General features: G+C 72.9%; 53 protein-coding genes (2 of these 53 only partly in view). 32 read left to right on the forward strand and 21 right to left on the reverse strand.

Annotated features, from left to right (window positions below; all coding sequences use genetic code 11):
• The 4 genes from F8568_RS19135 to F8568_RS19150 form a co-directional block, all read left to right on the forward strand.
• Positions 1-189, forward strand: the 3' portion of a protein-coding gene (locus tag F8568_RS19135; protein WP_151594924.1) for an amidohydrolase family protein. 1110 nt of this gene lie to the left of the window's left edge; the window shows 189 of its 1299 coding nt (coding positions 1111-1299); the start codon falls outside the window, past its left edge; the stop codon is at positions 187-189.
• The gene (locus F8568_RS19140; RefSeq protein ID WP_151594925.1) at positions 186-911 is read left to right on the forward strand and encodes an enoyl-CoA hydratase-related protein; all 726 of its coding nucleotides are present in this window, start codon (positions 186-188) and stop codon (positions 909-911) included. The genes F8568_RS19135 and F8568_RS19140 overlap by 4 nt, the downstream gene beginning before the upstream one ends.
• A gap of 166 nt (positions 912-1077) precedes the next feature.
• Positions 1078-1689 carry a TetR/AcrR family transcriptional regulator gene (locus F8568_RS19145; protein ID WP_151594926.1) on the forward strand — a complete coding sequence of 204 codons (612 nt, stop codon included), beginning with the start codon at positions 1078-1080 and terminating at the stop codon, positions 1687-1689.
• Between the two features lie 29 nt (positions 1690-1718).
• On the forward strand, positions 1719-2177 hold the full coding sequence (locus tag F8568_RS19150; protein ID WP_151594927.1) for a hypothetical protein: 459 nt from the start codon (positions 1719-1721) through the stop codon (positions 2175-2177).
• Positions 2178-2204: 27 nt separating this feature from the next.
• Here the strand turns inward: F8568_RS19150 and F8568_RS19155 are convergent, their stop codons facing one another.
• Positions 2205-3233: an NAD(P)H-dependent amine dehydrogenase family protein gene (locus tag F8568_RS19155; RefSeq protein WP_151594928.1), complete on the reverse strand. Its 1029-nt coding sequence runs from the start codon at positions 3231-3233 to the stop codon at positions 2205-2207.
• A 129-nt stretch (positions 3234-3362) separates the two neighbouring features.
• Between F8568_RS19155 and F8568_RS19160 the strand changes: the two genes are divergently transcribed.
• Entirely contained in the window at positions 3363-4178 is an 816-nt protein-coding gene (locus F8568_RS19160; protein WP_151594929.1) for an NAD(P)-dependent oxidoreductase, read from the forward strand.
• A gap of 60 nt (positions 4179-4238) precedes the next feature.
• Here the strand turns inward: F8568_RS19160 and F8568_RS19165 are convergent, their stop codons facing one another.
• The 3 genes from F8568_RS19165 to F8568_RS19175 form a co-directional block, all read right to left on the reverse strand.
• Positions 4239-4427, reverse strand: a complete 189-nt coding sequence (locus F8568_RS19165; protein WP_151594930.1) for a ferredoxin — start codon at positions 4425-4427, stop codon at positions 4239-4241.
• Positions 4424-5710: a cytochrome P450 gene (locus F8568_RS50470; protein ID WP_202125147.1), complete on the reverse strand. Its 1287-nt coding sequence runs from the start codon at positions 5708-5710 to the stop codon at positions 4424-4426. The genes F8568_RS19165 and F8568_RS50470 overlap by 4 nt, the downstream gene beginning before the upstream one ends.
• Before the next feature lie 113 nt (positions 5711-5823).
• Positions 5824-6594 (reverse strand): SDR family NAD(P)-dependent oxidoreductase, encoded by a 771-nt coding sequence (locus F8568_RS19175; RefSeq protein WP_151594932.1) that lies wholly within the window; start codon positions 6592-6594, stop codon positions 5824-5826.
• A gap of 146 nt (positions 6595-6740) precedes the next feature.
• Between F8568_RS19175 and F8568_RS19180 the strand changes: the two genes are divergently transcribed.
• Positions 6741-8201: an aldehyde dehydrogenase family protein gene (locus F8568_RS19180; RefSeq protein WP_202125148.1), complete on the forward strand. Its 1461-nt coding sequence runs from the start codon at positions 6741-6743 to the stop codon at positions 8199-8201.
• An 88-nt stretch (positions 8202-8289) separates the two neighbouring features.
• On the opposite strand, the gene F8568_RS50475 is transcribed toward F8568_RS19180, so the two are convergent.
• Positions 8290-9648, reverse strand: coding sequence for a cytochrome P450 (locus tag F8568_RS50475; RefSeq protein ID WP_202125149.1), 1359 nt, complete (start codon positions 9646-9648; stop codon positions 8290-8292).
• A gap of 238 nt (positions 9649-9886) precedes the next feature.
• Here F8568_RS50475 and F8568_RS19190 point away from each other — a divergent pair, with 238 nt between their 5' ends.
• Entirely contained in the window at positions 9887-11383 is a 1497-nt protein-coding gene (locus tag F8568_RS19190) for an aldehyde dehydrogenase family protein (RefSeq protein WP_151594934.1), read from the forward strand.
• A gap of 68 nt (positions 11384-11451) precedes the next feature.
• Positions 11452-11988, forward strand: a complete 537-nt coding sequence (locus tag F8568_RS19195) for a DoxX family protein (RefSeq protein WP_151594935.1) — start codon at positions 11452-11454, stop codon at positions 11986-11988.
• Here F8568_RS19195 and F8568_RS19200 read toward each other — a convergent pair.
• The 7 genes from F8568_RS19200 to F8568_RS19230 form a co-directional block, all read right to left on the reverse strand.
• Positions 11985-13394 (reverse strand): amidohydrolase family protein, encoded by a 1410-nt coding sequence (locus F8568_RS19200; RefSeq protein ID WP_151594936.1) that lies wholly within the window; start codon positions 13392-13394, stop codon positions 11985-11987. The two genes, F8568_RS19195 and F8568_RS19200, sit on opposite strands and share 4 nt — an antisense overlap.
• A gap of 22 nt (positions 13395-13416) precedes the next feature.
• Complete coding sequence (locus F8568_RS19205; protein WP_151594937.1) at positions 13417-14664, reverse strand: CoA transferase; 1248 nt, start codon at positions 14662-14664, stop codon at positions 13417-13419.
• A gap of 65 nt (positions 14665-14729) precedes the next feature.
• The gene (locus tag F8568_RS19210; protein WP_151594938.1) at positions 14730-15488 is read right to left on the reverse strand and encodes an SDR family NAD(P)-dependent oxidoreductase; all 759 of its coding nucleotides are present in this window, start codon (positions 15486-15488) and stop codon (positions 14730-14732) included.
• Positions 15485-16417 (reverse strand): PaaX family transcriptional regulator, encoded by a 933-nt coding sequence (locus F8568_RS19215; protein ID WP_236008931.1) that lies wholly within the window; start codon positions 16415-16417, stop codon positions 15485-15487. Before F8568_RS19215 ends, F8568_RS19210 begins: the two co-directional genes overlap by 4 nt.
• A 79-nt stretch (positions 16418-16496) precedes the next feature.
• Positions 16497-16838, reverse strand: a complete 342-nt coding sequence (locus F8568_RS19220; protein WP_151594940.1) for a hypothetical protein — start codon at positions 16836-16838, stop codon at positions 16497-16499.
• Positions 16838-18139: an aromatic ring-hydroxylating oxygenase subunit alpha gene (locus F8568_RS19225; protein WP_151594941.1), complete on the reverse strand. Its 1302-nt coding sequence runs from the start codon at positions 18137-18139 to the stop codon at positions 16838-16840. The genes F8568_RS19220 and F8568_RS19225 overlap by 1 nt, the downstream gene beginning before the upstream one ends.
• 75 nt (positions 18140-18214) lie before the next feature.
• A complete protein-coding gene (locus F8568_RS19230; protein WP_151594942.1) occupies positions 18215-19069 on the reverse strand; it encodes an enoyl-CoA hydratase/isomerase family protein in 855 nt (284 codons plus the stop codon).
• A 94-nt stretch (positions 19070-19163) separates the two neighbouring features.
• Here F8568_RS19230 and F8568_RS19235 point away from each other — a divergent pair, with 94 nt between their 5' ends.
• From F8568_RS19235 to F8568_RS19245, 3 genes are read left to right on the forward strand one after another with little or no spacing between them, the layout of a single operon-like run.
• Positions 19164-20123 (forward strand): TIGR03621 family F420-dependent LLM class oxidoreductase, encoded by a 960-nt coding sequence (locus F8568_RS19235; protein ID WP_151594943.1) that lies wholly within the window; start codon positions 19164-19166, stop codon positions 20121-20123.
• A 41-nt stretch (positions 20124-20164) separates the two neighbouring features.
• Complete coding sequence (locus tag F8568_RS19240) at positions 20165-21391, forward strand: CaiB/BaiF CoA transferase family protein (protein ID WP_328600953.1); 1227 nt, start codon at positions 20165-20167, stop codon at positions 21389-21391.
• Entirely contained in the window at positions 21391-22296 is a 906-nt protein-coding gene (locus F8568_RS19245; RefSeq protein ID WP_151594944.1) for an HpcH/HpaI aldolase/citrate lyase family protein, read from the forward strand. Before F8568_RS19240 ends, F8568_RS19245 begins: the two co-directional genes overlap by 1 nt.
• Before the next feature lie 46 nt (positions 22297-22342).
• On the opposite strand, the gene F8568_RS19250 is transcribed toward F8568_RS19245, so the two are convergent.
• Positions 22343-23878, reverse strand: coding sequence for an SDR family oxidoreductase (locus F8568_RS19250; protein WP_151594945.1), 1536 nt, complete (start codon positions 23876-23878; stop codon positions 22343-22345).
• Positions 23879-24132: 254 nt separating this feature from the next.
• Between F8568_RS19250 and F8568_RS19255 the strand changes: the two genes are divergently transcribed.
• The 5 genes from F8568_RS19255 (at position 24133) to F8568_RS19275 (ending at position 29988) form a co-directional block, all read left to right on the forward strand.
• Positions 24133-25413 carry a cryptochrome/photolyase family protein gene (locus tag F8568_RS19255; protein WP_151595081.1) on the forward strand — a complete coding sequence of 427 codons (1281 nt, stop codon included), beginning with the start codon at positions 24133-24135 and terminating at the stop codon, positions 25411-25413.
• 150 nt (positions 25414-25563) lie between these two features.
• Entirely contained in the window at positions 25564-26748 is a 1185-nt protein-coding gene (locus F8568_RS19260; RefSeq protein WP_151594946.1) for a spirocyclase AveC family protein, read from the forward strand.
• 34 nt (positions 26749-26782) lie between these two features.
• Positions 26783-27619 (forward strand): CbbQ/NirQ/NorQ/GpvN family protein, encoded by an 837-nt coding sequence (locus F8568_RS19265; protein ID WP_151594947.1) that lies wholly within the window; start codon positions 26783-26785, stop codon positions 27617-27619.
• Positions 27616-29304, forward strand: coding sequence for a nitric oxide reductase activation protein NorD (locus F8568_RS19270; RefSeq protein ID WP_151594948.1), 1689 nt, complete (start codon positions 27616-27618; stop codon positions 29302-29304). Before F8568_RS19265 ends, F8568_RS19270 begins: the two co-directional genes overlap by 4 nt.
• An 81-nt stretch (positions 29305-29385) precedes the next feature.
• Complete coding sequence (locus tag F8568_RS19275) at positions 29386-29988, forward strand: TetR/AcrR family transcriptional regulator (protein ID WP_151594949.1); 603 nt, start codon at positions 29386-29388, stop codon at positions 29986-29988.
• 37 nt (positions 29989-30025) lie between these two features.
• On the opposite strand, the gene F8568_RS19280 is transcribed toward F8568_RS19275, so the two are convergent.
• A complete protein-coding gene (locus F8568_RS19280; protein ID WP_151594950.1) occupies positions 30026-31474 on the reverse strand; it encodes an aldehyde dehydrogenase in 1449 nt (482 codons plus the stop codon).
• 130 nt (positions 31475-31604) lie between these two features.
• On the opposite strand from F8568_RS19280, the gene F8568_RS19285 reads away from it, so the two are divergent.
• From F8568_RS19285 to F8568_RS19295, 3 genes are read left to right on the forward strand one after another with little or no spacing between them, the layout of a single operon-like run.
• Entirely contained in the window at positions 31605-32894 is a 1290-nt protein-coding gene (locus F8568_RS19285) for an aromatic ring-hydroxylating oxygenase subunit alpha (protein WP_151594951.1), read from the forward strand.
• Complete coding sequence (locus F8568_RS19290) at positions 32891-33226, forward strand: hypothetical protein (RefSeq protein WP_151594952.1); 336 nt, start codon at positions 32891-32893, stop codon at positions 33224-33226. The genes F8568_RS19285 and F8568_RS19290 overlap by 4 nt, the downstream gene beginning before the upstream one ends.
• Positions 33223-34068 (forward strand): TauD/TfdA dioxygenase family protein, encoded by an 846-nt coding sequence (locus F8568_RS19295; protein WP_151594953.1) that lies wholly within the window; start codon positions 33223-33225, stop codon positions 34066-34068. The genes F8568_RS19290 and F8568_RS19295 overlap by 4 nt, the downstream gene beginning before the upstream one ends.
• A gap of 21 nt (positions 34069-34089) precedes the next feature.
• On the opposite strand, the gene F8568_RS19300 is transcribed toward F8568_RS19295, so the two are convergent.
• Positions 34090-34731, reverse strand: coding sequence for a TetR/AcrR family transcriptional regulator (locus tag F8568_RS19300; RefSeq protein WP_151594954.1), 642 nt, complete (start codon positions 34729-34731; stop codon positions 34090-34092).
• A 168-nt stretch (positions 34732-34899) separates the two neighbouring features.
• Here F8568_RS19300 and F8568_RS19305 point away from each other — a divergent pair, with 168 nt between their 5' ends.
• From F8568_RS19305 to F8568_RS19330, 6 genes are read left to right on the forward strand one after another with little or no spacing between them, the layout of a single operon-like run.
• Positions 34900-35664 carry an SDR family NAD(P)-dependent oxidoreductase gene (locus tag F8568_RS19305; RefSeq protein WP_151594955.1) on the forward strand — a complete coding sequence of 255 codons (765 nt, stop codon included), beginning with the start codon at positions 34900-34902 and terminating at the stop codon, positions 35662-35664.
• Positions 35661-36284, forward strand: coding sequence for a carboxymuconolactone decarboxylase family protein (locus tag F8568_RS19310; RefSeq protein ID WP_151594956.1), 624 nt, complete (start codon positions 35661-35663; stop codon positions 36282-36284). The genes F8568_RS19305 and F8568_RS19310 overlap by 4 nt, the downstream gene beginning before the upstream one ends.
• A gap of 24 nt (positions 36285-36308) precedes the next feature.
• Positions 36309-37568, forward strand: a complete 1260-nt coding sequence (locus F8568_RS19315) for an aromatic ring-hydroxylating oxygenase subunit alpha (RefSeq protein WP_151594957.1) — start codon at positions 36309-36311, stop codon at positions 37566-37568.
• Positions 37565-37897, forward strand: coding sequence for a hypothetical protein (locus tag F8568_RS19320; protein WP_151594958.1), 333 nt, complete (start codon positions 37565-37567; stop codon positions 37895-37897). The genes F8568_RS19315 and F8568_RS19320 overlap by 4 nt, the downstream gene beginning before the upstream one ends.
• Positions 37894-39138 (forward strand): metal-dependent hydrolase family protein, encoded by a 1245-nt coding sequence (locus tag F8568_RS19325; protein WP_151594959.1) that lies wholly within the window; start codon positions 37894-37896, stop codon positions 39136-39138. The genes F8568_RS19320 and F8568_RS19325 overlap by 4 nt, the downstream gene beginning before the upstream one ends.
• A 33-nt stretch (positions 39139-39171) precedes the next feature.
• Positions 39172-39477 carry a DUF4286 family protein gene (locus F8568_RS19330; protein WP_151594960.1) on the forward strand — a complete coding sequence of 102 codons (306 nt, stop codon included), beginning with the start codon at positions 39172-39174 and terminating at the stop codon, positions 39475-39477.
• A gap of 53 nt (positions 39478-39530) precedes the next feature.
• Here F8568_RS19330 and F8568_RS19335 read toward each other — a convergent pair whose 3' ends face one another.
• From F8568_RS19335 to acuI, 3 genes are read right to left on the reverse strand one after another with little or no spacing between them, the layout of a single operon-like run.
• Positions 39531-41237: a class I adenylate-forming enzyme family protein gene (locus tag F8568_RS19335; RefSeq protein WP_151594961.1), complete on the reverse strand. Its 1707-nt coding sequence runs from the start codon at positions 41235-41237 to the stop codon at positions 39531-39533.
• A 54-nt stretch (positions 41238-41291) separates the two neighbouring features.
• Entirely contained in the window at positions 41292-42479 is a 1188-nt protein-coding gene (locus F8568_RS19340) for a MaoC family dehydratase (protein WP_151594962.1), read from the reverse strand.
• A gap of 19 nt (positions 42480-42498) precedes the next feature.
• Positions 42499-43482: an acrylyl-CoA reductase (NADPH) gene (acuI, locus tag F8568_RS19345; RefSeq protein WP_151594963.1), complete on the reverse strand. Its 984-nt coding sequence runs from the start codon at positions 43480-43482 to the stop codon at positions 42499-42501.
• Positions 43483-43706: 224 nt separating this feature from the next.
• On the opposite strand from acuI, the gene F8568_RS19350 reads away from it, so the two are divergent.
• The 7 genes from F8568_RS19350 (at position 43707) to F8568_RS19380 (ending at position 53614) form a co-directional block, all read left to right on the forward strand.
• Positions 43707-45341, forward strand: coding sequence for an SMP-30/gluconolactonase/LRE family protein (locus tag F8568_RS19350; protein ID WP_151594964.1), 1635 nt, complete (start codon positions 43707-43709; stop codon positions 45339-45341).
• Entirely contained in the window at positions 45338-46183 is an 846-nt protein-coding gene (locus F8568_RS19355) for an SDR family NAD(P)-dependent oxidoreductase (RefSeq protein WP_151594965.1), read from the forward strand. The genes F8568_RS19350 and F8568_RS19355 overlap by 4 nt, the downstream gene beginning before the upstream one ends.
• 63 nt (positions 46184-46246) lie before the next feature.
• Positions 46247-47635: an aromatic ring-hydroxylating oxygenase subunit alpha gene (locus tag F8568_RS19360; RefSeq protein ID WP_151594966.1), complete on the forward strand. Its 1389-nt coding sequence runs from the start codon at positions 46247-46249 to the stop codon at positions 47633-47635.
• Between the two features lie 67 nt (positions 47636-47702).
• Complete coding sequence (locus F8568_RS19365; RefSeq protein ID WP_151594967.1) at positions 47703-49532, forward strand: flavin-containing monooxygenase; 1830 nt, start codon at positions 47703-47705, stop codon at positions 49530-49532.
• Entirely contained in the window at positions 49525-50451 is a 927-nt protein-coding gene (locus F8568_RS19370; RefSeq protein WP_151594968.1) for an SDR family NAD(P)-dependent oxidoreductase, read from the forward strand. The genes F8568_RS19365 and F8568_RS19370 overlap by 8 nt, the downstream gene beginning before the upstream one ends.
• 5 nt (positions 50452-50456) lie before the next feature.
• Entirely contained in the window at positions 50457-52163 is a 1707-nt protein-coding gene (locus F8568_RS19375; protein ID WP_151594969.1) for a thiamine pyrophosphate-binding protein, read from the forward strand.
• 5 nt (positions 52164-52168) lie between these two features.
• On the forward strand, positions 52169-53614 hold the full coding sequence (locus F8568_RS19380) for an aldehyde dehydrogenase family protein (protein WP_151595082.1): 1446 nt from the start codon (positions 52169-52171) through the stop codon (positions 53612-53614).
• Between the two features lie 50 nt (positions 53615-53664).
• Here the strand turns inward: F8568_RS19380 and F8568_RS19385 are convergent, their stop codons facing one another.
• The 3 genes in view from F8568_RS19385 to F8568_RS19395 are tightly spaced (each overlapping or abutting the next) and all read right to left on the reverse strand, a layout consistent with a single transcriptional unit that may run on beyond the window.
• Positions 53665-54936, reverse strand: coding sequence for an acetyl-CoA hydrolase/transferase family protein (locus F8568_RS19385; protein WP_151594970.1), 1272 nt, complete (start codon positions 54934-54936; stop codon positions 53665-53667).
• On the reverse strand, positions 54933-55829 hold the full coding sequence (locus F8568_RS19390; RefSeq protein ID WP_151594971.1) for an HpcH/HpaI aldolase/citrate lyase family protein: 897 nt from the start codon (positions 55827-55829) through the stop codon (positions 54933-54935). The genes F8568_RS19385 and F8568_RS19390 overlap by 4 nt, the downstream gene beginning before the upstream one ends.
• Positions 55826-55939: the 3' end of a CaiB/BaiF CoA transferase family protein gene (locus F8568_RS19395; RefSeq protein WP_151594972.1), read on the reverse strand. Its footprint extends 1050 nt past the window's final position; 114 of the gene's 1164 nt are visible here — the last part of the coding sequence; the start codon falls outside the window, past its right edge; the stop codon is at positions 55826-55828. Before F8568_RS19395 ends, F8568_RS19390 begins: the two co-directional genes overlap by 4 nt.

Raw genomic sequence — 55939 nt, forward strand, 5'->3', positions numbered from 1 at the left:
CGCTGGTACCGCTTCGACCCCTTCGCGCACATCCCGCGCGAGCAGGCCACCGTCGGGGCGCTGCGCAAGGCCGCCGAGGGCCACGACGTGTCCATCCAGTCCCGCAGCACCCGCCTGATCACGCCGGAGGAGAAGCTCGAGGGCTACCGGTCGCGGGCGCGCGCGGCGACGGCGGCGGCGGCGAAGTGAGCGACCTCGTTCTGACCGAGCGCGTCGGCGGCGTCCTGGTGGCGACGCTGAACCGGCCGGAGGTCCGCAACGCCCTCAACCCGGCGCTGATGGGCGAGCTGTCGGCGGTGCTGCGCGCCGCCGACGCCGACCGCGACGTCCGGGCGATCGTCGTGACGGGGGCGGGGCCGGTGTTCTGCGCCGGCCTCGACCTGAAGGCCTTCACGGCGGGCGGCGACTTCACGGGCCTGGTCTGGTTCTTCCGCGAGGGCGTCGCCACGCCGGTCGTCGCGGCGCTGAACGGCCCCGCGCTCGCGGGCGGCTTCGAACTGCTGCTGGCCTGCGACCTGGTCGTCGCCGCCGAAGGGGCCGAGCTCGGGCTCGCCGAGGTGAAGCGGGGCCTGTTCGCGGCGGGCGGCGGGACGACGCTGTCCGACCGGGTGCCGCTGGCCGTCGCGCTGGAGATGGGCCTGACCGGCGACCCGGTCACCGCGGCCCGCGCCCGGGAGATCGGACTGGTGAACCGGGTCGTCCCGGCGGACCGGGTGCGGGCGGAGGCCGTGGCGCTGGCCGCCCGGATCGCCGAGAACGGTCCGCTCGGGGTGGCCATGACGAAGAGGCTGATGCGCGAGCGCCGGTGGGCCGCTCCCGACGAGGTCGAGCAGGTCTTCCGCAGCGCCGACGCGGCGGAGGGCGCCCGCGCGTTCGCCGAGCGCCGGTCCCCGGTCTGGAAGGGCGAGTAGCCCGGTTCCGGAGGCCGCCCGGCCGGTCCCCCGCCGGGCGGTAGAAGGCGGCGAGGCCGGGCGGCGGGGAGACGCGGCCGGCCGCGGATCATTACCGACAGGTGACCCTTGTCACATGCGCCAAACTAACCTAATGTACCTTCAGTAGGTTTTGCGGAGGTGTCCGGTGACCGATCAGCGGCCGTACGCCGCGCTCCTCGCCAAGGGCGAGGACCGCAGGCAGCTCATCCTCTCGGTGGCGCAGCGCCTGCTGCGCACCTACGGGTGGCGCGGCATCACGCTCGGCCAGATCGCCCGGGAGGCCGGGGTCAGCCCCGCGGGCCTGCTGCACCACTTCGAGTCCAAGGAGCAACTGCTGAACGCGGCGCTCGACGACCGCGACGCCCGCGACGACGCCAGGGCCGACCGGACGACGGACGACATCATCGGGCAGTTGCGCCGGGTCCCTCGGCGGTTCGAGGAGACCCCGGACCTCATCGGGATGTTCGCGGTCCTCCAGATGGAGAATCTGGACCCCGCCGCCCCGCTGCACGATCGGTTCCTCGGCCGGTACCGGTCGACGGTGGAGATCATCGCCGAGACCATCAGACGAGGCCAGCGCACCGGCCGGTACCGCACCGACCTGGACCCGGCCCTCAAGGCCGTGGAGATCGCCGCCTTTCTCAACGGGATAGAGGCATCATGGCTGCTCGACCCTTCGATTCCGCTGACCGAGGTCTTCAGGGAGTACACAGACTCGCTCGCCCGCCAGCTCGCTGCGCCCCCCGACGCACCCTGAGAAGCCGGCTCCTCGTCGTCGCGCCGAGCATGGCCGACGCGGTCCGCTGCGCGGGCGGCTGGCTGTTCGACCGCGTCGCGGCCGGGTGGGACGTCACCGTCCTCACCGAGGACCACGCCGACCCCCGCCCGCTGCGGATCCTCGGCGCCCGGCCCGCCGACCTGCACTGCGCCCTGTCCTCGCCCGTCCAGGGTCCGCGACCGCGGGCGATCGCGGTCTGCGGAGGCCTGTACGGATCCGACCCGCGCGTCCGGCGGATGGTGACGCGGGCCAGGGACGAGATGGTGGAGGTCACGCTCTGGGACGGCACGGGCCCCGCCGCGGAGCCCGCCGGCGCCGGTTCCGCGGGGGACGAGGAGTGGCTGCCGCATCGGCTCAGCGTCGCGGCGCGCGCCTTCAAGGCTCAGGCGATGGCGGCCGCCTCGGTCCCCGCCGACGCGGCCGGCGCGACCGAGTTCTTCCGCAGGCGCGAGCCGGTCAGGGCCTGAGCGTGCAAATCACCGCCTGAGCGCGGATCACCCGAGCGCGGCCAGGATGTGCGGCAGGTCGACCGTCGTGCGGATCCCGGGCGGCGCCGCGCAGACGGCGGGCACCGCGTTCACGGCACGGTTGGCCGTGTAGCCCGGGGAGACGGCCGCCATCCGCTCGATCGGCACGGGGAACCGCATGTCGATGTCCAGCGGGGCGTCGCCGTCGACCGCGATGTGCCAGCCCGTCGCGCGGACGTCCCATTCGGGGTCCAGGTCGGCGGTGCAGTACCAGACGGCGCGGAAACGCAGCACCGCCTTGCCGCCGCGGATGCCGGAGACCGTGATCCGCTGCGCCGCGACCGTGCCGGCCTCCAGCTCGCCGGCGGCGATGCGGACACCGCCGCGGGCGGTGGCGACCTCCCCGTCCGCCTCCAGCGAGTCGAGGGGCATCGACAGCGCCTCGGCGACCAGCCGCAGCGACGGCCCGAAGCTGACCCGGCCGTGCGACAGCCGCCCCTCGTCGAACGCCGCGGGCGGCTTGCCGAACCCCATCACGTCGAACAGCAGGCCCGGCGAGTCGCGCCGGGACAGGTCCGCGAACTCGCTGATGGTCAGGCGGTCGAGGCGCCGCTGGATGGACGCGAGCGTCAGCGGGACGGCCTCGCTGATGAAGCCGGGGCTGCTGCCGGTGCTGTGGATCGAGGTGCCTCCGCGCTCGCAGGCGGCCTCCACCCGCTCGCGGACCTCGGGTGGGACACTCGCCGGATGGTGGAACTCGCCGCGCGTGGTGACGACGTTGGCGCCGGCCTCCAGCAGCCGGCACACCTCGCCGACGTCGAGGGCGCGCGGCATGTAGAGCACGCAGTCGGCGCCGAGCGCCAGGATCGCGTCGATGTCGTGGGTGGCGGCGACTCCGATGGGGGCGAGGCCGCACAGCTCGCCGGCGTCCGTCCCGGCCTTGCCCGGCGTGTGGACGTACACGCCCGCCAGGTCCAGGGCCGGATGCTCGATGACGCCGCGGAGGGCGCGGGTGCCGATGTTCCCGGTCGCCCATTGGACGACGCGGTGCTTCACGAGGGCCGTCCGAAGTGCGGGATCTGCATTGAGACTCCAATTCTCCGTTTGGAGAATGTTAATCTCATAATAAGAGACGGTCAATATCCTCGGCGACCGGCGGAACCGGGGAACGGTGAGGAGGCAGGGATGCGCATCGGGTTCGTCGGCGCGGGGCGGATGGGCCGCCCCATGGTGGAACGGCTCGTCGGCGCTGGCCACGAGGTCCGCGCGGTGGGGCGGTCGGCCGCGGCGCGCACGGCGCTCGAGGGCATCGGGGCGCGGGCCGTCGCCGGCGCGGCCGACGCCGCCGAGGGCGCGGACGCCGTGATCGTGTGCGTCTTCGACGACGCCCAGGTCCGGGACGTCTGCCTCGGCGGCGACCTGCCGGCGCGGATGCCGAGGGGATCGGTCGCCGTGCTGCACACCACCGGCAGCCCCGGCACCGCGCGGGCCGTCGCCGAGCGCGCCGCGCCCCACGGCGTCGGCGTGGTCGACTGCCCGGTCAGCGGCGGGCCGCACGACATCGCGGCCGGCCGGCTGACCCTGTTCGCGGGCGGGGACGCCGACGCCCTGGCGAAGGCGCGGCCCGCGCTGGGGGCCTACGGCGACCCGGTGATCCACGCCGGGCCGCTCGGGGCCGGGCAGAGCGTGAAGCTGGTCAACAACGCCCTGTTCGCCGCGCAGATCGGACTGATCGCCGACGCCGTCCGGCTGGCCGGCCAGATGGGGCTGGACGAGGCCGGGCTCCTCGCGGCGCTCCCGCACGCGAGCGGCGCGAGCCGCGCGCTGTCCGGGGTCGCGGCCCGAGGCTCCGTCGCGGCGTTCGCGCGCGCGGTGCACGCGTTCCTCGCCAAGGACGTCGAGGTCGTGCGGGCGGTCGCGGCCGAACTCGGCGGCGACCTCGGCGCCATGGACCGCGCCATCGGCGCGCTGGACGGCGTGCTGGACGCCGGCGAAGCCTGAGGGTCCGGGCTCGGAAAGCATCGGGCCGGGCGTCCCGTGAGGGCCGCCCGGCCCGGCGCGTCACGCCTCGCCGATCGCCCGTTCGGGGCACTGCGCGATGGCGACGCGCACCGTCTGCTCGAACTCGGCGGGCACCTCGGGCGTCAGCACCTCGGAGTACCCGTCGTCGTTGAGGTCGAAGACCTCGGGGCACAGCGTGCAGCAGACTCCGTGGCCGCGGCAGCGGTCCTCGTCGATCGCGATCTTCATCGGGCCTCGTCCCCGGCGGGGTCGAACTCCAGGTGCAGGTGCGTCAGGCCGCGCAGGATGTGGGTCGGGACGTAGCGGTAGCGGCGGGCGCCCGCGGGGCCGTGCCGGTCCTCGCTGAGCCGGATGTCGGCCGTCCGGTCGAGGAGCCGCTCGATGCCCACGCGCGTCTCGGACCGGGCCAGCGGGGCGCCGGGGCACGTGTGGGCGCCGCGCCCGAACGCGATGTGCCGGCGGGCGTTGCGGCGCGAGGGGTCGAACCGCGCCGGGTCGTCGAAGTGGCGCGGGTCCCGGTTCGCGGCCGCGTTCACCAGCATCAGGATCGTGCCGGCGGGGACGTCGACGCCGCCCACCGTGGTCGCGACGCGAGCCAGCCGGAAGTCCCCCTTGACCGGGCCTTCGATCCGGAGGGTCTCCTCGACGAAGTTGGAGATGCGGTCCCGCTCGGAGCGCAGCGTCCGCTGCAGGTCGGGGTCCTCGGCGATCTGCTTGAGCGCCGAGCCCAGCAGCCGGACGGTGGTCTCCTGGCCGGCCGCGAAGACGTTCGCCGCGACCCGGACGACGTCCGCGACCTCGGGGACCGACCCGTCCGGGAACGTCGCGGTGGCGAGGCCGGTGAGCACGTCGTCGCGCGGCTCGCGGCGGCGGTCCTCGATGTAGGGGACGAAGCGCTCGTACAGGAACTCCAGCGGGCTGTGCGCGAGGGTCTCCTCGCCGGTGCCGCCGACGCCGCCGCCGGACGTGCGCCGCAGCGTCGAGGCGAACTCGTCGCGGTCCTGCTCGGGCATGCCGAGCAGGTCGGCGATCACCAGGAGCGTGAACGGCACCGCGAAGCCGTCGATCACGTCGCCCTCGCCTCCGGCGAGGTAGTCGTCGAGCACCCGGTCGGCGAGCCGCCACATGGACGCCTCGTTCTCCTTGAGGCGCTTCGGCGTGATCAGCCGCATCAGCAGCGCGCGGTGCGCCGTGTGCTGCGGCGGATCGAGCGTGGGGAGCTGGTCGCTCATCGGCAGTTCGGCGCGGTGCCGCTCGATCAGCTCGCTGACGTCGTCGCCTTCGAGCGGGACGGGGAAGCCCGGGAACGGGCCGGTCACCGAGATGCACGAGGAGAACGTGTCGGTGTCGTTGTACACCTGGAGCGCCTCGTCGTACCCCGTCACCATCAGCACGCCGTGATGGGGCTCGCGCTGCACGGGGCACTTGCTCCGCAGGGCCTCGAAATAGGGATAGGGGTCCGCGACGAGCGCCTCGTCGCGGAAGTAGTCGAGGGCCTCGAGATCCTTCACTGACCGGAGTCCTTTCCTTGTGCCGCTCAGCAGAGCGCGGTTCTTATTTGGCGAGAAGGACATTACTCGGTCGGGTCGCCGGCTCCCGCGGGCGGCGGCCGGACGGTCGTCCGTCAGGTGTTGCGGCCTCCGTTGACGCCGATCACCTGGCCGGTGATGTAGCCCGCCTCGTCGGAGACGAGGAAGGCGCACGCCGCGGCGATGTCCTCCGGGCGCCCCGGCCGCCCGACCGGCGTGAGGTCGGCGTGGTGGTCGACGGAGCCGCCGAGCAGCCCCTTCGTCTCGGACTTGCGGAGCATAGGCGTGTCGATGAAGCCGGGCGGGATCGTGTTGACGGTGATCCCCTCGTGCCCCAGCTCCAGCGCGAGCGCCTTGGTGAAGCCGATGAGCCCGGCCTTCGAGGCGACGTAGTGCGTCATGAACTGCTGCCCGGACTGCGCGCTCGAGGAGGAGATGTTCACGATCCGGCCCCAGCCCGCGGCGGCCATGTCCGGCACGACCGCCTGGGCGCAGTAGAAGGGCCCGCTGAGGTTCACGGCGATGATCCGGTCCCAGATCTCGTCGGTGATGTGCAGGAACTTCTTGAAGCCCGTCAGTCCCGCGTTGTTGACGAGCACGCTCACCGGGCCGTAGGCGTCGCGGATCCGCTGGACCGCCGCGTCCACCTGCGCGCGGTCCGACACGTCGACGCCGCCGAAGGGGGACGCCTCGTGGCCCTTCTCCCGCACCTCCGCGGCGACCCGTTCGGCGGCGTCCGCGTCGAGGTCCAGGACCGCCGTGGCGAGGCCGTCCTCGGCCAGCCGGTGGACGATCGCCCGCCCGATGCCGGAGCCGCCGCCGGTGACGACCGCGGTCCGCCGCGCGCCGCTGTTCTCCTCGCTCATGGATGCCTCACTCGTGCCCTTCTCGCCCGTGCCGCGGGTGCCGGCGCGGGGTGCCGCCGGCCCGGAAGTATCATCAGCTTCTCCGTAGACGGTACATAAGATACCGTCTATTGAGAATGGTATTTCCAGCGGGAGAGGGGAACGGGATGCCGATCCTGGACGGCGGAGGGGCCCGGCTGCTCATCGACGGGCGGCTCGAGGACGCCGAGCGGACCTTCGGCTCGTCCGATCCGGCGACCGGCGAGCTCCTCGGCGAGGCCCCGGACGCCACGGTCGACGACGCCGGGCGGGCCGTCGCGGCGGCGCGGCGGGCGTTCGAGGAGACCGGCTGGGCCACCGACCGGGACCTGCGCGTCCGGTGCCTCGAGCAGTTCCACCGCGCGCTCGTCGAGCACCAGGAGGAGCTGCGCGAACTGCTGATCGCCGAGGCGGGCGCGCCGCGCACGCTGACGCACGGCGCCCAGCTCGACGAGCCCCTGGACCTCGTCCGCTACTACGCGGCCCTGCTGCGCGACCATCCGCTGACCGAGGACCTCGGGTACGCCGAGTACCAGGGGCAGCGGCACCACCGCTGGGTGGAGAAGGAGGCCGCCGGGGTCGTCGCGGCGATCACCCCGTACAACTTCCCCGTCCAGCTGGCGCTGGTGAAGCTGGCGCCCGCGCTGGCGGCGGGCTGCACGGTGGTGCTGAAGGGCGCGCCGGACACGCCGCTGGTGACGCTCGCGCTGGGCAGGCTGCTCGCCGAGCACACCGACGTCCCGGCCGGCGTGGTGAACGTCCTCACCTCCTCGCGGGTCGAGGCCGGCGCCGCGCTCACCACGCATCCGCAGGTGGACGTGGTCAGCTTCACCGGCTCCTCGGCGACCGGCCGCGCCATCCTGGCCGCGGCCGGCGGCACGATCAAGCGGGTGCGGCTGGAGCTGGGCGGCAAGTCCGCGCTCATCATGCTGGACGACGCCGACCTGCGTGCCGTGTCCATGAACGCCGCGTTCGGCATCTGCCTGCACGCGGGCCAGGCCTGCGCGCTGAACTCCCGCCTGCTGGTGCCGCGCGCCCGCCACGACGAGGTCGTCGAGCGCGTCGCGCGCTACCTCGGCAAGGTCGCCTACGGCGACCCGCGCGATCCGAAGACCTACATGGGGCCGCTGATCAGCGAGCGGCAGCGGGAGAAGGTCGACGGGATGGTGCGGCGGGCCGTTGACGCGGGCGCCAAGCTGGTGACCGGTGGCGAGAAGGTCGACCCGGGCTTCTTCTACACCCCGACGCTGCTGAGCGGTGTGGACCCCGACAGCGAGATCGCGCAGGAGGAGGTCTTCGGGCCCGTCCTGGCCGTCATCCCCTACGACGGCGATGACGACGCCGTCCGCATCGCCAACAACTCCGCCTACGGCCTGTCCGGGGCGGTGTACGGCGCCGACGACGAACGCTGCCTGGCGGTCGCGCGGCGCATCCGCACCGGGACCTACAGCGTCAACGGCGGCAACTACTTCTTCTCCGACACGCCGTTCGGCGGCTTCAAGCAGTCGGGCATCGGCCGCGAGAAGGGCGTCTCCGGCCTGGAGGAGTTCCTGGAGACCAAGACGTTCGGGATGGTCGCACCCGCCTAGAGTCCGCATCGGCCCCGCCCGGAGTGGACGGGGCCCGGTCCGCGGACCGGGCCCGTCCACTCCTTCTCTCGGCTCTTCCGCTCGGCGCTCAGCGGGTGATCTTCGCGGCGGCCTTGCGCCGCGTGACGGGCTCGGCGAGGCGCTGCTCGTCGCAGGCCTTCTGAAGGATGCCGAGGGTCTCCTCGAGGCCGGGACCGAGCGGCGGGTGCGGGTCGAACGTCGCGGGCAGGTGGCGCATGCCCTGGATGACGCCGATCGTCTCGTAGTGGACGGTGCCCTCCGGGTCGCATCGGTAGCCGGGCATGCGGTCCAGCACCTGCATGAGCATGCGCTTGAACACGGTGCGCGCGACGTTCGAGCCGATGCAGCGGTGGATACCGAGGCCGAAGGCGTGGTGCCGGTTCCCGGAGCGTTCGAGGTCGATCCGGTCGGGGTCGGCGAACACCGACGGGTCCCGGTTGGCCATGGCCCACGACAGCCAGACGCGCTCGCCCTCCTTGAAGCGGGTGCCGGCGATCTCGCAGTCCTCGGAGAAGGTGCGGGCGTCCCCGGGGGCCGGGGTGAAGTAGCGCAGGAACTCCTCGGTGGCCGAGTCCAGCAGCGTGTCGCGCTCGCGCGACAGCCGCTCCCGCTCGCCGGGGTGCTCCGACAGCCACTCAAGCGCGTGCGCGGTCAGCGCGGTCGTCGTGTCGAACCCGCCGCCGATGACGAGCGCGAGGACGCCGAGCAGCTCCAGGTCGTCGGGCCGGCCGCCGTTGATCTCGGCGTTGAGCAGCGCGTCGATCATGCCGGGGCGCGGCTTCTCCCGGATGACGGACATCTCCTGGAACAGGTCGGAGAAGCAGGCGGTCTGCTGCTCGCGCACCCGGGCCATCTCCGGCGAGTTCGGCGGCGTGTAGACCGCGGCGTGCGTCGGCTCGCTGTACAGCTCCCACCGGTTCACCGGCACGCCGAGCATCGCCAGGGTGAGGACGGCGGGCACGATGTTGGCGAGGTCGTCGACGAAGTCGATGGCCCCGCTCTCGCACTTCTCGTCCAGGCAGGCGCGCACCACCTCGTCGACGAACGGGATCCAGCGGCTCACGGCGGCGGGGGACAGGTAGGGGTTCAGCGCCTGCCGGTAGTGGCGCTGCTCGGGCGGGTCCATCTCCAGGAAGCCGCCGCGGACCGGCGGCGGCGGCTTGGGCGCCGGGATGGTGATGCCCTTGTAGCCGCGGCGCTCGCCCTTCACGTCGTGGTCGTTCGACAGCTTGTCGGCGGACCGGGCGAGCTCGAACACCTCCGCGGCGCCGGCCGCCACCCAGTGCCCGTCGTAGGTGTCCGACCAGGCGATCGGGCACTTCTCCTGCATCTCATGGGTGATCGAGGTGAACTGCCGGCGGTACTCCGGGGTGTGCCGGTCGAACTCGTAGCGGTTCTTCTTGCGGGCCTCGTCGTCCACGCTCACGTAGTCGTCCTCTCTGAGCCGGCGGGCGATCCCAGGGGTAGAACTTACTTTTCAATTGCGAGAACAATACTCTCAATCAGGGACGCCCGGTAGGCCGGGGCGCCGCCGTCCACCGGCACGCGCTGGCCCGCCGGAGGCGGGGCCGCCGCCCGGACGCTTGCCGGGCGCCCTGGAGAGAAGGCTTGAAGCAAGCGTTCTCATTCAGAGAGAATGATGTTTTCGACGTGGAGGAGACGGCATGGGAACCCAGCGCGACGCCGGACCGGAGACGGCGGGATCGGCCGCCCGGACGGACCGGGCGAGGCGGCTGCTGATCGGCGGGCGCCTGGTGGAGGCGGAGCGGACGTACGCCTCGCTCGACCCGGCCACCGGCGAGGTCATCGGGCACGCCCCCGACGCCGCGCCCGCCGACGCCGAGGCCGCCGTCGCCGCGGCGCGCCGCGCGTTCGACACCACGGCCTGGCCCACCGACACCGACCTGCGCGTCCGGTGCCTCGAGCAGCTCTACGACGTGCTGACCGAGCACAAGGAGGAGCTGCGGGAGCTGACGATCGCCGACACCGGGTCGCCGCGCATCGTGACCCACGGCGCCGGGCTGGACGAGCCGCTGGAGATCGTCCGCTACTACGCGCGGCTGCTGCGCGAGCACTCCTTCACCGAGGAGCTCGGCGAGACCGAGGTCAGGGGCCGGCGGCACCGCCGCTGGGTGGAGAAGGAGGCGGCCGGGGTCGTCGCCGCGATCACCGCGTACAACTACCCCAACCAGCTCGCGCTCGCCAAGCTCGCGCCCGCGCTGGCCGCCGGGTGCACGGTCGTGCTGAAGGGCGCGCCGGACACGCCGCTGGTGACGCTCGCGCTGGCCGAGCTGATCGCCGAGCACACCGACATCCCGGACGGCGTGGTGAACGTCCTCACCTCCTCGGGAGCGGCCGCCGGCGAGGTCATGACCACGCACCCGGACGTGGACGTCGTCACGTTCACCGGGTCCACCGCGACCGGCCGCAAGATCATGGCGGCGGCGAGCGGCACGGTGAAGCGGGTCTTCCTCGAACTCGGCGGCAAGTCCGCGATGGTCGTGCTCGACGACGCCGACCTCGACCTGACCGCGATGGCGGCGGCCTTCACCATCTGCTCGCACGCCGGCCAGGGATGCGCGATCACGTCCCGGCTGCTCGTGCAGCGCGGGCAGCACGACGCGATGGTGGAGCGGGTCGCCGCGCAGCTCGCGGGCATCCGCTACGGTGACCCGCGCGACGCGAACACCTACATGGGGCCGCTGATCAGCGAGCGGCAGCGGGAGAAGGTCGACGGGATGGTGCGGCGGGCCGTGGAGGGCGGCGCGAAGCTGGTGACCGGCGGGGAGAAGGTCGACCCCGGGTTCTTCTACACTCCGACCTTGCTGAGCGGTGTGGACCCCGACAGCGAGATCGCGCAGGAGGAGGTCTTCGGGCCCGTCCTGGCCGTCATCCCCTACGACGACGATGACGACGCCGTCCGCATCGCCAACAACTCCGCCTACGGCCTGTCCGGGGCGGTGCACAGCGCCGGCGAGGAGCGCGCCCTCGCCGTGGCCCGGCGGATCCGCACCGGCACGCTCAGCATCAACGGCGGCAACTACTTCGCGCCGGACGTCCCCTTCGGCGGCTTCAAGCAGTCGGGGATCGGCCGCGAGATGGGCGTGGCCGGCCTGGACGAGTTCCTCGAGCGCAAGGCGTACGCGGCGCCCGTCGCCTGAGCGAAGGCCCTACCGTATCCAGCGCCGGCCGTCCCCGCGCGCCGGCGCCGACGAAAGGAATCCCCCGCATGGCAGCAGACGCGGCCGCCGCAGACATCGCCTCACTCGTGCTGCGGGTGTCCATCGGCGGCACCCTGATCGCGCACGGCTGGAACCACGCGTTCGGCGGTGGCAAGATCGCGGGCACGGCGGGCTGGTTCGAGTCCATGGGGCTGCGCCCGGGCCGCTTGCACGCGCTGATGGCGACCGGGACGGAACTCGGCGCCGGCGTCCTGCTGCTGCTCGGACTCCTCACCCCGGTCGCCGCCGCCGGGGCGGTCGGCACGATGGCGGTCGCGTTCATCACCGCCCACCTGCGCAACGGCTTCTTCATCTTCCGGCCGGGCCAGGGCTACGAGTACGTCGTCATGATCATCATGGTGGCGTGCGGGATCGGCGCCCTCGGCGGCGGCGCGGCGTCCCTCGACCGCGCCATCGGGCTTGACGGCGACCTGTCCGGCTGGACGGGCCTCGCCGTCACCGCCCTCGCCGGAGGCGTCGGCGCCGCCCTCCTGCTGGCCGCCTTCTGGCGCCCCGCCCGGAAGGCCGAGGAGCAGACCGGCTAGGACGCCCCGGGCGGCGGGCCCGCGACGAGGCGGCCGGCGATGACGGTGCTCCGGACGGCCGCCGCGTCCGGAGCGCGCAGTGCCTCGGCGAGCGGGACGCGCAGCAGGACCAGATCGGCGGCGGCGCCGGGGCGGACGCCCCGGACCCGCCCGCCGGGATCGCCGGGCGGCGTCAGGTAGGACCGGAGGGCGGCGCGGGCCGGGACCGCCTCGCCGCCCGCCACGACCGCCCCGGACCGGGTGCGGCGGTGCACGGCGGCGCGGACGACCGCCCAGGGATCGAGCGGCCCGTACGGCGCGTCGCTCGACAGCGCGACCGGCACGCCCGCGTCCGTCAGACGGCGGTGGCGGTACAGGTCGCCGTGCTCGCCCGCCGGGACGTCGCGCAGGTAGTCGTCGCCCCGGTCGGCGATGAAGCCGGGCTGCGTGACGACGCGCAGGCCGAGCCGGGCGAGCTCGCCGACGGTCTCGTCCGGCACGAGCGCGGCGTGCTCGACGCGGTCGCCGTCGCGGACCCCGGTGCCGCCGAGCGCCGCGAGGAGGAGCAGCAGCGCCTCGCGCGTGACGCAGTGCACGGCGACGGCCCGGCCGCGCGCGTGGGCGCCGGCGATGCGGCCGGACAGATCGTCCAGCGAGGGAAGTCCCGAGTCGGCCAGGACGATCTTGTAGGGGCCGGTCGTCACCCCCGGGCGCCGGGGGGACGGCGCGTCGAGGGGCACGCCGAGCAGATGCACCCGCTGGGGGAGCGCCCCCCGCTCGAACGCGGCGATCGCGCCGGCGGCCAGGTCGGGAGTGGCGTCGGTCACGCCGGTGATCCCGTACCGCGCCAGCTCGGCTCCGACGGCTCCCAGATCGGCGGGCGGCCCCGCCGGGACGCGGGTGCGGAGCCAGTCGTCGGCGCGCCACAGCCGCCCGGTGGGGACGCCGCCGGCGCCGCGTTCGATGCCCGGGTGGCGTCCCGAGGCCAGGCCCGCCTCCCGGACCGCGGCGGAGTTGAGCATCCACAGCGCGCCGCTGCGGTGCTGGATCCGGACGGGGACGTCGGCGCGCAGCGCGTCGAGGCGCGCCGCGTCCAGGTCCCCGGCGACGCTCTCGGCGTAGCCGACGCCGCGCACCCAGCCGTTCTCATCGGGCGGCGCGGCGCGCAGCGCCGCCGCCAGGGCGTCCCGGCCCTCGACCTGCGAGGGCCCGCACAGGACGGACCGCCCCCGCGCCCACAAGGCGTGCAGGTGCACGTGGTGATCCCACAGTCCCGGGAGCAGCGCGCCGCCGCGGCACTCGACCACCTCGTCCGCCCGCGCGGGCGCCAGATCGGGGCCGACCTCGGTGATCCGCCCGCCCGCGACGCGGACGTGCGCCCGCACGCGCCCGCCGATCTCGGCGTCGCGGAACAGCAGCCCGCTCACGGGACGGGCCTTATGACGGGCCTCATGGGACGGGGATCCCCAGCTTCCGCAGCACCTCGGCGGTGTCGGCGCCCGCGGTCGGCGCGTCGCCGTCCGGGTCGCGGCGGACCGGGGAGGCGACCGGGACGGCACCGGCACCGGTCTCGACGACCCACCCGCCGCCGCGGCGGAGCGCCGGCGCGCTGGGGACCGGCGGCCCCGGATCGAGAGCCGCCGCGACGACGCCGGTCATCGGCACGTCCCACAGGACGCCGCGCCCCGGCGGCGCGGTGGCCGCCAGCACGGCCGCGGTGAGCCCGGTCAGCGGGTCGGCGACGGCGTCGCCGCAGAACAGCGGGGACAGGTCCGGCTCGCGGCAGACCAGCCCGGCGCCCGCGGCCACGTCGTCGCCGAAGCCGACCCGCTCGGACGCGCGGCCGTCCGCGGTGATCGAGACCCAGGTCGTCCCGGCGGCGACGGCGGCGTCCGCGTCCAGCCCGAACCGGGCGAGGGCGCGCGGCCGGGACGCCTCGATGACGATGTCGGCCGCGTCCACCAGCGCCGCCATCGCCCGGCGGCCCGCCCCGGTCGCCGGGTCCAGCACGACGGAGCGGTGGCCGGCGTGCAGGAGCCGGTAGAAGCCGGGGTCGCCGTACCGGGCCCCGTCCGGGCGGGCGGGCGTCTCGACCTTGACGACCCGCGCCCCCGCCAGGCCGAGCAGATGCGCGCAGAGCGGCCCCGCCCACAACGCGCTGAAGTCGACGACGAGTGCGTCCTTCACCGGGCGCGGCGACACCGGGACCGGGACGCGCGCGGGCGGCGCCGGCGTGCGCACCGGCCCGGCGGCGACGCCGAGGAGCTCGGCGCGCTCGGCCAAGTCGGCGCCGGTGTGCTCGCGGAGCCACGATGCGACGACCGGCCACGGATCGTCCCCGACCTCGGTGCCGGCGAGCGCGCCGAGGAGCGCCGGGTCGTCGGGGCGGGCGCAGGACACCGCGGCCCAGCCGTCCGCTGTGGGAAGCAGCCGGCACGCGCCGCCCGCGGACACCCGTCCGCGGCGGCCGTGGCCGGTGAACGCGGCGCGCTCGGCCAGCAGCCGCGCCCCGTCCAGGCGCGGAGCGCCGGTGGAATCGGCGAACCGCCCGGCCAGCTCCCGGGCCACGGCCGCGGCCCGGCCGGGCGGCAGCAGGGGCGGGCCGTCCGGCCGGCCGGACAGCGCCATCGCGCCGCTTCCCGCCCACGCCGACGCCGCGTCCGCGTCCCTGTCCGGGTTCGGGGGCGTGCCGCTCATCGCCGCCCGCTTCCCGCGCCGCCGCTGCGTCCGCGCATGATCCCGACGATAGCGCCGGGCCGCCGTCAGCGCGCCACGTAGCCCCCGTCGACGGGCAGTGCGGCACCGGTGATGAACGACGACTCGTCCGCGGCGAGGAAGAGCGCGGCGGCGGCGAGCTCGGAGGGCAGCCCCCAGCGGTTCATCGGCTGGGCGCGCATGGGCATGTCCGGCGGCGGCGACGGGTTCCGCTCCGACGCGCCCGCGAGGCCCGTCCAGGTCATGCCGGGGCAGATCGCGTTGACCCGTACGCCCTGCTCGGCGTAGTCGAGCGCGGCGCTCTTGGTCATCTGCACGACGCCGCCCTTGGCCGCGGCGTACACCGAGTGCTCCTTCCAGCCGACCAGGCCGGCGGAGGAGGCGGTGTTGACGACGGAGCCGCCGCCGGTGCGCAGCATCGCGGCGATCCCGTACTTCATGCCCAGGAAGACGCCTTTGAGGTTGACCGCGATGACGTCGTCGAAGGTGCTCTCGTCCTGCTCGGTGATGGGTCTGCGGGGGCCGCCGAAGCCGGCGTTGTTGCACAGCACGTCGAGTCGCCCGAAGCGGCGCTCGGCCGTCTCGATCATGGCCCGCACGTCGGCGGCGGCGGACACGTCGGCGTGCACCGCGACGGCCGCGCCGCCGATCTCCTCGGCGACCTCGTCCTGCCGGCCGCTGCGGTCGGCGCACACGACCTTCGCGCCGTGCTCGGCGAACAGCACGGCCATGGACCGCCCGATCCCCGACCCGGCACCGGTGATCACCGCGACCTTGCCGGCGAGCCGTCCTGCGTTGTCCGTCATGGTGTGCTTCCTTGCGTCGGGTCCGGTGGCGCGCTCGTGGTGGTGCGGTGCCGCGTCATCCGGGCGAGCGCCGCGTCGTGCCTGGCGATGATCTGGCGGACGCGCGCCTCCGCCAGCGGCCCGAGCCCGTCGTAGACGCCCGCGAACAGGCTCCGCGCCCGCCGCCCGGGCCACGGGCGGGGCAGCAGGCCCTCCGGCAGCTCCGGGTCGAGGCTGATCAGGGCGAGCCAGGCGTCCTTGACGTTCGTCCTGGCCACGAGCGCCTCCGCGGTGCCGACCTGCCCGCGCTCGACGCGGTGGAGGAGCGGTTCGTGCTCGGCGATGAACGCCTCGTAGCGCGCGGCGATCGCCCCGACGTCCCACGCGGCGAGCGGGTCGCCCGGCCCGGACGCGTACGTCACCTCGGCGCGCAGGACGGTCGCGTGCCCGACCCCCAGGTTCTCCAGGAGTTCGACGGTCTGGTCGCGGTCGGCGTGCGGCGACACCCAGACGCTGTCGTACAGGGGGGCGTAGCCGAGCCAGCGCAGCCGCGTCCGGATGACGTAGCGCAGGTCGCGCCGCTCGTCGGGGACCGAGAACAGGACGGTCGTCCACGAGCCGTCCCACGCCCGGTCCCCGGCGCGGAACTCCACGACCCGCCGCTGGGTCTGCTCCAGCGCTCGCGCGGCGTCCGGCGTCAGCCGGTAGAAGGTCCGCCGGCCGGTCTTCGTCGCCTCCAGCAGGCCCCGCCGGGCGAGCCGCGCGATCGCGGCCCGCGCGCTCGCCTGCGTGTTGGCGAACTCGGTGAGCAGCTCGACCAGCGCGGCCGACGGCAGGTACTCCTTGGTGCCGAACCAGTGGTCGGTGAACAGCCCCAGCACCAGATGCTGCGGGTTCGGCCCGACCTGGACGCGCGGGAAGTCGACCTCGGTCTCCACGTAGGCTTCCATCACGCCGGAAGGCTATCCACGGCCGTCCCGCCCGGCCGTCCGCACGCCGCCGCGGCGATGGTCATCGTCCGGTCCCCGTTCACACGGCCGGTTCGGCGGTGGTGGTGAAGAAGGCGGATCCGGAGTCGGGGATGCGCGGCTGGTGGAAGACGTTGACCGCGTAGGAGACGAGGATCATCGAGTACAGCAGCCGCAGCAGCCGGGTGGCGTCGTCGTCCAGGTCGTTCAGGTCGAGTGCGTTGAGGTGCTCGATGGCCTCTTCGGCGCGCGGGGCGATGGCGTCGTAGAAGGCGGCGAGCTCGTCGAAGGTCTTGGACAGGCGCATGTCGTAGCGTTCCTGCCGGGTGGGGCGGGCCCAGTCGGCGACCCAGGGCTCCAGGTCGGTGAACGGGGCGGGCAGGCTTGTCGCGGTGGACGGCATCAGCCCTCCTTCTCGGCGGAACGGGTCTGGTGGGCGGTGACGGTGTCGCGGACGGTCTTGTGGAACTTGCGGATCAGCAGCTCCTGGTCCGACAGGTGGAAGTGCTGGTTGGCGCGGGTCGACAGGCCCATCTGGGTGGCCTCGATCGTGTTGACGTCCTGCATGGCGAACTCGATGGTGCTGTCGACGACGAGTTCCTGCGCGAGCCGCTCCTGGGCGTTCTTCGGCGGGACGAAGTACATGTCGATGTCGTAGGTGTGCTGGTCGACGGCTTGGGGCCAGTAGGTGTAGGTGATGTAGAACCCGCGCGCCCAGATCTGCACCGACAGGTTGGGGAACAGCCAGAACTGGTCGTTGCCCCAGGAGCGGATGTTCCCCTTGTTGAGGAAGCCGGGGAGGGGGCCGATGTCGGGGACGTCGTCGGGGCCGAACAGTCCGGCGCGGAACAGCTTGTACACCCAGATCTGGTCGCGCTGGGCGGGGCCGGCGGTGCCGGGCTCGCGCGGCGGGAGCGGGGGCGGGCCGGGCACCGAGGTGAGCATGTGCGGGGTGAACAGGTCGTAGTGGTAGGCGTCGACCGGGGGGACGAGCTTTTCGGCCTGGGCGATGTCCTTGGCGATGAAGCGGGCGTGCACGTACGGCGGGTGGTACCACTCGCAGACCGAGTCGACGGCGAGCTTCCAGTTGCCGCGGATCGGCGCGGAGAACCCGTAGTGCTGGGTCATCTCGTGGAACGGGTAGGCCTCCAGTTCCAGGAGGCGGTCGCCGAGGTAGCTGCGCAGCGGGACGGGGTCGTCGGAGAGGTTGACGAAGATGAACCCGGCGAACTCCTCGCAGTGCACCGGCGGCATCCGCAGCGAGTCCTTGTCCAGCCCGAAGAACTCCTGCTCGTTGGTGACGTGGGTGACGCGGCCGTCCAGGCCGTACCGCCAGCCGTGGTACTTGCAGGCGAACTCGCGGCACGAGCCCTTGGACTCCTGCTGGGGGTGCTCCTGCCAGACGACCTTGTTGCCGCGGTGGGCGCACACGTTGTGGAAGGCGTTGACCGTCCCGTCGCGGCGCCGCGCGATCACGATCGAGGCCAGGCCCGGCAGTTCACGGGTGAAGAACGTGCCCGGGCGGGGCAGCCGCTCGGACCGGCCGACGTACAGCCAGGACCGCTTGAACACCGCTTCGCGTTCGGCGGCGAAGAACTCAGGGGAGATCGAGTCCTCGTAGTCGACGGGTCCGGTGCCCAGGTCGGGGTAGTCCGGGGTGAACTTCCCCCGCCCCGTGGACAGGCGTTGCTGCAGCTCGGTCATGCGCTGCCTCCTTGCGGTCCGATGGCCCGATAGTAGGCACTTTTTCTTCGTGTGAACATGTATCTGTCGTGCTATTTAGGTCCAGGGCTTGTCGTTCCAGGCGCGGTCCAGGGGCTCCATGCCGCCGCCGAAGGGGAAGAACTCCTGCTGGGCGTAGGTCTCGCGGGCCAGGCCGTGGCCGAGCTCCTCCAGGTAGGCGCGCTTGAGCTGCTGCGTGAACAGCTGCCGCGTGTACCGCAGCACCATCGGCGGCCGCTTGACCAGCTCCCTCGCCAGCTCCCACGCCCTGTCGAGGACCTGGTCCTTGGGCAGGACCTCGTTCACCGCGCCCCACTCCCGCGCCTCCTGGGCGGACAGCTTCTTGCCGGTGAGCAGGAAATAGCGGGCCCGGTTGTGGCCGACCAGGAAGCTCCAGATCACGTGCTGCCCGTCGCCCGGCACCTGGCCGCGCGGGAAGTGCGAGACGTCCTGGAACCAGGCGTCCTCGGAGGCCAGCACGATGTCGCCCATCAGCGGGACCTCGGAGTGGATGTTGCACGGGCCGTTGACCACGCTGATCATCGGCACGTCCACCTCCAGGACGTTCTGCTGGAGCTGGCGGTTGTACCAGGCCTTCTCGTCCAGCTTGTGCAGCCCGCGGACGCCGGGCATCGCGTCGTAGACCGGCGGGTCGGGGAGCGTGCCGTCGGGCATCAGGCCCCAGTCGGCGTTGTAGTTCTCGCCGGTCCCGGTGTGGATGAGCACCTTGATCTCGCGGTCGCCGGCCACGTCGGCGAACGCGTCGGCCATGTCGTCGTGCGACTTCCAGTCCCACACCAGGCTCCCGCCGCCGGTGTGGCACTGCATGAGCAGGATCCCGTCGTCGCTCAGCTCGAAGCGGTAGTTGGGATAGCGGTCCTTGTAGTCCTCATACCTGGCGCGCTTGACCATCGGCCGTCCCTTCGCCCGGGTGGGGGCCCGCATCCGGCGCCCGGCCCGCCCGGACCTCTGTTATGCGACATGGTTTTGGCGTACGGTGCTAAATATGCATCCTTTTCGGTTCGCCGTCCAGGCGACCAAGGCGACCAGCGGGGCGCAGTGGCGCGAGCTCGCCCGCAAGGCCGAGGACCTCGGTTACGCCACCCTGTTCGTCGCCGACCACTACCTCGGGCCGGGCCCGGCGGCCCGCGAGTCGCGGCTGCCGCCTCAGCACCTCGCGCCGATCGCCGCGATGGCCGCGGCCGCCGCCGTGACGGAGCGGCTCCGCGTCGGATGCCGCGTGTTCTGCGTCGACTACCACGTCCCGGCCGTCCTGGCGAAGGAGGCGGCGACCCTGGACCTGCTGTCCGACGGCAGGCTCGAGTTCGGCATCGGCGCAGGCTGGAGCGAGCGCGAGTACCGCGCGATGGGGCTGGACTTCGCGGCCCCCGCCCGCCGCGTCGACAAGCTGGCGGACGTCGTCGCCCTGCTCAAAGCGCACTGGAGCGGCGAGCCCCTGGACCACCGGGGCCCGTTCGCGACCGCGACCGGATACGCGGGCCTGCCCCTGCCGGCCCGGCGCCCCCGCCCGCCGATCATGATCGGCGGCGCCCGCAGGCGCGTCCTGTCGCTCGCCGCCCGCGAGGCCGACATCGTCAGCGTCAACAACGTCCCGTTCGACGCGGTCAACGACGCCGGCCGCACCCCCGCCGAAGAGGCCGCGCACCGCTTCGCCCTCGTCCGCGACGCGGCGGGCGACCGGCTCCCCGGCCTGGAGATCGAGAGCTCGCCGTTCTTCACCGAGATCACCGACGACCCCGCCGCGGCCGTGGCCCGCGTCGCCAAGCTCATGGGCGTCCCGCCGGACGGACTTTCCGAGCACCCCAACGTGCTGGCCGGCTCGCTCGGCGAGGTGACCGACCGGCTCCAGCAGCGCCGCGAGACCTACGGCGCGAACTACATCACCGTCCAGCAGCGCGAGATGGAGCGCTTCGCGCCGGTCGTCGCCCGGCTCGCGGGGCGCTAGCGGACCGGCCGCCGCGGCCGGCGATCATGGAGGACACGCAGGTGGTCGGAGACGAGAGCGGCGCGATGCCCGAAGCGCGCGGACCGCTCGACGGGGTGCGGGTCGTCGAGGCGGCCACGCTGGCGGCCGGGCCGACGGTGGCCACGACGCTGGGGGAGTTCGGCGCCGAGGTCATCAAGGTCGAGCCGCCGGGCGCCGGGGACCCGATGCGCACCTGGGGCGACCGCAGGGACGGCATCGGCCTGGTGTGGAAGAGCATCGGCCGCAACAAGAAGTGCGTCACCCTCGACCTGCGCGGACCCGCCGGCCGGCGGCTGCTGCACCGGCTGCTCGACGTCAGCGACGTGCTCGTGGTCGGCAACCGTCCGAGCACCCTGGCCCGCTGGGGGATCGACTTCGACTCGGTCCATGCCGCGCACCCGCATGTCGTGGTCGCGCACATCACCGGCTACGGGCGCGGCGGCCCCAAGAGCGACCGGCCCGGTTACGGCACGCTCGCCGAGGCGATGAGCGGCTTCGCGCACGTCACCGGCCCCGCCGACGGCCCGCCGACCCTGCCGCCGTTCATGCTGGCCGACGGCGTCGCCGGCCTCACCGCCGCCTGCGCGGTCATGATGGCGCTCTACCACCGCGACGTCCACGGCGCGGACGGCCAGCTCGTGGACGTCAGCCTCCTCGAACCGCTCGCACGGCTCATCGAGTCGGCGACGCTCGCCTACGACCAGCTCGGCACCGTCAAGGCCAGGACCGGCAACCGGCTGGACGCCAGCGCCCCGCGCAACGCCTACCGCACCCGCGACGGCCGCTGGCTGGCGATCTCCAGCGCGTCGCCGAGCATCGCGGTGCGCGTCTTCCGCGCCATCGGCCGCCCCGACCTCGCCGAGCACCCCGGCTACGTCGACCCCGTCCGCCGCCAGGAGCGGGCCGCCGAGGTGGACGAGCTGGTCGCCGCCTGGGTCGCCCGCCGCACCCTCGCCGAGGCCATGGCCGTCTTCGAGGACGCCGAGGTGACCGCGGCGCCCGTCTACGACGCGCCCGCCCTGCTGGCCGACGAGCACCTGCGGGCCCGCGGCACCTTCCGGGCCGTGGACGATCCCGACCTCGGCCGCATGACCGTCCAGGCGCCGGTGCCGAGGCTCAGCGCCACCCCGGGGCGCGTCGAGCACCTCGGCCGCCCGCTCGGCGCCGACAACGACCGCGTCTACCGCGAGCTGCTCGGCCTCGGCGCCGCCGAGATCGAGGACCTGCGCGAAGAAGGAGTCATCTGATGCCCGAGCCGAGAGCCCGCAGGTCGGAACTGGCGACGCCGGCGAGCGAGGAGCACATGTGCGCGAAGGCGGCGCGGTCGGGCGCGGACCTGGTCTTCCTCGACCTGGAGGACGCCTGCGCCCCGGCGGTGAAGGAGCGGGCGCGCGGCGTCGCCGTCGCCGCGCTGACCGGGCTGGACTGGGGGCGCACGGCGCGCGCCGTCCGCGTCAACGGCCTGGACACGCCCTGGTGCCACGGCGACGTCATCGAGGTCGTCACCGGGGCGCGCGAGGCGCTCGACGTGATCATCCTGCCGAAGGCGCGGGCCGCCCGCGACGTGTGGTGGCTCGACGTCCTGCTCACCCAACTCGAGGAGAAGCTCGCGATGCGCAAGCGGATCGGCGTCGAGGTGCTCATCGAGGAGGCCGAAGGCCTGGCGAACGCCGTCGAGATCGCCCGCGCGAGCGACCGCCTCGAAGCGGTCATCTTCGGCGCCGGGGACCTGTCCGCCTCGCTGCGCGCCCGGGTCGACGGCAACTTCGACCCGCTCGGCGACTACCCCGGCGACTTCTGGCACCACGCCCGCGTCCAGGTCCTGACCGCCGCCCGCACGGCCGGCATCGACGCCGTCGACGCGCCGTACCCCGCCTACCAGGACGCGGACGGCTACCGCAGGGCAGCCGCGCACGCCGCCCTGCTCGGCTTCGACGGCAAGTGGGCCATCCACCCCGGCCAGATCGCGACGGCCAACGAGGTGTTCACCCCGACGGCCGAGGAGGTCGCGCAGGCCAGGGAGGTGACGGAGGCCTACCGGCGCGCCGCCGCCGCGGGCACCGGCGCCATCGGCCGCGACGGACGCCTCGTCGACGCGGCCCACCTGCGCCACGCGGCCAACGTCCTGCGCCGGGCGGCGCCGGCCGGGTGATCCGCGAGCCGTCGGCGATCGGACCCGGACGAGGGGCCTGCTTCCGTCACCGGTCGTCGGAGTGCGCGGCGGCGGCTCGCGTGCGCACCGGCGCCGCGCGGCCGTCGCCTTCCGCGGCCCGGGCGATGCCCTGGCACATGCCGCCGAAGACGCGGTCGTGGAACGGTTTGAACGCCAACCAGTAGCAGTGCCCGAGCAGCCCGCGGGGGTGGAAGAGGGCGCGCTGGGAGTAGCGGGCGCGGCCGTCGCGCTCGGACACCGACAGCTCCAGCCACGCCAGGCCGGGGACGCGCATCTCCGCGCGCAGCCGCAGCAGGCGCCCGGGCTCGATCTCCTCCACGCGCCAGAAGTCGACCGCCTCCCCGATCCGCAGCCGGCGCGGGTCGCGGCGCCCGCGGCGCAGGCCCACCCCGCCGACGAGCCGGTCCAGGAGGCCCCGGGCGCGCCAGGCCAGGGGGAAGGAGTACCACCCGTGCTCGCCGCCGATCCCCTCGATGACCTCCCACAGGCGCTCCGGCGGGGCGTCCACGGTGCGGGACCGCTCGTCGGTGTAGAGGCTCCCGCCGGCCCAGGCCGGGTCGGTGGGCAGCGGGTCGCTGGGAGCGCCGGGGACGCTCGCCGACGACCAGCGGGTGGCGACGTCCGCCTCGCGGACGCGCCGCAGCGCGAGGGCCACCGCGCGCTCGAACCCCGCCAGGCCCTCGTCCGGCGGCGGGACGTACCGGCCGATGTCGTGCTCGCGGCAGATCACCTCGTTGCGCAGCGACTCCACCAGCGGGCGCGCCAGCGGACCCGGGACGGGCGTGATCGCGCCCACCCACAGGCTCGACAGCCAGGGGCTCAGCACGGGCACCGGGACGACGAGGCGCGGCCCGAGCCCGGCGACGGCGGCGTACCGCCGCATCATCTCCAGGTAGGTCAGCACGTCCGGCCCGCCGATGTCGAAGCCCCGGCTGACCCACTCGGGGAGCGCGGCGGACGCCACGAGGTAGTGCAGGACGTCCCGGATCGCGATCGGCTGGATGCGCGAGTGCACCCAGCGCGGGGTGACCATCACCGGGAGCCGCTCGGTCAGGTACCGCAGCATCTCGAACGACGCGGAGCCCGACCCGATGATCACGGCGGCGCGCAGCCACACGGCGGGCACCCCCGCGTCCAGCATGATCCGGCCGACCTCGGCCCTGGACCGCAGGTGCGGGGACAGGTCCTCGTCCGGCTCCATCCCGCCGAGGTAGACCAGGCGGCCGACGCCGGCGTCCCGGGCCGCGTCGGCGAAGGTGCGGGCCGAGCGGCGGTCGGTCTCGCCGAACCCGCCCGCCCCGCCGATCGCGTGGATCAGGTAGTAGGCGACCTCGACGCCGTCCAGGGCCCGGCGGGTCGACTCCGGGTCGGTGGCGTCGGCCTGGACGATCTCCACCCGGTCCGCCCAGGGATGGTCGCGCAGCCGCCGCGGGGTCCGCGCCATGCAGCGCACGCGGTGGCCGGCGGCCAGCAGCTCGGGCACCAGCCGGCCGCCGATGTAGCCACTGGCCCCCGTCACCAGGCAGAGCCGCCCGCCGCTCGTCTCAGCGGGCGGCGGCATCGTGCAGGGCTCCGATCATCGTTCCCCCTCGCGTCGGGCAGCCCGTACCCGGTGCCGACGGGGACAAGCGCGGCCCTTCCCGGTCTTTGCCCGTCCTGGACGCCGTCCGGGAGAACGGCGCCGTTCGAAGCGGCCGTCCCGGGGAAGCAGGTCCCTGTGAGGACCGCAGGAAGGCAGGCTCGCCGGGCCGTGTCCCGCGAGCGGCGGCCGATCGCGCGCCCGGCTCCGGAGATCCGCCGGTGAGCGCGTCGCTGATGCTGTTCACCCGCGATCTGCGGGTGCACGACAATCCGGCGCTGGCCGCGGCGTGCCGCCGGACCGGGCCGACCGTCCCGGTGTTCGTCTTCGACGACGCGCTGCTGGCCGGGCCGTTCGCCGCGCCCAACCGCGTCCGCCTCCTGCTGGACGCCCTCGCGGACCTGCGCGAGTCGCTGCGCGGACTCGGCGGCGACCTGGTGGTGCGGCGCGGCGATCCGGTCGCCGAGATCGCCCGCCTGGCCCGGCGGACGGACGCGGCGGAGCTGTTCCTCGCCGACGAGCGCTCGGCGTACGCGCGGCGCCGCCTCGCCGGGCTGCGCGAACTCGGGCTGCGGGTGTCCGTGCATCCCGGGATCACCGTGGTGCCGCCGGGGGACCTCACCCCGCCCGGCGGGGACCACTACCGGGTGTTCACGCCGTACTGGCGGGCCTGGGAGGCGGTCCGCCGGCGGCCGATCGCGGCGGCGCCCCGCGAGGTCCGCCTGCCGCCGGGGCTGCGCGGCGGCCCGCTGCCGGAGTTCGGCGACCTGACGAACGGCACGCCGTCCCCCGATCTCGCGCGGGGCGGTGAACGGGCGGGACGGCGGCGCATGGCGCGCTGGCTGGACGAGGCCGCGGCCGGGTACGACGAGGGCCACGACGACCTCGCCGGCGACCGCACGTCGCGGCTCAGCGCCTACATCAAGTTCGGGTGCGTCTCGCCGAGGGAGCTGGCCGATGCCGGCCCCGCCGGGTTCCGCCGCCAGCTCGCCTGGCGCGACTTCCACCACCAGGTCGCCGCGGCCTTCCCGGACCTGGCGCGAAGGGACTACCGGCCGCGCCGGGGGGAGTGGAACCGGGACGACGACGCCCTGGCCGCCTGGCGCGAGGGCATGACCGGCGTCCCGATCGTCGACGCGGGGATGCGGCAGCTGCTCCGGGAGGGCTTCATGCACAACCGCGCCCGGCTGATCACCGCGTCGTTCCTCACCAGGACCCTCGGCGTCGACTGGCGGGCGGGGCTGCGCCACTTCAACGACTGGCTGGCCGACGGCGACATCGCCGACAACGCCGGCAACTGGCAGTGGGTCGCCGGGACCGGCAACAGCACGCGGCCCGGACAGGCCATGAACCCGCTCCGGCAGGCGTCGCGCTTCGACCCGAAGGGCGACTACGTCCGCAGGTACGTCCCCGAGCTCGCGGGCATCGAGGGGGCGCGCGTGCACCGCCCCTGGACGCTCCCCGCCGACCAGGGTCCCGGGCCGGCCTATCCGCCGCCCGTCCTCGAGCTCGGCTGAGCATCCGCACTCCGACGCGAAGGTCTCCCAGATACCACTTCCCCTTAAAGATTCTCGCGAGTATCTTTTTGGTCGGCAGGATGCCGGACCGGCGGGCGGCGATGGCCGTGCCCGCCCGGCGAGCTGCGACGACTCAGAAGGAGAGTCCCCGTGAGCGGACAGTCCGAGAAGACGAAAGCGCCGCCCCCCACAGAAGCAGTCGACACGGCCTCACTCGACAAGGCCTCGCTCGGCGCGCAGGTCCAGACGCCGACCAAACCCGTGCGGATCTGGGCCGTCATCGGCGGCGCGATCCTGCTCTTCCAGCTCTACGTGTGGATCCGGTGGGTCTCCGGGCCCCACTTCGAGCAGGTGCCCGCCGGGCCGAGCGATCCGCCCACGCTGATGAAGGCGATCCTCATCACCTGGACGGGCGTGACGCTGCTCGGCTTCCCGGTCGGCGTCTACTTCTTCATCGTCCGGCCCTGGCGGCGGGAGCGGCGGATCACGCTCGACGGGATGCTGCTGGTGTCCTGCGGCCTGCTGTTCTTCCAGGATCCGCTGCTGGACTACTTCAACACCTGGTGCACCTACAACAGCTGGCTCTGGAACATGGGCGCGTGGACGCAGGACATCCCCGGCTGGCAGTCGTTCGGGGAACCGGGCCACATGCTCGCCGAGCCGCTGCTGATGAACGCGCCGGGCTACTCCTACGGGGTGCTGCTGTGCACCATCCTCGGCTGCTGGGTGATGCGCAAGGTCAAGGCGCGGTGGCCGGGGATCAGCAACATCGGGCTGATCGGCGTCCTCATCGCGTGGTCGTTCTTCTTCGACCTCGTCATGGAGGGCCTGTTCCTCATGCCGATGGGGCTCTTCACCTACCCCGGCGCGATCAGGTCCCTGACCATCAACGCCGGCCACTACTACCAGTGGCCCATCTACGAAGGGCTCATGTGGGGCGGCGTCCAGGCGGGCCTGTGCGCACTGCGCTACTTCACCGACGACCGCGGCCGGACGTTCGTGGAGCGCGGGCTCGACCGCGTCCGCGGCGGGATGGCGAGGCAGCAGTTCACCCGCTTCCTCGCGATCTTCGCGGCGTGCAGCGCTTTCTTCTTCGTGTTCTACAACGTCCCCGTGCAATGGTTCGCGATGCACGCCGATCCGTGGCCGAAGGACATCCAGAAGCGCTCGTACTTCACGTCGGGAATCTGCGGCGACGAGACCGGCCGGCTGTGCCCCGACCCCGCCCTGCCGACGACGCGCGACGGCTCCGCCACCATCGGCCCGGACGGCAAGGTCGTCCCCCCGAAGGACCGGAAGCTTCCGACGATCGTCCCCTTCGACCGGGGGCACTGAATGACAGGGGCACCGAATTGACAGGGGCACTGAGATGACAGGGGGCACCGAGACGCTGCCCGGCGGGTCCGTGGCCGTCGAGCCCGCGCCGGAGGCGCCGTTCTACCGCGCGGTCGGGGACGAGGAGGAGGTGTTCCGCGCGGCGGCGCGCGGCGGGCTCCCGGTGCTGCTGAAGGGGCCGACGGGATGCGGGAAGACCCGGTTCGTGCAGGCCATGGCGCACGAGCTCGGCCGCGAGCTGATCACCGTCGCCGGCCACGAGGACATGACGTCGGCCGACCTGGTGGGCCGGTTCCTGCTCAAGGGCGGGGAGACGGCCTGGGTGGACGGGCCCCTGACCCGCGCCGTGCGCGAGGGCGCGATCTGCTACCTCGACGAGGTCGTGGAGGCGCGCCAGGACACCGTCGTGGTCATCCATCCGCTCACCGACCACCGCCGCGAGCTGGCCCTCGACCGGCTCGGCACGACGCTGCGGGCGGCGCCCGGATTCCAGCTGGTGATCTCCTACAACCCGGGCTACCAGAGCGTCCTGAAGAACATCAAGGAGTCGACCCGGCAGCGGTTCGTCGCGATCGAGCTCGGCTTCCCGCCCGCCGAGGCCGAGGCGCAGATCGTCGCCCGGGAGGCGGGGGTCGGCGCGGAGACCGCGCAGGCGCTGGTCCGGCTCGGCAACGCCATCCGGGACCTGGACGGCTCGCCGCTGCGCGAGGCGTCCTCCACGCGGATGCTCATCCTCGCCGGCAGCCTTGTCGCGCAGGGGCTGAGCCTGCGGACCGCCGCCCGGTCCGCCATCGTCCAGGCCCTGTCCGACGATCCGGACGTCGTCCGAGCGCTGGGCGAGCTGGCCGACGCCGTCCTGCCGGGGACATGACGGCCGCCGAGCCGGGCGGCCCCGAGCGGTTCCGGTTCCTCGCCGCGTCCATCGCCGGCCGGGCCGTCGACGTCGCGGAGGCGAAGGCCGGCGAGGCCGCGCATACCGACGGCCGGGTCGTCTTCGTCTCCGCGGGCGGCTCCGCCGTCCGGCAGCGCAGCGAGGTGCTGGTCCAGAGCGCTCTGCTCGGCGCGGGGAGCCTGGACCAGCGGTGGATCAGGGCCGTCTGGGCGCGTCCTTCCACGGCGCGCCGGTACCTGGCGCTCGAAGGCCGCCGGGTGCTCGCCGAGCTGGCCGGACGGTATCCGGTCGCCGCCGGTCTGGATTTCGGCGGCGACCCGGGCACCGCGACCGCCCAGGAGTCGCTCGAAGCGGCCAGGGGGCGGGCGGCGGTGCCCGACCCGCCGGAATGGTTCGGCGTCATCAGACCGTCCCGGTTGCTGGCCGCGCCCGCCGGTCCCGGCGCGCGCGCCACCGACAAGGAGGTGCGCCTGGAATTCGATCCCATCGACCTGCCCGAAGCCGACGACGACGGCGACCAGGAAGAGCCGCGGGAAAGCAAGATCCTGAAACTGTTCGAGAATCCTTTGATCGCCTCGCGGACGCTCACGGACTATTTCCGGAAACTGCTCGGCGGATCGCGGACGCAGGGGGACGGCGCCGCCGGGGCGGAGGCGAAGGTCCGCTCGGTCCGGCGGGCGGACCGGGTCGGACGGCACGCCCGCCCGCTTCCCACGCGCATCCGCTTCACCGACGACGGCAGGCCCGGCGGCGCCCTGGGCGTCGGGGGAGCCCTGCATCCGGAATGGGACGTCCACGCCGGCCGGTACCGTCCGGACTGGTGCCGGGTGATCGGCTTCCCGCTGACCGCCGTGGCCGACGTGTCCGCCGCGGCGGTCCCGCGCGACGACGTGCTCCGGCGGCGCCTGTCCCGGGTGGGCCTCGGCCCCCGGGTCATGCGCCGCCGCCGCGACGGCGACGAGATCGACCTCGAGGCGCTCGTCGACCTCCTGGTGGACGTGCGCTCCGGCCACTCGCCGCCCGAGCACGTCTACCTGGACCGCCGGAAGACCGCGCGGGACCTCGGCGTCCTCGTAATGCTCGACGCCTCCGGATCGGCCACCGACGCCGACCCGGACGGCCTCGCCGTGCACGACCACCAGCGGCGGGCGGCGGCGACGCTGGCCGCGACGCTCGAGGAGCTGGGCGACCGCGTCGCCGTCCACGCCTTCCGGTCGCACGGCCGGCACGCCGTGCACCTGCCCGCGGTCAAGGCGTTCGGGCAGCGTTTCGACGCCGTCGGCCGGGCTCGGCTGAATCAGCTCCAGCCGTCCGGCTACACGCGCCTCGGCGCGGGTATACGCGGCGCCGGGGAAATTCTCAAGACGGAGGCGGGAACCCCCCACCGGCTGCTGATCGTCCTTTCCGACGGTTTTCCCTATGACAATGGATACGAAGGGCGTTACGCGGAGGCCGATGTCAGCAAAGCCATCGAAGAACTCCACGCCGACGGCGTGGCGTGCCTCTGCCTTTCCATCGGCGCCACCACGGCCGCGGACGCGCTCGAGCGGGTCTTCGGCCCGGCGAGCCACGCGAGCGCCGCGACGCTCGCCGAGTTGAGCCCTCGAATGGACGAGCTGTTCCTCGCCGCGCTCCGGCGGCTCGCCGCACCGAGGCCGAAGTGACGGCCGCCGCCGAGGCCGCGGGCGCCGGACCGCGGGGGCGCGGGCGCGGGAGGGCGCCCCGGAACTGGCATAATCACCGGTATGGTTGAGCGTTGGACGAGGGAGCGGCGCCGCGACCACACCCGTTCGCTGCTCGTGGACGCGGCGGAGGAGGTGTTCGCCGAAAAGGGCTTCACCCAGGCGACGCTCGACGACATCGCTTATGCCGCCGGCTTTACCAAAGGCGCCATTTACAAGCACTTCGGCACGAAAGAAGACCTGTTCCTGGCCGTCAGCGACCGGCACTGGCGCCGCTACTTCGACGACTTCGCCGAAGTGATCTCGGCGATCAGCGAGGTGGGGGCCCGCGAACTCGACGAGGTCGCCCGGCGGTGGCGCCAGCTCAGCGGCGACCGCGGCGCCGAGCACGCCGCGCTGGGCCATGAGTTCACCCTGTACCTGCTCCGCAACCCCGAGGCCAGGCAGCGGGTGGAGGCCAGACGGCTGGAGGTGGCCGAGGCGCTCGCGGCGTCCATCCAGGAGGGCATCGACCGCATCGGCGGGACGCTGCTGATCCCCGCGCTGACGTTCGCGCAGGTGCTCATCGCCACCAGCGACTCCGTCGTGCTGGGCAGCCGGCTGGACGACGTCGACCTGTACCGGCCGGTCCTCGAGATGTACATGTCCTTCATCAAGCTGCCCTGACCGCCGCCCGGGCGAGCGCGCCCCGGGCGGCCCGCGCTCACGCGGGCGCGATCGAGATCGACTTGACGTCGAGGTAGCCGTCGAGGCCCTCGCGGCCGAGCTCGCGGCCGTAGCCGCTGGCCTTGACGCCGCCGAAGGGGGCCGCCGGGTCCATCGAGTACCCCTGGTTCACGCCGAAGGTGCCGGTGCGCACCCGGGCGGCGACGCCGAGCCCGCGCTCGACGTCGGCGGTGAACACCGAGCCCGCCAGGCCGTACTCGGAGTCGTTGGCGATGCGGACGGCCTCGTCCTCGTCCCGGTAGGCGATCACGGCGATCACCGGGCCGAAGATCTCCTCGCGGGCGATCGTCATCGCCGGCTCGACACCGGCGAACACGGCCGGCCGCACGTACCACCCGTGCCGGACGCCCTCGGGAAGGCCGGTACCGCCGGTGACGAGCCGGGCTCCCTCGCGGACGCCGGTGTCGATGTAGTGCCGCACCCGCCGCTGCTGCCGCGCGGACACCAGCGGCCCCATCTCGGTCTCCGGATCGGCCGGGTCGCCGACCCTGATGCCCGACAGCGCCGCCGCGAGCGCCTCGGCGTGCTCGCCGGCGCGCTCCACCGGCACGAGGACGCGGGTGAGGGCGTTGCAGATCTGGCCGGCCATGCCCATGCCCGAGAAGCGGACGGCGGTGGCGACGGCGGCGGGGTCGGCGTCCTCCAGCGCGATGGCCGCCGACTTCCCGCCGAGTTCGAGGCCGACCCTGGTCAGGTTCGCCGCGCACGCCGCCGCGACCTGCCGTCCCGCCGCGGTCGACCCGGTGAAGGACACCTTGTCGACGCCGGGGTGGGCGACGAGGTAGGCGCTGATGTCGCGGTCGGCGGGCAGGACGCTCACGACGCCCGGGGGGACGCCGGCCGCATCGAGGATCTCGGCCAGCAGCAGCGCGTCGAGCGGCGACTCCGGCGCCGGCTTGAGGACGGCGGTGCAGCCGGCGAGCAGCGCCGGGACGAGCTTGGCGACCGTGAGGAACTGCGGCATGTTCCACGGGACCACCGCGGCGACGACGCCGACGGGCTCCCGGCGCAGGACGACGTCCCGCCCGTACACGCCGGGCCGGTTCTCCTGCCACGGATGCCTCTCGGCGATGTCGGCGAGCGCCCCCATCATCGACCAGGGGAGCGCTACCTGCGCGCGCTTGGCGAAGGAGATCGGGGCGCCCAGCTCCGCGGTGATGAGCCCGGCCAGCTCGTCGCGGCGCTCGCCGTAGAGCGCGGCCAGCCGGCGGACGACCGCGACGCGCTCGGCGGGGTCCGTGCGCGGCCACGGACCCTCGTCGAACGCCCGCCGCGCCGCCGCGACGGCACGGTCGACGTCGGCGACGCCCGCCGCGGCCACGCGGGCCAGCGGCCGCTCGGTGTGGGGCGAGATCACCTCGATCCTCCGGGCGGTGGCCGGGGCGGTCCATTCGCCCCCGATGAACAGCTCTTTCCGCTCGTCCATGGACGCTCCTCTTCCGGAAGCGCGCCCTTGCGGCTCCGGTCCGTGTCGTGTTATCCAGGTCATGTTAGTCAGTCGATGAACATCGTGACCAGATGTCATCGGGCACGGACTCAGAACGGGAGGATCGGCCATGGCGCGCTCCGGGAAACCGGCGGAGGCCAGCTGGACCGGGCGGGTACCGGAGATGGGCACCCGCCTCGTGTCGTACGAGGACTCGATCTCGCCGGAGTTCTACGAGCTGGAACGTGAGGCGATCTTCCGGCGGGCGTGGCTCAACGTCGGCCGGGTCGAGCAGCTGCCGCGCAAGGGGAGCTTCTTCACCAAGGACCTCGACGTCGCCAAGACCTCGCTCATCGTCACGCGCGGCCTCGACGGCGAGGTCCGCGCGTTCCACAACGTGTGCCGCCACCGCGGTAACAAGCTGCTGTGGGGCGAGACGCCGCGGGACGAGACCAAGGGCGTGTGCCGCGAGTTCATGTGCAAGTACCACGGCTGGCGGTACGGCCTGGACGGCTCGCTGAAGTTCGTCCTGCAGGAAGAGGAGTACTTCGACTTCGACAAGAGCGAGTTCCCGCTCGTCCCGGTGCACTGCGAGGTGTGGGAGGGGTTCGTCTTCGTCAACCTCTCCGACGAGCCGAGCCAGTCGCTGCTGGACTTCCTCGGGCCGATGGTGCGGGGCCTCGAAGGCTACCCGTTCCACCTGCTCACCGAGCGGTACGCGTTCAAGGCGGACCTGCTGAGCAACTGGAAGATCTTCCTCGACGCGTTCCAGGAGTACTACCACGCGTCGATCCTGCACTCGCAGCAGCAGGTCCCGTCGCTGCGCAGCTTCGAGACCGGCTTCAAGGTCCCGCACTTCCAGATGGACGGGCCGCACCGGCTCATCAGCACCGGCGGCTGGAAGGGTGTGCCCCGGCACCTGACGCCACCGGACCAGATGTACCCGATCGAGCACGCCACCGAGTCGGGCCTCATGGGCCCCTGGGAGCGCCCGGACATCCCCGAGCTCGACCCCGCGAACCTGCCGGCCGGCCTCAACCCCGGCGGGCTCGACCCGTGGTCGATCTCGAACTTCCAGATCTTCCCGAACTTCGTGATCCTGATCTACGAGCGGGGCTGGTACCTCACGTACCAGTACTGGCCGACGTCCCACAACACGCACCAGTGGGAGATGTCGTACTACTTCCCGCCGTCCCGGAACGCCAGTGAGCGGATCCGCCACGAGGTCACGGCGGTCGTCTCCAAGGAGGCCGGCCTCCAGGACGCGGGCACCCTGGACGGGACCCAGATGGGCCTGGAGTCGCGGGCCATCGACGCCTACCCGCTGTGCGACCAGGAGGTGACCGTCCGGCACCTGCACAAGGTCGTCGACGACTGGGTGCAGTCGTACCTGCGGGACGGGAAGGTGGTGCCGGCGTGAGCGACTCGATGCTTCCGGAGGAGTTCGCCGACTGCGAGCCCTTCGCCGCCAAGTGGTGCATCGCGACCGAGGCCGCCCGCTACGCCGAGCGGCTGAACAGCACGATGACCGAGATGCAGGCGTTCTACGACGCGATGTACCCGCGCGTGCGCGACGCCATGGCGCACCTGGACGAGTTCCCGCTGCACGAGCTGCCCGAGCAGGAGCTGAACCTGCTCCACCTCGTGTACTCGCTGATCATGGTGTCGCTGCCCGTCGAGGTGTGGCAGCAGCCCAAGGTCATCGACTCCGGCACCGCCTACTTCGACCGCCACCTGGAGCCCGCGCCGTGACGACGACGATCGACTGCGTCCCCCTCGCCGCGACCGTCGGCGCCGAGGTCCGCGGCGTCGACGCCGAGCGGCTGGCCGCCGACGGCGCCGTGGCGGAGGCCGTCCTGGCGGCGCTGGAGCGGTACGGCGTCCTGGTCTTCCGCGGCCTGCACCTCGCCCCGGAGGACCAGGTCGCCTTCGCGCGGCGGCTCGGCGAGATCGACTACGAGCCGGGGCACCACCCCGTGCGCGGAATCTACCGCGTCACGCTCGACAAGTCGAAGAACGCGTCGGCCGACTACCTGAAGGCCACCTTCGAGTGGCACATGGACGGCTGCACGCCGCTGCACGGCGAGCCGCCGCAGAAGGCCACCGTCCTCAGCGCCAAGCAGGTGGCCGAGGGCGGCGGTGAGACGGAGTTCGCCAGCACCTACGCCGCCTACGAGGCGCTCGGCGACGCGGAGCGGGAGCGGTTCGGCGCGCTCCGCGTGGTGCACACGCTCGAGGCGTCCCAGCGCCGCGTCCACCCCGATCCCACGCCCGAGCAGCTCGAACGGTGGCGGGCGCGGCCGAGCTCGACCCATCCGCTGGTGTGGACGCGGCGCACCGGCCGCAGGTCGCTCGTCGTCGGCGTCCATGCCGACCACGTCGTCGGGATGGACGCCGGCGAGGGCCGGGCGCTGCTGCGGGACCTGCTCGACCGGACGACGGCCCCCGGCCGCGTCTACCGCCACGAGTGGTCGGTGGGGGACACCGTCATCTGGGACAACACCGGCGTGGTGCACCGTGCCGCGCCCTACCCGCCGGACTCGCCCCGCGAACTGCTCCGCACGACCGTGTTCGGGGACGAGCCGATCCGCTGAGCCGCCCTCGCGGAGACGGAGTCAGTCGGTGCCGCCGGCGACGGTCTCGGCCTCGTTCTCGGCCTCGGCGTCGGCCGGCGGCAGCCGGTCGCCCTCCAGCGCGCGGATCTCGCGCTCGATGACGGCGACCGTCTCCGCATGGCCGACGTCGAGGTCGAACCCCTCCTCGATGTGCAGGAAGCGGGAGATGCCGGTCATGAACAGGATCAGCGTCACGGGCGGCCACCGGTCGCGGTCGACGCCGTAGCCGTCGAGCACGTCCGACAGCATGTCGAGCTGGAGCGTCCGGAACCTGCGCGAGTACGCGGCGATCTCGGAGCGGATCGCCTTGCGGTGGTTGGCGAGCGCGATGAACTCCATGGTGAGCGTGTTGCTCGAGAAGTCGTGGGTCAGCTCCCACAGGGCCCACAGCGGCTGGGCCGAGCGCAGCGCCCGCTTCAGCCGCTCCAGGCTGCGCTCGGCGCCCCGGCGGAACAGCTCGATGAACAGGTTGTCCATCGTGCCGAAGTAGTAGAAGACCAGCGCGTTGTTCAGCCCCGCCTTGGCGCCGAGGCGGCGGGTGGTGACGGCCGCGTAGCCCTCCTCGAGCATGAGCTCCTGGGCGGCGTCGAGCAGCGCGGTACGGGTGGCCGAGTCGTCGACGGGGCTCCGCCGTGCCGGCATGCGCGTCCTTCCTCTCGGCTTCGGATGCCTCTCCAGTATGGCCTCAGTCCACCGGGGCCCGGGTCTTGCCCTCGCCCCGGCGCCCATGTTAGTCATGTGGTCAAAGGATGTTAGTCGAGTGACTAGCGCCCGCGCCGCGAGCAGCGGCGCGAGCGGAAGGACGGAGCGATGCCGCAAACGGAGCGAGGCCGGTCCCGGGTGGCCGTCGTCACGGGCGGAGCGTCGGGCATCGGCGAGGCCGCCTGCCGCCACCTGGCCGCGCGGGGCCACCGCGTCGCCGTGCTCGACATCGACGGCGACGGCGCGGACCGCGTCGCCAAGCAGCTGCGGGAGACGGGCACCGACGCCGTCGGGCTCGCCGCCGACGTCACCGACCGGCCCGCCCTCGAGGCCGCGTTCGCCGAGACCCGCTCGGCGCTCGGGCCGACGGAGATCCTCGTGACCAGCGCCGGCCTCGTCGCGTTCAGCCCGTTCGCGGAGATCACGGCGCAGAGCTGGGACCGCCTCATCGCCGTCAACCTCACCGGCACCTTCAACTGCTGCCAGCTGGCCCTGCCGGACATGGTCGCGGCCGGCTGGGGCCGCATCGTCACGATCTCCTCGTCCAGCGCCCAGCGGGGCTCGCCCGAGATGGCGCACTACGCCGCCGCCAAGGGCGGGGTGATCGTGCTGACCAAGTCCCTGGCCCGCGCCTACGCCTCGCACGGCATCACGGCCAACAGCATCCCGCCGTCGGGCATCGAGACGCCGATGCAGCACCGCTCCCAGGCGGAGGGGCACCTGCCCGCCAACGAGACGATGGCCGCGGCCATCCCGCTCGGCCACCTCGGGACGCCCGACGACATCGCCGCGGCGGCGGCGTTCCTCGCCTCCGAGGAGGCCGGCTTCATCACCGGGCAGGTCCTCGGCGTCAACGGCGGGTCGGTCCTGTGACGCCGGCCGCCGCGCCGCGGATGCGGCCGCTGCCGATCGCCGAGTGGGCCGAGGAGGAGTGCGAGCTGCTCCGCGGCAACATGGCGCGCGCCGACCGCTACCTGACCGGCGCCGCCGACGCGCCGCCCGTGCCGTCGATCCTCGGCCTGTTCGCCCGGCACCCCCGGCTGAGCGGGCCCTGGCTGGCGTTCAGCGGCACGCTGCTCGACGGCGGCACCCTCGACCCCCGCGACCGCGAACTGCTGATCCTGCGGGTCGGGCACCGGACGGGCTGCCGCTACCAGTGGGCGCAGCACGTCGGCATGGCGCGGGCGGCGGGGCTGGAACCCGCGCAGATCGCCGCCCTCCGCGACGACGCCGATACCGGGGCCTGGTCCGAGCGCGACCGCGACATCCTGCTCGCCGCCGACCAGCTCGTGGACGGCCACACCATCGACGACGCCCTCTGGGAGCGCCTGGCCGCCCGCTTTGACGAGCGCCGGCTCCTCGAACTGCTCTTCGTGGTCGGCAGCTACGTCTGCCTCGCCATGGTGCTGAACAGCGTCGGCCTGGAGCCGTCGAACGGCTCCGACCCGGACGCCCGACCCGCCACCGGCCCTTCCGGCACGTCCGCCCAGTGACCGCACCCCCGAAGGAGGAGGACCATGCCGCGTTTTCCCAAACCACCGGAAGGCAGCTGGACCGAGCACTATCCCGACCTCGGCACGGACCCGGTGTCCTACGAGGACTCGATCACCCCTGAGTTCTACGAGCGCGAGAAGAGCGCGATCTTCAAGCGGGCCTGGCTGAACGTCGGACGCGTGGAGCAGCTCCCGCGCAAGGGCAGCTACTTCACCAAGGACGTCGACGCCGCGCACGCGTCGATCATCGTCCTGCGCGACCGGGAGGGGCGGGTCCGCGCCTTCCACAACATCTGCCGCCACCGCGGCAACAAGCTCGTCTGGTCCGACGACCCGAAGCAGGACACGGCGGGCTTCTGCCGCCAGTTCACCTGCAAGTACCACGGCTGGCGCTACGACCTCGACGGCGCGCTGACGTTCATCCAGCAGGAGGGCGAGTTCTTCAACGTCGACAAGAGCCGCAACGGCCTCGCGCCGGTGCACTGCGACGTCTGGGCCGGCTTCATCTTCGTCAACTTCGCGCGGGAGCCCGAGCAGTCGCTCCGCGAATTCCTCGGCCCGATGGTGACCGCGCTCGAAGGCTATCCGTTCGAGAAGCAGACGGCCCGCTTCGGCTACAGCACCACGATCCACGCGAACTGGAAGCTGTACATGGACGCCTTCGCGGAGTTCTACCACGCGCCCGTCCTGCACGCGAAGCAGTCGCCCGAGAAGTACTCCGCGGCGGCGCAGCAGGCCGGGTTCGAGGCGCCGCACTACCAGATCGAAGGCCCGCACCGGATGGTCAGCACCTCCGGCGTCCGCTTCTGGGAGATGGACTCCGAGCTCGTCAAGCCCATGGAGATCCTGACCCGCAGCGGGCTGTTCGGCCCGTGGGACGCGATCGACCTCGGGGAGATGCCGCCCGGCGTCAACCCGGCCAAATGCGACCCGTGGGGGCTGGACTCCTTCCAGCTCTTCCCGAACTTCGTCATCCTCATCTGGAGCCAGGGCTGGTACCTGACCTACCACTACTGGCCGACGTCCTACAACACGCACGTCTTCGAGGGCAACGTCTACTTCATGCCGGCGACGAACATCCGCGAGCGCATCGCCCAGGAGATGGCGGCGGTGACGTTCAAGGAGTTCGCGCTCCAGGACTCCAACACCCTGGAGGCCACCCAGATGATGCTCGAGACCCGCTACATCGACCGCTTCCATCTCAACGACCAGGAGATCCTCTGCCGGCACCTGCACAAGGTCGTCGGCGACTGGGTCGGCGACTTCGAGGGGGCCCGCAAGTGAGCGCTCTGCTGCCCGGGGAGTTCAGCGACCTCGAGCCGTTCGCCGGGAAATGGTGCCTGGCCACCGAGCAGGAGCGGTACGGCACCCGGCTCGCCAGCACGACCGAGGAGATGCAGGAGTTCTACGACGCGGTGACGCCCCGCGCCGAGGAGGCCATGGCCTACCTCGAAGGGCTCCCGTACGACGCGCTGCCCGACGACGCGATGAACCTGCTGCACCTGCTGTACTCGATGATCCAGGTGTCCTTCCCGGTCGAGGTGTGGCGCCAGCCGCGCGTCCCCGACAGCGGGTCGTCGAGCTTCGACTGCGTCATCGAGCCGGTGCCGTGACGGCACCCATCGTCCTGAAGGCCCGGCGCTGGGCGGACGTCGAGGCGGGGGAGGTCCGGTCGCCGGCCGTGGTCGTGGTGGAGGGGAACCGCATCACCGCGGTGAACCCCGCCGAGGTCCCCGCCGGCGCGACCGAGCTCGACCTCGGCGACGTGACGCTGCTGCCGGGCCTGATGGACATGGAGCTCAACCTGCTGATCGGCGGCCCCGAGACCCCGACGGGGCTGCCGCTGCCGATGCACGGCGTCCAGGACGATCCGGCGTACCGCACCATCCGCGCGACCCTCAACGCCCGCAAGACGCTGCTCGCCGGCTTCACCACCGTCCGCAACCTCGGCCTCATGGTCAAGACGGGCGGCTACCTCCTCGACGTCGCGGTGCAGCGCGCCGTCGACCAGGGCTGGGTGGACGGCCCCCGCATCATTCCGGCGGGCCACGCCGTCACCCCGTACGGCGGCCACCTCGACCCGACCGTCTTCCAGCGGCTCGCGCCGGGGATCATGCCGCTGAGCGTCGGGGAGGGCATCGCCAACGGCGTGGCGGAGGTGCGGGCCTGCGTCCGGTACCAGATCCGGCACGGCGCCAAGGTGATCAAGGTGTCGGCGTCCGGCGGGGTGATGTCGCACAGCACCGGCCCCGGCTCCCAGCAGTACTCCGACGAGGAGCTGGCGGCCATCGCCGACGAGGCGCACCGCGCCGGCGTCCGCGTCGCCGCGCACGCGGTGGGGGACCGGGCCGTGCGGGCGTGCGTCCGCGCCGGCATCGACTGCGTCGAGCACGGCTTCCTCGCCAGCGAGGAGACCCTCGCCCTGATGGCCGAGCACGGCACGTTCCTGGTGTCCACGACCTACCTGACCGACGCGATGGACATCGAGCGGGCCGCGCCGGAGCTGCGCAAGAAGGCCGCCGAGGTCTTCCCGCGCGCCCGGTCGATGCTGCCCAAGGCGATCGCCGCCGGCGTGAAGATCGCCTGCGGGACCGACGCCCCGGCCGTCCCGCACGGCGACAACGCCAAGGAACTCGCCGCCCTGGTGGCGCGGGGGATGACGCCGATGCAGGCCCTACGGGCCGCGACCGTCACCAGCGCGGAGCTGGTCGAGCTGGACGACGAGCTCGGCCGGCTGAAGGAGGGCTTCCTCGCCGACGTCATCGCCGTCCCCGGCGACCCGTCGCAGGACATCGCCGTCACCCAGGACGTCCGGTTCGTCATGAAGGACGGCCGCGTCCACAAGAACGCCTGAACGCCCGAACACACCCACTCGAACGGAGCGCACATGACCGGCGGCGTGCTGATCGTCGAATCGTCCCCCTCGTCGGACCGGGACACCCCGGCCTACCACGACTGGTACCAGAACACGCACATCCCCGAGATGCTGCAGATCCCCGGATTCGTCTCCGCCCGGCGCCTGGAGAGCCTCGACGGCGACACCTTCCTCGTCATCTACGAGATCGAGGGCGATCTGGAGAAGGCCAAGGCGGCGCTGGGCGAGGCGCAGTCGTCCGGAAGGCTCTCGCGGCCGGAGGGTGTGCGGCTCGACCCGCCTCCGAAGGTCCGCTACCTCCGCCAGCTCGGCGGATAGCCGCCCGACCCCGCCGGCCGCCCGCCCCTGCCCGGCGAGCGGCCGGGTCCGGGTCAGCGTGCCAGCCGCGCGGCGGCCAGCTCCCGCAGCTCGCTCGACTTGATCTTGGCGGTGCCGGTCAGCGCGATCTCGTCCTCGCGGAAGAACAGGACGTGGCGCGGCACCTTGTAGCTCGCGAGCCGCTCCCGCAGGAACGTCCGGATCTCCTGCGCCTCCAGGGACCGGCCGTCATGGGGGACGACGCAGGTCACCACGACCTCGCCGAGCGTGTCGTGCGGCACCCCGACGGTCTGCGCCAGCCGCACGCCGGGATGCGCGGACGCGGCCTCGTCGACCTCGCGTGGCGAGACGTTCGCGCCGCCGGTCTTGATGATGTCGGTGAGCCGGCCCTCCCAGTACAGGCGGCCCTCGCCGTCGAGGCGGCCGCCGTCGCCGGTGTGGAAGAAGCCGTCGCCGTCGAGGGTCTCGTCGAGCGGCGTGCCGAGGTAGCACAGCATGAGGGTGGGGCCCTTGACGCAGATCTCGCCCCGCTCGCCGCGCGGCACGACGGCGCCGGTGAGCGGGTCGACGATCTTCACCGTGACACCGGGCAGCGGCACGCCGCTGCTGCCCGCGTGCACCTCCGGGGGGGTGTTGGCCGGATAGCAGGTGCTGATGGTGAACGTCTCGGTGTTGCCGTAGGCGTGGCCCGGCTCGTACCAGACGGCGGTGACGGTGGGGTGGCGCGCGACCGGGGTGGCGTGGTCGACGAAGCGCAGGCCGCCGAGGTCCGCGCCCGCCCAGTTGGGGGCCGCTTCGAACTGCGCCCACTGGTGCGGCCACGCGAACGGGAAGTTCACCCGCTCCGCCTGTATGAGGTCGAGGGCCTCGGCGGCGTCGAAGGTGGGCTGCAGCACGAGCGCTCCGCCGGCGGCCAGGGTCGAGCCGAGCGACATGGCGAAGTTGCCGGACCAGAAGTAGCCGTTCGCCGTCCAGCCGCGGACCTCGTCCTCCGGGCCGAACCCGTACAGCCGCCGGAAGCGCCACATCTGGACGCAGACGCCGCGGTGCGCGCTCAGGATGCCCTTCGGCCTGCTCGTGGAGCCCGACGAGAAGAACAGCACCGCCGGATCGCCGGGACGGGTGGCCGCGGCGGCGGCCTCGACGTGGTCGCGCGGTTCCGCGGCGCCGCGCGCCAGGAACGCCTCCCACGTGTCGATCGCCCCGCCCGGCGCGTCGTCGCCGACCGCCGCGAGATGCCGCAGGTACGGGTAACGCGCCGACCGCAGGCCGCCCGGCGCCGCCGTGCCTGCGCCGGGTTCGAGCCCGGTCAGGACGGCCGCGAAGTCCGTCTTCAGCACGGTGCGCTCGAAGAGCAGCACCGAGACGCAGGACACCTGGAGCAGGTGGTCGAGTTCGGGAGGCGTGGAGAAGGTGCTGAGCGTGACGGCCACTCCGCCGGCGAGCGACGTCCCGAAGACGGCGGCGAGCCATTCGGGCCGGTTCGTCATCAGCACGCCGACGCGGCCGTCCTTGCCCAGGCCGCACGCGCGCAGTGCGCGGGCGACCTCCATCGCGCGCTCCCAGAGGTCGGCGTACGTCCAGCGGACGGTGCCGCTGGGCCCCCGTGCGACGACCGCCTCGCGGTCGCCGTACATCTGCGTCACTTCCCGCAGGAACCCGGGAAGGGTGAGCGGGCCGAGGCCCGGCTCCTCGCTCAGCGGCGGACCCGTCACGACCGAAAGGGGCCGTTCGGATCCGGTCTGCGTCGCGGCATTCATGGCTCGACTCCGTCGGCAGGGCTAGAACGGCAGGGTTGGACAGAACGGCAAGGGCTAGAACGGCAGCTCGACCTCGGCCGTGCAGGTCACCAGCGTCCCGCCGTTCTGGTCGGTCAGGCGCAGCTTCACCTGGACGAGCGGGACGCCCCATTCCGACTCGGTCCTCTTGTCGACGACCTCGGCGTCGAAGTAGGTGACGTCGCCCTCGAACGCCGGCCCTCGGAAGTCCGCCTTGGAATGGCGCACCATGCCCTTGTGGCCGGCCCAGTAGGCGAGGTAGTCGGTGCACCACGCGCCCATCGTGGCGCCGTACCCGTAGGCGCGCGCCATGCCGACCTCGCTCGCCCGCTCGGCGTCGATGTGGCCGCGCGACGGGCCGACGTACAGGCCGTCCCGCTTGCGCGGGTCGATGCGGGCGTCCTCTTCGTCGAAGCGGAAGTCGTCGCCCCAGCCGGGGTCCTGGTTGACCCACGGGTCGTCGACGCCCGGGGGAGTCACCCAGTGGAAGGTGCCCCAGATGTTGAAGAGGAAGGCCCGGTACTCGGTGGTGAAGGAGGCGATGCTGTGCGGGCCGATGACGCGGCGCGGCAGCCGGTCGCCGACCTTCACCTCCTCGAAATGGGGCGAGACGCCCGCGCGGTTGGATTCGAGCCAGTCCCGCCGCACCTTCTCGATCTCGGCGAGCTCGCCGGCCGTCCAGCGCTTGATCTCGCCGAGCCGGTTCTCGTACATGCCGCGCTTGCGCGCCTCCTCGTAGAGGTAGCGGATCGCGGTCGAGCGCTCGCGCGCCACCAGGACGCCGTTCTGGTTGGTGTGGACGGTGTCGCCCCGCGAGAACATCGTGGGTCCGGCGAACTTGGTCTCGGTCACCCTGTAGTCGTGGAACCGCCGTTCCTGGAACAGCTTGTCGCCGGGGCGGACGGGGCAGCCGTAGAACCACCACTCCTCGCCGCCGAAGATCAGGTGGCTGCCGGGGATGCGCCCGACGCACGCGGGCGCGGCGCCGTGCCCGTAGTCCAGCGCCACGGCGATGGACTGCGGCGCGACGATGCCGCCGAACTCCGACTCGCGGGCGAACTCCTCGTCCCAGTGCAGCGGGTTGGGGTAGTCCATCGCCATCACCCAGCGGCGGATGTCGGAGGAGCTGCACGGGTCCCACAGCTGGCCGCCGCCCACCGGCAGGCCGACGCGGTGGTCGACGTCGGACAGGTCGAGTTCGGGCTTGCTGGACTCTTCGCTCACGGGTGCTCCCGGCTGTCGGCTAGCGGTTGACGTCGACGACGATGCGGCCGCGGACCCCGCCGTCGAGGAGGCGGCCGGCCGCGGCGACGGCGTCGCCCAGCGCGATGTCCTGGGCGATCTCGTCGAGCAGGCCCGGATCCAGGTCGCGGGCGAGGCGGTCCCAGGCGGCGGCGCGCGGTGCGGCGGGCGCCATGACGCTGTCGATGCCGATCAGCGACACCCCGCGCAGGATGAACGGCGCGACGGACGCGGGCAGGTCCATGCCCGCGGCCAGTCCGCACGCGACGACCGTGCCGCCGTAGCGGGTCTGCGCGCACGCGTTGGCCAGCGTGCGGCTTCCGGCGGAGTCGATGACGCCGGCCCAGCGCTCCTTCTGCAGCGGCTTGCCGGCCTCGGCCAGCTCGGCGCGGTCCAGGACGGTCGCGGCGCCGAGCCGCCGGAGGTAGTCCCCCTCCGCGGTCTTCCCGGTCGCGGCTGCGACGCTGTAGCCCGCCTTGCTGAGCAGGGCGGTCGCGACGCTGCCGACGCCGCCGGTGGCGCCGGTCACGAGGATCTCTCCCTGGTCGGGGCGTACGCCTCGGTCCACGAGGGCGTTCACGCACAGGCTCGCGGTGTAGCCGGCGGTGCCGATCGCCATCGCCTGCCGCGGGGTAAAGGCCGAGGGCAGCGGGACGAGCCAGTCCCCGTTGAGGCGGGCGCGCTGCGCGAGGCCGCCCCAGTGCTTCTCGCCCACGCCCCAGCCGTTGAGGACGACGAGGTCGCCCTTCTCCCACCCGCGGTAGGTGCTCTCGGTGACCGTGCCCGCCAAATCGATGCCGGGGACCATCGGGAACTGCCGCACCACGGGGGAGCGGCCGGTGATGGCGAGGGCGTCCTTGTAGTTCAGCGTCGAGTAGGCGACCTCGACGCTGACGTCCCCTTCGGGGAGTCCGGCCTCGTCCAGCGTGGTGAGCGCGACCGTTCGCCCGGCCTCGCCCTGGTCGATGAGAATCGCCGAGAACACCTGGTGGTCCGCCCTTCATCGTCCCATGGGGCCGGGGGTGCCGGCCTGCGCGCCGCGTTGATCGGCACGGCCGCATCGTATGCACGGCCGGTCCATCATTACAAGGATTGCAAGACTATTGCGTTCAGACCCGTCGCTCGTTAGATTCGCTTGCCACGAGAGATCGGTTCTCGCAGGCAGAACCGGCGTAACTGCAGCGTCGAGGCTGCTGGAGGTAGGTCGCCATGGCGGTTTCGAAGGCGCGGTACACCGGTGCGGCCCCGGTCGGCCTCGCCGACGGGTGGAGCCTGGAACGGCTCGTCCCGCCGAGCCGGCTGTTCGGCGCGAACGGCCTGCGCACCGGCCCGGACGGCCGGATCTACGTCGCGCAGGTCGCCGGAAGCCAGATCAGCGCGCTCGACATCGACAGCGGAGACCTGGAGACGATCAGCGCCCAGGGCGGCGACGTCGTCGCCCCCGACGACGTAGACTTCGGGCCCGAGGGCGACCTCTACATCACCGAGTACTACGACGGCCGCGTCAGCGTGCGCGGCGCGGACGGCGCCTCCCGGGTGCTGCGCGACGACCTGCCGGGCGCGAACGGCATCACCTTCTACCAGGGCCGGCTGTTCGTGAACGAGTGCCGGATCGGCGGGCGCCTGATGGAGCTCGACCTGAACGGCGGCGCGCCCCGGGTGCTGGTGGAGAACCTGCCGATGCCGAACGCCATGGAGGTCGGCCCGGACGGCATGCTCTACTACCCGACGCTGGGCGGCAACGACATCTGGCGCATCCACCCGGACGGCGGAGAGCCCGAGCGGGTGGCGGCGGACCTGGGCGTCCCGGACGCGGTGAAGTTCGACGCCGAGGGCCGCATCGTCTCCACCCAGGTGGGCAGCGGCGAGGTGCTGCGGATCGACCCGCGCAACGGCGAGCGGACCGTGCTCGCCACCGTCGCCCCGGGCCTGGACAACCTGACGTTCGTCGGAGGCCGCCTGTTCGTCTCGGGCTTCACCGGGCAGATCACCGAGATCCTCGGCGGCGGCCGGACCCGGGCGGTGCTGCCGGAGGGGCTGACCTGGCCGCTGGACCTCACCGTCGACCGCGACGGCGTCCTGTACGTCGCCGACGGCACCTACTTCTACAGGTTCACGCCCGGCACCGGGCTGCAAATGCTGGGGATGCTGTTCAGCCCCGGCTGGCCGGGCTACATCCGCGGGGCCGCCGCCGTCGGCGGCGGCGCGTTCGCCGTGACCACGTCCAACGGCCAGATCGCGCGGTGGACGCCCGCGATCGGTGAGCACGAGGTGCTGGCGGGCGGGAGCGAACCGTTCGACCAGCTCTACGGCGTCGCGGCCGGGCCCGGCGGCGAGGTCGTGGCGGCCGAGCTCGGCACCGGACGCGTGGTGTCGGTGCGCAACGGCGAGCTGACGACCCTGGCCTCCGGGCTGGACCGGCCGATGGGCGTCGCGTTCGCCCCCGACGGCACCTGCCTGGTCTCCGAGTCCGGTGCGGGACGGGTCGTCTCGATCAGCGGCTCCGGCGCGGCCACCCTCGTGGACGGCCTGACGAAGCCGCAGGGCATCGTGGTCAGCGGCGGCGCCCTCTACATCGTCGACGCGGGGGCGAAAACGCTGGTCCGCGCCTCCCTCGACGGCGCGTCCCGGACGGCGGTCGCCCGCGACCTGCCGGTGGGCGCTCCACCCGGAGTGGATCCGAAACCGCTGAAGGGACTGCCTCCGTTCAGCGGACCGCAGGACCTGTTCGCGGGCGTCACCGCCGGCCCGGACGGCACCATCTACGTCTCAGCCGACGCCGAGGGCAGCGTCCTGGCACTGCGCGATCTCGGCGGCGACCTCCAGAAGGGTGAGCCCGCATGAAGAACGACCTGCTCGGTCTCGAGGGACGCGTCGTCATCGTCGCGGGCGCGGGCGGCGGCGGCATCGGCACCGCGACGACGGCGCTCATCGCCCGCGCCGGGGCGACCGTGGTCGCGGTGAGCCGGCGCCGGGAGAACCTCGACGAGCACGTCGGACCGCTCGCGGACGAGGGGCTGCCCGTCGTCCCCGTCGCGGCCGACGTGTCGACCGCCGAGGGCGTCGCCGAGGTGATGCGGCAGGCCGCGAAGGCGGACGGCGACCTCCACGGCCTCGTTAACATCGCGGGCGGCGCCGCCCCCGCGACGTGGATGCCGGCCACCCGCGTCACCCGCGACGACTGGCGGGCGCTGTTCCACCAGAACCTCGAGACGATGTTCTTCATGAGCCAGGCCGTCGCCGCCGAGCTGAAGGCGCGGGGGCGTCCCGGCTCGATCGTCTCGCTGTCGTCGATCAGCGGCATGAACACGGCGCCGTTCCACATCGCCTACGGCACGGCCAAGGCGGCGCTGGTCGCGGCGACCCGCACGATGGCCGTCGAGCTGGCGCTGGACGGCATCCGGGTGAACGCCGTCGCACCCGGCGTGACCGAGACCCCGGCCTCCGGCACCTACGTCGACCAGGACCCCGAACGCGACCGCCGCGCCATCGCCATGGGACGGCGCGGACGCCCCGAAGAGCAGGCGGGCGCCGTCCTGTTCCTCCTGTCGGACCTGTCGACCTACATCACGGGGCAGACGCTCCTGGTCGACGGCGGCCTCAACCTCAAATGGACCCACCTCGGCGCCGACAACACGTCCCTGTTCCTCAAGGACGAGGGTTTCCGCGCCGCCATCACGCACTGATCCCACGGCCCGGCCACCTGCCCGATCACCCCGACGCACCCCCGATGCGGGTTGGAGAAAATCATGAGCGAGACCCTCGAGAACGTTACGGACGCCGCCGGAGCGCAAGCCCCTCCGGAGCCGCTGTCGGAGCCGATGACGATCGGCGTGGAGGCGTATGTCTCGGAAGAGTACGCCCGCGCCGAGGGCGACCGGCTGTGGAGCCGGGTGTGGCAGCAGGTCGCTCGGGTCGAGGAGCTGCCCGAGGTCGGCGACTGGCTCACCTACGACATCGTCGACGACTCGATCATTGTGGTGCGGACGGCGAAGGACCGGTTCCGCGCCTACCACAACGTCTGCTCGCACCGCGGCCGGCGGCTGGTCGACACCCCGCCCGGCGCCCACGACGCCCGCGGGAACGGACGGCAGTTCGTCTGCGGCTTCCACGGCTGGCGGTACGGCATCGACGGCGCCTGCACCCACGTCCCCGAACGCGAGGACTGGCCGTGCGGGCTCACCGACGAGCGGATCGCGCTGAAGCAGGTCGCGGTCGACACCTGGGGCGGCTGGGTCTGGATCAACATGGACCCGGACTGCGGGCCGCTGCGCGACTACCTCGAACCCGCCGCCTCCCTGCTCGACCCCTTCCAGCTGGAGAACATGCGCTACCGGTGGCGGCGCTGGCAGGTCTTCGACTGCAACTGGAAGGTCGCCTTCGAGGCGTTCATGGAGACCTACCACGTCCCCTACACCCACCCGGAGTTCATGAAGTTCGGGGGGTTCCTCGGCTGGGCCCGCTCGCACGGCCTGCACAGCAACATCGGCTACGACGCGCCGAAGAACATGGACGAGAACCAGGCCAAGCTGCGGGTCGGCACCGGTGACGACCCGCGCGTGTCGACGGCCGAGCTGCAGACCTTCACCTGGGAGAACGCCAACACCAACACCACCTGGACGCTGGTCGAGGTGGCGCAGGAACTCGTCAAGGACCTGCCCGAGGGGACGTCGGCGCCCGAGGTGCTCGGGCACTGGCTGTCCACGGCCCGGGCGAAGGACGCCGAGCGCGGCGTGGTGTGGCCGACCGTCCCGCCGGAGATCACCGCGAAGTCCGGTACCGCCTGGCAGATCTTCCCCAACTTCCAGATCGGGCACGCGCCCAACAACATGCTCTGCTACCGGTTCCGGCCGTACGGGCACGACCCCGACAAGTGCATCTTCGAGGCGGCCGTCTACGAACTGTTCCCGCCCGGCGAGGAGCCCGAGACCGAGTGGATCCACACCCCGCAGGACGACCCGGGCTGGCGCACCGTCCTGCCGCAGGACTTCTCCAACATGGCGGCCGTCCAGCAGGGGATGAAGTCGCGCGGCTTCTCCGGGCCCAAGCCCAACCCCTACCGCGAGCGCAGTGTGGTGAATCTGCACCACAACCTCGCCAAGTACATGGGCACCGGCGCCCCGCGCGATCTCGCCTGAGCCGCCGACCTGCACTGAATTGACGGCGGACGACCGGAGTCACCGCCCCGAGCCGAGGAATGTTTGGATGCCGCACGAATGCGCGCCGACGCGGACCCCTGAGGTCGACCGCGACGCCCTCCGAGAGAAGTACCTGTTCGAGCGCGACAAGCGCCTGCACCCCGAGGGGCGCGGCCAGTACCTGGTGACCGAGGGCGAGTTCGCGGACTTCTACGAGTCCGACCCGTACCTGCCGGTCCAGTCCCGCGAGCCCGTCGTCGGCGACGTCGACGCGGTGGTGCTCGGCGCCGGCCTCTCCGGCCTCGTCACCGCGGCGCGGATCAAGCAGGCCGGCGTCACGGACCTGCGCGTCGTCGACTGGGCGGGCGACTTCGGCGGCGCCTGGTACTGGAACCGCTACCCGGGGATCCAGTGCGACACCGAGAGCTACTGCTACCTGCCGCTGCTCGAAGAGGTCGGGTACATGCCGAAGCAGAAGTACGCCTTCGGCGACGAGGTGTACGAGCACTGCCAGCGCATCGCGAAGCACTTCGGCCTCTACGACAACGCGCTGTTCCACACCCTCACCACCTCGCTGGAATGGGACGAGTCGATCAAGCGCTGGCGGATCGGCACCAACCGCGGGGACGCCATCACGGCCCGCTTCGTGGCCATGTGCCAGGGGCCGTTCAACCGGCCGAAACTGCCCGGCGTCCCCGGCATCACCGAGTTCGAGGGCCACACGATCCACACCGCGCGCTGGGACTACGCGTACACCGGCGGCGACATGAGCGGCGGCCTGACCGGGCTGGCGGGCAAGAAGGTCGCCGTCATCGGCACCGGCGCGAGCGGCGTCCAGGTGATCCCGCACATCGCCCGCTCCGCCGAGCACCTGTACGTGTTCCAGCGCACGGCGTCGACCATCGACGAGCGCGGCGACGTCCCCACCGACCCGGAGTGGGTGAAGACGCTGCGTCCGGGCTGGCAGGAGGAGCGGCGCCGCAGCTTCCACACCGCGGCGTTCGAGGCGTTCGGGCCGGGCCAGCCCGACCTGGTGTGCGACGGCTGGACGGAGATCAGCCGCAACCTGGCCGCGCACCTGGACGAGACGGACGGCTGGGCGCTCATGGCCGATCCCGCGAAGTTCATGGAGCTGCGCGAGCTGATCGACTACCGGGTCATGGAGCGGCTGCGCAGCCGCGTCGACGCGCTCGTCGACGACCCGGAGACGGCCGAGATCCTCAAGCCCTACTACCGCTTCCTGTGCAAACGGCCCTGCTTCAACGACCAGTACCTGCCGACGTTCAACCGCCCGAACGTCACCCTCATCGACGTGTCCGAGACCAAGGGCGTGGAGCGCATCACCGCCAAGGGCATCGTGGCGCGCGGTGTCGAGCACGAGGTCGACTGCATCGTCTTCGCCAGCGGCTTCGAGATCACCACCGACCTCGACCGCCGGTTCGGCATCCAGCCGTTCGCCGGCCGCGGCGGCGTGTCGCTGTACGACCACTGGGCCGACGGCTACCGCACCCTGCACGGCATCACCACGCACGGCTTCCCGAACCTGTTCTTCACCGGGTTCCTGCAGGGCGGCGTCACCGCGAGCACGACGGCGATGTTCGAGCAGCAGGCCCGGCACATCGCGTACATCATCAGCGAGACGCTGGCGCGCGGCGCCACGGTCGTCGAGCCGACCGCCGACGCCCAGGACGGGTGGTGCCGGACCATCAAGGAGACCGCCGTCGACAACAGCACCTTCGAGCGGGAGTGCACGCCCGGCTACTACAACGGCGAGGGCGAGAAGAAGATCCGGTCGCATCTGGGCGAGCCGTACTGGCCGGGCTTCTACGCCATGGAGGATCTGCTGCAGGGGTGGCGCGACGCCGGCGACATGGAGGGCATGGCCGTCCATGGCTGACCTGAGGTTCGACGGCCGGGTCGCCGTCGTCACCGGGGCCGGCCGGGGACTCGGCCGCGCCTACGCCCGGCTGCTCGCCGCGCAGGGCGCCAAGGTCGTCGTCAACGACCCGGGCGGCGCGATGAGCGGCGAGGGCACCGACCCCGGCCCGGCGGACGAGGTCGTCCGGGAGATCGAGGAGGCCGGCGGCGAGGCCGCCGCCAGCCACGCGTCCGTGGCCACGTTCGAGGGCGGCCGGGAGATCGTCGGCGCGGCGCTGGACCGCTTCGGCCGGATCGACGTGCTGATCCACAACGCGGGGAACCACCGTCCGGCGCCGCTCGCGGAGATGACGCCCGAGGACCTCGACGCCGTCCTGGACGTCCACCTGCGCGGCGCCTTCAACGTCGTCCGGCACGCGCTCCCCGCCATGTGCGCCGCCGGATACGGCCGCGTCGTGCTGACCTCGTCGATCGGCGGCCTGTACGGCAACCACCGGGTCGCGAACTACGCGATGGCGAAGGCGGGCGTGATCGGGCTGTCCAACGTGGTCGCGCTGGAGGGCGCCGAGCACGGCGTGAAGTGCAACGTCATCGTCCCCGCCGCCGTCACGCGGCTGGCCGAGGGCATCGACACCTCCGCCTACCCCCCGATGGGGCCCGAGCTCGCGGCGCCCGCCGTCGGCTGGCTCGCGCACGAGTCCTGCTCGATCACCGGCGAGATGCTGGTGGCGATCGCCGGGCGGGTCGCGCGGGCGTTCGTCGGCGAGACCCCGGGCCTGTACCGGCCGTCCTGGACGATCGAGGAGGTCGGCGAGCGGATCGAGGAGATCCGCGACGCCGGTGACCCCTGGATCCTGCCGGTCGTCCCCGCTGCACACAACGAACACATCAGCAGGAGCTTCACGATGGCGAGCTCCACAACGGCCAAGGAGGGCTAGCCGCAATGGCGGTCAAGGTCTACGAACGCATCCTTCAGCTCTTCGAGGCCGAGGGGATCAACACGATCTTCGGCATCCCTGACCCGAACTTCGTGCACCTGTTCCACCACGCCGAGGAGCGCGGCTGGAACGTGGTCGCCCCGCACCACGAGGAGGCCGCGGGCTTCATGGCGGAGGCCGTGTCGCGCATGACGGGCAAGCCGGCCGTGTGCATCGGCACGCTCGGCCCCGGCATGGCGAACATGGCCGGCGCGATGATGTGCGCCAAGGTCGAGAACTCGCCGGTCGTCTTCCTCGGCGGGCAGCGGGCCCGCATCACCGAGCAGCGGGTGCGGCGCGGCCGCATCCAGTTCGTCAAGCAGTCCGAGCTGTTCGAGCCGTCGGTCAAGTACGCCGCCAGCATCGAGTACGCCGACCAGACCGACGAGATCATCCGCGAGGGGCTGCGCAAGGCGCTGTCGGGCACGCCCGGCCCGGTCTACATCGAGTACCCGTCCCACGTGATCCAGGAGGAGCTCGACGTCCCGCCGGCGGTGCCGCCCGAGACGTACCGGCTGGTCGGGCAGACGGCCGGACCGGACAAGATCGCCGAGGCGGCGGCGGCCGTGCGGGCGGCGAAGCAGCCGATCCTCCTCATCGGCCACGGCGTGCACACCGCCCGCGCGGGAGAGCAGGTCAGGCAGCTCGCCGACCTGATGGCCTGCCCCGTCGTCCAGACCTCCGGCGGCACCTCCTACATCGAGGGCCTGGAGGACCGCACCTGGTCCTACGGGTTCTCGCCGTCGGCCGTGGAGGCGGTCGTGCAGTCGGACCTGTGCCTGGCGATCGGCACCGAGCTGGGCGAGCCCGTCCACTACGGGCGCGGCCGACACTGGCTGGAGAACGCCGCCGCGCGCACCTGGATCCTCGTCGAGCAGGACCCCTCGGCGATCGGCGTCAACCGCCCCATCGACATCCCGCTGGTCGGCGACCTGCGCGCGGTCGTCCCGCAGCTCGTGGAGGCGCTCGCGGACACGCCGCGCACCCCGTCGCCGGAGCTCGCCGGATGGATCGAGCAGGACGCGGCGCGGCTCGCCGAACTCGCGGAGACGGCCCCGTCCGGAGGGTCGCCCGTCCACCCGGCGCGGCTCGTCGTCGAGGCGACCAAGGCATTCCCGACGGACGGCATCATGATCCGCGACGGCGGCGCCACCACGATCTTCGGTTGGACGTACTCGCAGGCCAAGCCGCACGACGTGCTGTGGAACCAGAACTTCGGCCACCTCGGCACCGGGCTGCCCTACGCCGTCGGCGCCGGCGTCGCCGACGGCGGCGCGCGCCCGCTGATGCTGATCACCGGCGACTCGTCGTTCCTGTTCCAGATCGCGGAGCTGGAGACGGCCGCGCGGCTGAACCTGCCGCTGGTCTGCGTCGTGGCCGTCGACTACGCTTGGGGCTTGGAGGTCGGCGTCTACAAGCGCACCTTCGGCCAGGACGCGCGGATGCCCGGCGTGCACTGGAGCACCGGCACCCGGCTCGACAAGGTCGCCGAGGGCTTCGGCTGCCACGGCGAGTACGTCGAGCGCGACGCCGACATCGCCCCCGCCATCAAGCGCGCCTACGCGAGCGGGAAGACCGCGGTCGTGCACGTCGCGGTCGACCCCAAGGCGAACTCGGAGGAGATGCCGAACTACGCCGAGTTCCGGACCTGGTACGCGGAAGGGATGCAGTGACCGCCATGGGAGACAACCTGGAGTTCTACATCGGCGGCGAGTGGACCGCACCGGCCGATCCGGAGCGGTCGCGCACCCTCGACGTCGTGAACCCCGCGACCGAGGAGGTCTGCGGCAAGGTGGCCGTCGGCTCCGCCGCCGACGTCGACCTGGCGGTCGCGGCCGCCCGCGGCGCGTTCGCGTCCTGGTCCCGCACGAGCGTCGCCGACCGGATCGAGGTGCTGCGGAACGTCCAGGAGGTGTACCAGAAGCGGTCCGGCGACCTCGGCGCGGCGCTGACCGAGGAGATGGGCGCGCCCGCCTCGCTCGCCAACGGATTCCAGGTCGGGCTCGGCGCCGGCCACCTGGCCAAGGCGATCGAGATCCTCCAGGACTTCCCCTTCGAGGAGCGGCGCGGCGCCACCCTCGTCGTGAAGGAGCCGATCGGCGTCTGCGCGCTGATCACCCCGTGGAACTGGCCGCTCAACCAGATCGCGGTGAAGGTTTTCCCGGCCCTCGCGACCGGCTGCACGATGGTCCTCAAGCCGTCGGAGATCGCGCCGTCCGCCGGACGGATCTTCGCCGAGATCCTGGACGCCGCGGGCGTCCCCGCCGGGGTGTTCAACCTCGTCCACGGCGACGGCCCCGGCGTCGGCGCGCCGCTCTCGTCCCACCCGGACGTCGACATGGTCTCCTTCACCGGGTCGGTGCGCGCGGGCGTCGAGGTCGCCAAGAACGCCGCGCCCGGCGTCAAGCGGGTCACCCAGGAGCTCGGCGGCAAGAGCCCGAACATCGTCCTGGACGACGCGGACCTCGCCGCGAACGTCGCGTCCGGCGTCACCGCCATGATGGGCAACTCCGGGCAGACCTGCAGCGCGCTCTCGCGGATGCTGGTGCCGAGGGCGCGCATGGACGAGGCCGTCGCCGCGGCTCGCGAGGCCGTCGCCGGCGTGACCGTGGGCGACCCCGCCGGCGACGTCGTCATGGGGCCGGTCGCGTCGCGGGCCCAGTTCGACAAGGTCCAGGCGCTCATCCAGAAGGGCATCGACGAGGGCGCCGTCCTCGTCGCCGGAGGCACCGGCCGCCCGGACGGCCTGCCGACCGGCTTCTACGTCAAGCCGACCGTCTTCGCCGGCGTCACCAACGACATGGCGATCGCCCGCGAGGAGATCTTCGGCCCGGTCCTGGTGATCATCGGCTACGACGACGTCGACCACGCCGTCGAGATCGCCAACGACACCGAGTACGGGCTCGCGGGCAACGTCGCCGGCGCCGACCTCGACGCCGCCCGCGCCGTCGCCCGCCGCATCCGCGCGGGCTGGGTCTCCATCAACGACGGCTTCGACTTCGGCTGCCCCTTCGGCGGCTACAAGAAGAGCGGCAACGGCCGCGAATGGGGCGAGTTCGGCTTCCACGACTACCTGGAGACCAAGGGCGTCCTCGGTTACGAACCCGAAGAGGCCGCGTCCTGACCCGGCCGGCACGTCCCTGACCGCTCCGGCCGGCGCTCCGGCCGGAGCGGTCAGAACCCGCGTTCGGCGATCGCGTGCGCCTCCCGGGCCAGGTCCTCACGGAAGTCGGGGTGCGCGATCTCGATGAGGCGCCGGGCGCGCTCGGCGAGCGACCGGCCCCTGAGTTCGGCCGCCCCGAACTCGGTGACGATGACGTCGGCGTCGCTGCGGGCCGTCGTGACCGGGCCCGACAGCGCGGCGGTGATCCGGCTGACGGTGCCGCGCCGGGCCGTGGCGGGCAGCGCGATGATCGCGTGCCCGCCGGGCGAGCGCGCGCCCGCCCGGACGAAGTCCGCCTGCCCGCCGGTGCCGCCCAGGTAGGCCGGGCCCGTCTGCTCGGCGTTCACCTGGCCGGTCAGGTCGACCTCGACCGCCGAGTTCAGCGTCACCAGCCGCTCCAGCCGCGCGAGGACCGCGGCGCCGTGGGTGTAGTCCGCGGCGCGCATGCGGATCGCCGGGTTGCGGTCGGCGAACCGGTAGAGGCGCTCGGTGCCGATCAGCGCGCCGGTGACGGACACGCCCCGGTCGATGCTCTTGCGGGCGTTGGTGACGACGCCCGCCTCGACCAGGTCGACGAGGCCGTCCCCGATCATGCCGGAGTGGACGCCGAGGTCCGCGCGGTCGTGCAGGAGGCGCAGCAGCGCGTCCGGGACGGCGCCGACCCCGGTCTGGACGACCGAGCCGTCCTCGATGTAGGCGGCGGCGTGCTCGGCGATGGCCCGGTCGGTCGCGCCGATCTCGGCCGGCGGGACCTGGACCGGGGGCCGCGAGACGTGCACGGCGCAGTCGATCGCCGCCGCGGGGAGCACCTCCCCGTACGTACGGGGCACCTGCTCGTTCACCTCGGCGATGACGACGCGCGCCTTCGCGGCGGCGGCCCCGACGTGGTCGCTGATCAGGCCGAGGCCGTGGTCCCCGTTCGCGTCGGCGGGACCGACCTGGACGAACGCGGCGTCGCACCGCAGGATCCCCGCCTCGATCATCGGGCCGACCTGGCCGACGTGGCAGGGGAGCACGGTGAGGCGGTGCTTCGCGGACAGGGCGCGCAGCGCGCCGATCGCGCCCATGCTGGACACGGCGATCCCGTCCATCGCGTCGGGCGTGAGGAGGCCGGAGAAGCTCGTCGCGATGAAGACCGACAGCCCGCCGATGCCGGGCCCCTGCTCGATCAGGGCCTCGACCAGCGCGGTCGGCTCTCCGCATGCCTGCCCGACGACGATGTGGTCGCCCGGGCGCAGGAACCGGCCCAGGTCGAGGCCGGCGATGTCGGTGACGGCCCTCATGCCGGCCGCCCGGCCTGGGCCAGCAGGGACCGCGCGCGGGCGAGGTGGGGACGGTCGAGCATGGCGCCGTTGTGCGCGAGGGTGCCCGCGCCCGGGTTGGCGTCGAACAGGTCGACGATCTCCTGCGCGGCGGCCACCTCCACGTCCGTGGGGGTGAACGCCGCGTTGATCACCTCGACCTGGGCGGGGTGGATGGCGAGCATGCCGCGGTAGCCGTCCCGCCGGACCCGCTCGGCCCGCGCCCGCAGCCCGTCGAGGTCGCGGAAGTCGCCGTGGATGGTGTCGACCGGGACCGCGCCGGCGGCGGCGGCGCCGAGCAGGCACAGGCTCCGGGCCAGCTCGTAGGTGAAGCCGTACTCGCCGGCGGCGGTGCGGTTGGCGGCGGCGCCCACCGCGTCGGCGAGGTCTTCGGCGCCCCACGTCATCGCGACCAGCCGCGGCGCCCCCGCGTAGGTGCCGGTGGTGAACATGGCCTCGGCCGTCTCCGTCACGAGCGCGATGACCTTCGTCGAGCCCTCCCCGGTGCCCGCCGAGACCTCCAGCGCGGACAGGTAGTGGTCGAGCTTCTCGACATCCGCGCGACCACGCGCCTTGGGGAGCATGACGCCGCCGGGACGGGCGGGCATCACCGCGGCCAGGTCCGCCAGCGCGTGCGGACCGTCGAGCGGGTTGATGCGCACCCAGAGCCGGTCTCTGCCGCCGTCGGGCCGGGAGCGGAGGAAGTCCGCGACCATCGTCCGGGCGGACGGCTTGCGTTCCTCGGCCACCGCGTCCTCCAGGTCGAAGAGCACGATGTCGGCCGGCGACGCCGCGGCCTTCTCCATCTTCCGTCCGCTGTCGCCGGGGGCGAACAGCCAGGAGCGTGCGCCGAACGTTTCCGCGCTGCCGGTCATCTCTGTTCCCATCCCAGTTCGTCCAGTACTTCCGCCGTGTGGGCACCGAGCCCCGGGGCGGGGCCGGCGACCCGGCCCGGCGTCCGCGAGAACCAGGCAGGCGTCCCCGG

The sequence above is a fragment of the Actinomadura physcomitrii genome, from assembly GCF_008923205.2.
Taxonomy (GTDB): domain Bacteria; phylum Actinomycetota; class Actinomycetes; order Streptosporangiales; family Streptosporangiaceae; genus Spirillospora; species Spirillospora physcomitrii.

What these genes read in the sequence shown, in the direction of transcription:
- F8568_RS19370 (WP_151594968.1), top strand. Translation starts at nt 49,525, where the DNA reads ATGGCTGACCTGAGGTTCGACGGCCGGGTCGCCGTCGTCACCGGGGCC.
- F8568_RS19255 (WP_151595081.1), top strand. Translation starts at nt 24,133, where the DNA reads ATGCTGTTCACCCGCGATCTGCGGGTGCACGACAATCCGGCGCTGGCC.
- F8568_RS19245 (WP_151594944.1), top strand. Translation starts at nt 21,391, where the DNA reads ATGCCCGAGCCGAGAGCCCGCAGGTCGGAACTGGCGACGCCGGCGAGC.
- F8568_RS19270 (WP_151594948.1), top strand. Translation starts at nt 27,616, where the DNA reads ATGACGGCCGCCGAGCCGGGCGGCCCCGAGCGGTTCCGGTTCCTCGCC.
- F8568_RS19275 (WP_151594949.1), top strand. Translation starts at nt 29,386, where the DNA reads ATGGTTGAGCGTTGGACGAGGGAGCGGCGCCGCGACCACACCCGTTCG.
- F8568_RS19365 (WP_151594967.1), top strand. Translation starts at nt 47,703, where the DNA reads ATGCCGCACGAATGCGCGCCGACGCGGACCCCTGAGGTCGACCGCGAC.
- F8568_RS19225 (WP_151594941.1), bottom strand. Translation starts at nt 18,139, where the DNA reads ATGACCGAGCTGCAGCAACGCCTGTCCACGGGGCGGGGGAAGTTCACC.
- F8568_RS19180 (WP_202125148.1), top strand. Translation starts at nt 6,741, where the DNA reads ATGCCGATCCTGGACGGCGGAGGGGCCCGGCTGCTCATCGACGGGCGG.
- F8568_RS19220 (WP_151594940.1), bottom strand. Translation starts at nt 16,838, where the DNA reads ATGCCGTCCACCGCGACAAGCCTGCCCGCCCCGTTCACCGACCTGGAG.
- F8568_RS19315 (WP_151594957.1), top strand. Translation starts at nt 36,309, where the DNA reads ATGCCGCGTTTTCCCAAACCACCGGAAGGCAGCTGGACCGAGCACTAT.
- F8568_RS19375 (WP_151594969.1), top strand. Translation starts at nt 50,457, where the DNA reads ATGGCGGTCAAGGTCTACGAACGCATCCTTCAGCTCTTCGAGGCCGAG.
- F8568_RS19205 (WP_151594937.1), bottom strand. Translation starts at nt 14,664, where the DNA reads ATGAGCGGCACGCCCCCGAACCCGGACAGGGACGCGGACGCGGCGTCG.
- F8568_RS19250 (WP_151594945.1), bottom strand. Translation starts at nt 23,878, where the DNA reads ATGCCGCCGCCCGCTGAGACGAGCGGCGGGCGGCTCTGCCTGGTGACG.
- F8568_RS19285 (WP_151594951.1), top strand. Translation starts at nt 31,605, where the DNA reads ATGGCGCGCTCCGGGAAACCGGCGGAGGCCAGCTGGACCGGGCGGGTA.
- F8568_RS19380 (WP_151595082.1), top strand. Translation starts at nt 52,169, where the DNA reads ATGGGAGACAACCTGGAGTTCTACATCGGCGGCGAGTGGACCGCACCG.
- F8568_RS19235 (WP_151594943.1), top strand. Translation starts at nt 19,164, where the DNA reads ATGCATCCTTTTCGGTTCGCCGTCCAGGCGACCAAGGCGACCAGCGGG.
- F8568_RS19350 (WP_151594964.1), top strand. Translation starts at nt 43,707, where the DNA reads ATGGCGGTTTCGAAGGCGCGGTACACCGGTGCGGCCCCGGTCGGCCTC.
- F8568_RS19230 (WP_151594942.1), bottom strand. Translation starts at nt 19,069, where the DNA reads ATGGTCAAGCGCGCCAGGTATGAGGACTACAAGGACCGCTATCCCAAC.
- F8568_RS19305 (WP_151594955.1), top strand. Translation starts at nt 34,900, where the DNA reads ATGCCGCAAACGGAGCGAGGCCGGTCCCGGGTGGCCGTCGTCACGGGC.
- F8568_RS19215 (WP_236008931.1), bottom strand. Translation starts at nt 16,417, where the DNA reads ATGGAAGCCTACGTGGAGACCGAGGTCGACTTCCCGCGCGTCCAGGTC.
- F8568_RS19190 (WP_151594934.1), top strand. Translation starts at nt 9,887, where the DNA reads ATGGGAACCCAGCGCGACGCCGGACCGGAGACGGCGGGATCGGCCGCC.
- F8568_RS19210 (WP_151594938.1), bottom strand. Translation starts at nt 15,488, where the DNA reads ATGACGGACAACGCAGGACGGCTCGCCGGCAAGGTCGCGGTGATCACC.
- F8568_RS19390 (WP_151594971.1), bottom strand. Translation starts at nt 55,829, where the DNA reads ATGACCGGCAGCGCGGAAACGTTCGGCGCACGCTCCTGGCTGTTCGCC.
- F8568_RS19385 (WP_151594970.1), bottom strand. Translation starts at nt 54,936, where the DNA reads ATGAGGGCCGTCACCGACATCGCCGGCCTCGACCTGGGCCGGTTCCTG.
- F8568_RS19195 (WP_151594935.1), top strand. Translation starts at nt 11,452, where the DNA reads ATGGCAGCAGACGCGGCCGCCGCAGACATCGCCTCACTCGTGCTGCGG.
- F8568_RS19300 (WP_151594954.1), bottom strand. Translation starts at nt 34,731, where the DNA reads ATGCCGGCACGGCGGAGCCCCGTCGACGACTCGGCCACCCGTACCGCG.
- F8568_RS19360 (WP_151594966.1), top strand. Translation starts at nt 46,247, where the DNA reads ATGAGCGAGACCCTCGAGAACGTTACGGACGCCGCCGGAGCGCAAGCC.
- F8568_RS19330 (WP_151594960.1), top strand. Translation starts at nt 39,172, where the DNA reads ATGACCGGCGGCGTGCTGATCGTCGAATCGTCCCCCTCGTCGGACCGG.
- F8568_RS19175 (WP_151594932.1), bottom strand. Translation starts at nt 6,594, where the DNA reads ATGAGCGAGGAGAACAGCGGCGCGCGGCGGACCGCGGTCGTCACCGGC.
- F8568_RS19265 (WP_151594947.1), top strand. Translation starts at nt 26,783, where the DNA reads ATGACAGGGGGCACCGAGACGCTGCCCGGCGGGTCCGTGGCCGTCGAG.
- F8568_RS19355 (WP_151594965.1), top strand. Translation starts at nt 45,338, where the DNA reads ATGAAGAACGACCTGCTCGGTCTCGAGGGACGCGTCGTCATCGTCGCG.
- F8568_RS19165 (WP_151594930.1), bottom strand. Translation starts at nt 4,427, where the DNA reads ATGAAGATCGCGATCGACGAGGACCGCTGCCGCGGCCACGGAGTCTGC.
- F8568_RS19280 (WP_151594950.1), bottom strand. Translation starts at nt 31,474, where the DNA reads ATGGACGAGCGGAAAGAGCTGTTCATCGGGGGCGAATGGACCGCCCCG.
- F8568_RS19160 (WP_151594929.1), top strand. Translation starts at nt 3,363, where the DNA reads ATGCGCATCGGGTTCGTCGGCGCGGGGCGGATGGGCCGCCCCATGGTG.
- F8568_RS19335 (WP_151594961.1), bottom strand. Translation starts at nt 41,237, where the DNA reads ATGAATGCCGCGACGCAGACCGGATCCGAACGGCCCCTTTCGGTCGTG.
- F8568_RS19150 (WP_151594927.1), top strand. Translation starts at nt 1,719, where the DNA reads ATGGCCGACGCGGTCCGCTGCGCGGGCGGCTGGCTGTTCGACCGCGTC.